Genomic DNA, 55,000 nt, shown 5'->3' with positions numbered 1-55,000 from the left:
ACCAGCTCCGTCATCCTGATCATCCAGGCCGCCACGGCAGCGGGTGCTGATACTGCCCAAGTCGCCTCCTGGCTCTGGACGCTGGGGATCGGCATGGGGGTGAGCTGCATCGGCCTCTCTCTCTATTACCGCATACCCATACTAACCGCCTGGTCCACACCGGGCGCGGCACTGCTGATCACCACGCTGGGCAACTTCACTCTGGCGGAAGCCATCAGCGCCTTTGTGATCTCGTCCCTGCTGATCACTCTGTGTGGCATTAGCGGCTGGTTCAACCGTTTGATGAAACATATCCCGGCTCCACTGGCCGCCGCCATGCTCGCTGGCGTGCTGCTCAGATTCGGATTGGATCTGTTCAAGGTCGCCCCGCAAGATCCCTTGCTGCTTGGCACCCTGCTGCTGGCCTTCCTGCTGGGTCGTCATCTCTGGCCCCGCTATACCATGGTGTTGGTACTGGGAGTGGGGATGCTGATCTGCAGCGTGCGGGGGGATTTGCAAATGGGCACCCTTCACTGGCAACTCGCCAGCCCGGTCTGGACATGGCCAGCCTTCTCCCTTGATGCTCTGTTTGGTATCGCGCTGCCGTTGTTCATTGTCACCATGACATCGCAAAACATGCCGGGGATTGCCATCTTGCGAGCCCATGGCTATCAGCCTGCCACCTCCTCGCTGATCAGCTGGACTGGCCTGACTGGCCTGCTGCTCGCCCCTTTTGGCGGTTATGCCTTCAATCTGGCCGCCATCACTGCCGCCATTTGCATGGGCAAAGAGGTCGACCCGGATACCAAGCGCCGCTGGCCTGCTGCGGTTTGGGCGGGTTGCTTTTATCTTGTGACCGGCTGCTTCGGCGCAACCGTCGCGGCCCTGTTTAGCGCCTTTCCGGCAGCCCTTGTCACCTGCGTCGCCGGATTGGCCCTGCTAGGTACCATCGGCAGCAGCCTGCACTCTGCCTTGCAACAGGATGAAGCGCGAGAAGCTGCGCTGCTCACTTTTATCATTACCGCGTCCGGGATCAGCCTGCTCGGCATCGCGGCAGCCTGCTGGGGTCTGCTGATTGGTCTGGCTATCTATCAGTTCCAATCATATCGACAAAGGAATCAATTGAACCTCAAACCGTGAACCTCTGCACACTATCCAGATAAAATGATTCACAAGTGAAACTAATTTCCTTCTAGTGGTGCCAGGGCACCAATCTTCCCGGACATGGTGCCCTGTCAGGTTCCATGCAACGGAGAATAAAAATGAAAAATCAGGCTGTCTTGTTACTACTGGCCATACTGGGTGCCACGAGCGTCCAGGCTGCCGATACGGATCGAGAGCTGGCTCGCCAGCTCGCACTTCAGCAGAAAAACCTGCTGCCCCTACTGAGCAATCAGCAATACCAGAGCCCGCTTCCCAACCTGCTGCAGAAGGCCAGCCCGCGCCTTAAGCGGCAGGCGACCGATGCCAACCAGGCGGCCATCAGCCGGCAAGGACTGGATGGCGAGGTCAAGCAACTGATGCAGTTGCGACTGGCCAACACCGATCAGGCCGCAGCACTGCAACAGGGGGTCGAACCGCTGGTCGCCTATGTTCCTAGTGGGGATGAGAAGAGCTGGAGCGCCATTGAAGCGTTCGATAGCGCTGGCAATCCCGTCTATCTGGATGTGGACAAGGCACCGGCCCGGCCGGTTCTGGTAGTCGAAGCCGATCCCGTCAAAGCCAAAAACGCAGGCTTGAAGGTGATGCGCAAGGCGCTGGCCGATGCGGATCTGCAAAGCGCTCCACAAGTGGCGGCCAGCACGGCGCCACTCAAGACCAGTATCCTGAAAAAGATCAGATTGAAGGATGATCAGGAGCCCTGGCTGCTCGGCGCAGCCGAAGTGTATGCGGTGGTCGCAGGGGTCAATCCCAGCCGGGATGAGCCTGTGGTCGATATTGTCGACATGCCCTACCTCGACTATGACAACACAGACTACACCCCCAACCAGATCCTGGTTTACTGGGATCGCTATCGCTGGGGTGCCGTCGATGTGGTGATGATGGAGCAGGATGACAACGTCAACTACAAGGAGCTGAGCGCCCTGCTGATTGAAGCTCTCAAACTCGGCTTTACCGCGGGTGGCGTGCCGGAAGCCCTGCCCTTCCTCGATCTCGGCGGTCGCATCGTCAAGGCACTGCCCGACTCATGGATGACCAACAACGACGACTATCTGGATACCTTCTACACACTGGAACAGGATCAGGTCTATCGCCAGTATCCGGGGGCTGCAGGTAATGCGGTTATCGATCTTGAGCCAAAAGAGATCGCCCCGACCAGACCTTGATAATCGGCCATAACGAAAAAGCCAATGAGCAACTCATTGGCTTTTTGCTTTTATCGCGGTGACCACCGGTCAACCCTTGGGACGAACCCCCAGAGTATGGCAGATGGCATAAGTCAGCTCGGAGCGGTTCAGGGTATAGAAGTGGAAATCCTTCACCCCTTCCTGACTCAGCACGCGCACCTGATCAATGGCGATACTCGCCCCCACCAGATTACGGGTCATCTGATCGTTATCCAGTCCCTCGAAACGCTGATGCATCCAGCGCGGGATCTTCACGTTGGTAAAACCGGCAAACTTGGCCAGGGTCTGGTAGTTGGAGACCGGCAGGATCCCCGGCACGATTTCGGCATCGATGCCGATGGCGGCGCAGCGATCCCGGAAGCGCAAATACGTTTCCACATCGAAGAAGAATTGGGTGATGGCACGGTTGGCACCGGCATCGATCTTGCGCTTGAGGTTGAGCAGGTCGGATTGCGCACTCTTGGCCTCCGGGTGACCTTCCGGATAGGCGGCAACCGAGATATCGAAGTCCGCCTCTGACTTGAGCAGGGCAACCAGATCGGTGGCATACATATCCGGCTTCTCCAACCCCTGCGGCAAATCACCGCGCAGAGCCACGATGTGACGAATACCGCTGTTCCAGTAATCGCGGGCGATGGTGCGCAATTCGTCGCGGCTGGCATCGATACAGGTCAGGTGAGGCGCCGCAATCAGGCCGGTCCGCTCCTTGATGTCCTTGATCACCTTGTGGGTGCGATCACGGGTGCCGGAGTTGGCGCCATAGGTGACGGAGACGAACTTGGGTTCCAGCACTTTCAGCCGTTCGATGGACTGCCAGAGGGTATTTTCCATCCCTTCACTATTGGGCGGAAAAAACTCGAAACTGACCGATATATCGCCATTCAAATCTGCCAAGCTCTGGTTGAGCGCCTCAACCTGACGTGCACTGTGAAATCCCATCTGCTCTTCTCCCTGTCCTGCAATCCATCTGCCTACGTCAAAACGGATGTTTGGACGTCTAAACGTCTTTATATTTATGAGCAAAACGACACAAAGTCAACAGGGATTTACCTCACATCCGATCTGACGAACTTCATATTTACAAAATTAACGGTACGTAACCGAAAAGTGCCCATCCCAAAATCGCCCCAGTCGAGTTATGATGGGGGCAGATCGTCCTGGACGTTCTGAATCTGCGTGTGATTGTTTGGCCGGAGGTTTCTCCGGCCCCTTTTCATCTATTTCCCACTCCTGCCGATAACAGAATGAGTCTTTGCAGGAGCACCATCATGGATACCCACCCCGGCTTTGCCACCGACTTGCTGTTTGATCGCTACCAGGGCGAGGTCATCCAGCATGAGCAGTTTTGGGCGGTTCGCACGCCGGATGCTCCCGACTACTACTTCGGCAACTACCTGCTACTCCCCACCCCGCCCAGCGACCATGACAAAGGCTGGCTGGAAGCCACATTTGATCAGCTGATCGGCCAGGATCCTCGAGTGCGCCACCGCACCTTCCAATGGCCACTAGCAGCCGGGCAAAACAGCCGGATCGCCGGTTTTGTCGCAACGGGATACCAATATATGGAGTGCGTGGTGCTGGCGCTGGATGAGCAGAGCTGCCCACCCCCTCACGACGACATGAACAAGGTTAAGGCGCGTACTTTCACCACTGCTGATTGGCCTGAGTGGCTCGACTTCGAACTCCATGAGCGGGATGAGGGACACTCGGAACAGAGCTATCTCCCCTATCTGCGATCCCGCCAGGCGCTCTATCAGGCCATGATTGCCGATGGTCTCGGGGACTGGTGGGGGATCTGGAAAGAGGGACAACTGGTCGCCAGCTGTGGCCTCTTCTTCTGCGGCACACTTGGGCGCTTCCAGTTGGTACGCACGCACCATGCGTGGCGCAACCAGGGGTTATGCCGCCAGCTGCTGAGTCAAGTGGCTCGCGCAGGATTATCCCGCGCCAAGCAGCTAATCATAGTGGCTGACGAGCATTACCATGCCCAGCGCATTTACCGCTCTCTGGGGTTTGCCCCGGTTGCCCGCATCGGCAGCCTCTGCCGCTGGCCCCACGAAGCACAATAAAGCGATACATACTGGCCACGAGCCATAAAAAAAACGGGAGGCTGATACCTCCCGTTTTTATTGATGCCGATGACCTATTGCTGTGGCTGCTGTGGCGCCTCCAGCTCGTTGGAGAGCGCCTGCTCCACCTCATCCGACGGCGCCGGTAATGGGGCAGCGGCCGCTGATGCGGGTTCTGCGGGAGTCACAGCCGGTGACACCACGGCCGATGTTTCACTGGTCGCGGGAGCTGCGGACACCTCAGTCGTCGGCGCCGAAACAGGAGCAGGGGCAACCGCATCACACTGACAATCCGCGCTCTTGGCCTTATTGCCCTGATGAGGGGCATACCAACCCTTCAAGCCACCTTCCAGTCGATCCGCGGCAGCCTTGGGCTCCATCTTGCCAAGCAGCACAGCCTGACTCACCTCTGCCAGTTCATCCCCCAACTTGGGCGTACCACGGGAGAGGATCTGGGTCGCCACCCGAATGGTCGAGTCACACTGATCGCGCCACTCCATCATCTCTTTGGCCGCCGGATTGGTGACATCGAAAAAGTGGTTGGAGAGGGAGAAGAATCCCGGCAGCGAGTTGGTATAGAGCTCGGCAAATTGCGGCGTCGTCAGCCATTGCAGGAAGGCCATTGCACCCTCTTTGTTCTTGCTGGCCGGATTCATCCCCATACCGATATCGGTGTGGTCGGTAAAGAAACAGCCATCACCCTGTTTGGCCACCGGCGGACGCATGACGCCAAAATCGACCTTGCCGGTGAAGGGGGCAATCTCCCAGGAGCCCGCCACGTAGAAGGCGGCCTTGCCCGAAGTGAACAGCTCGTTACTGGTCGCATAATCGCGGCTCTCGCCACCTTCACCGAGGTAGGAACGCCAGCGGGCCAGCTCGTCGAACACCTTCACATATTGCGGGTTGTCCAGCCGCTCCTGCCCGCCGATCAGTGCCAGACGGCCGTCCTCCCCCTTCCAGTAGTTGGGGCCAATGTTCTGGAACCCCAGTTCGGAGGCAACCCAGCTCTCGGAACCACTCATGGCCAGCGGCACATAGCGACCGTCGGCCTTGATCTTGTCCAGCACGGCGAAGAACTGATCGCGGGTTTGCGGCAAGGTGAGTCCCAACTCACTGAAGATCTTCTTGTTATAGAAGAAGCCATGGATCACCGAGGCCATGGGGACGCAGAAGGTCTGGGCTCCGGAGTCAGTCTGCCACGGTGACTGGGCAAAACTCGGGAAGTTCTCCATCCCTGCCATTTCGGTCAGCTCGGCCAGATGGCCCGCCTTGAACAGGGCGAGCGAGTCATCAAACGGACGACAGGTAATAAGATCCCCCGCCTTACCGCCTTTCAGGCTCTCCCACAGAGTGGGCATGTAGTTGACGTTTTGCACTGGATGAAAACTCACCTTGATGCCGGGATGAGCCGCTTCAAACGCCGGGATAATCTTCTGCTCCCACAACGCCTTGTCATCGGTTCGCCAGCTTTCAATCACCAGCTCGCTGGCCATCAGCTGGCCACACAACAGGAGACTCAGGGCTCCAATCCACTTTTTAGACATAAGCCCTCCTAGACCTTGAAATGTGCGATCAATTGCTGCTGTTTGGCGACCAGGTCGGCCAGCACTTCGCTGCTGCTGGCGGATTCGCGCGCCTCCCGCTCGGTCTCGTATGCCACATCGGCAATACCGGCGATATGACGAGCAACCCCCTGACTGACGGAGATCTGCTCCTGAGCAGCATGGGCCACCTGATCCGCCATCGACTTGATGGCCCCCATCCGATCGGCAATGGATTGCAGCGCCACATCCATCTCGCGGGTCTGCTCGACACAGCTCTGGGTCTGCTCCTGGCTACGCCCCATCACTTCAACCACATGCTTGCTGGAGCTTTGCAGGTTCTCAATCATCCCCTGGATCTCTTCGGTCGAAGTCTGGGTGCGATTTGCTAGCGCCCGTACCTCATCGGCCACCACCGCAAAACCGCGACCGGCATCGCCAGCACGAGCCGCTTCGATGGCGGCGTTCAAGGCCAGCAGGTTGGTCTGCTCGGCAATACTGCGGATCACATCGAGAATGCTGCCGATGTTGTTGCTGAATTCCCCAAGTTTGTAGGTGATCCCGACCGCCTCTTCCATGGCGCCAGCCAGCTGCTCGGTGATCCGGCGAGTGGTGGCCACTTTTTGGCGACCATTGCGCGCCTCTTCATCGGCCAGATCTACTTCCCGCTTGGTGCCATCGGTAGAGCGGGCCACCTCGGTGGCGCTCACTTCCAGCTCGGTAATGGCGGCGGCCACCTGATCGGTCTGGCTCTTCTGCTCCTGTACCCGGGACATGGCCCGTTCGCTGATCTCGGCGGCGCGGCTCGCTTCATCCACCAGATGGCGGGAGCCTGCATTGATTTGAGAGAGCAGCTCGCCGGTCTTGCCCGCCAGCGTATCGATGGAGCGAGAGAGGCTGCCAAATTCGCAACTGCTGCGGTAGTTGATGCGGCGTGTCATGTCGCCGGCCGCCATGTAATCGAGCTCCTTGTTGATCATCTGCAACGGGCGCTGAATGCTGCGCGCCGTGGTATAACCGATCACCAGCGCCGCAGCGGCCGACATAGCGGCAACCACCAGGATCCAGAAGCTGGCACTGCTGACCGCCGCATCGGCGTTAATCCGGCTATCACTGGCGATGGCACCGGCGGACTTGCCCATCTCATCAAGCAAATTGAGGCTGTTGACCAGACTGGCATCCAGCTGCTGATTTTGCGTGGCCAGCGACAGCGCCAGTTGCTGAGCCTGACGCATGGTTGCCAGCAAGCCCTGAGCGCCAAGTGCCAGCTCCTGCATCCGATCGAGATTGGAGACAAACCGCGCTTTCACATCATCGGGCACCAGCACCCGCTCCAACCGCTTGCGGGCCATCTCGATGTCCTTGCTCAACACCTTTTCCAGCTCGTTCAGGTCGGTTTTGGCATCGGCACGGCGGATATTCTTCAGGTCGCGGGCGATACCCGAGGTAATAAGCTCCGCCTTGTTGCGCATGGAGCGCTTGCTGGCGGTCTGTTGCAGCAGCAAATCCGCCGCCCACTGGTAGGTATCCTCAAGGCGGATAAATTCCATCTCCAACTTGTGGCGCTGCTCCAGTGCACTGACCCACTGCCGATGCTGGGCCAACACCTGATCCGCCAAGCCATAAAATTGGGTGGTAGCACTCTCGACCTGCTGGAAGCGGGCACGAGCATCCGCTACGTCGGTAAATTTACCCATCTCCTGACTCAGCTGGGCGAAGCGGTTCTGCTGCTCCTTGAACTGATTGGCCAGCTGCGGCAACTGGGCGGCATCTTCACTGGTGCGGTAGACCAGCACCCAGCGGTTACTATCCTGCAGTGCCCCCTTGAGACCTGCGACAGCAACTACCAGCGGGGTTGCCCGATCAGATACGGCAGAGAGGCCGTCATTTATACCCTTGATTTTAAAGGTACTGATCACACCAAGCAGGATCAGCAACAGCAGCATCAACACGAATCCGGCGATGATCCGCTGCACGATAGATAAGCCCATGGAGACATCCTCACTCATTGGGGGGAAGGTAAAGTGAACATAGTCACTATCGGCAGGGGTGGCGAATAACTGAAATCAAGCGGCAGGTATTTAATTGATTTGTATCGGGTTGGATCACAGTACAGACAAAATCAGCCATACGAAAAAAGCCCGGCACAAGCCGGGCTGAAAGAGACGTACTTTGCTATCTTCCGCGGTCCGTTCAGAACCGCAATCAGAATCATTAGAAGCGGTAGCCAACACCCACCATAAAGGCCATCGGGTCGATATGCGTTTTGAAGGTGCCAACACCATCAACTTTAACATCTGTATCGATATCCATGATCCAGGCTGAACCGTTTACAAACCAGCGATCTGTAACCGCCATATCGATACCGACCTGACCTGCCAGACCCCAAGAGTCGTCAAGGCTGATATTTGCACCATCAAGTGCTCCCACCCCCTTCTCATCAAAGAAGGTGGTGTAGTTCACACCCACACCAACATACGGGCGAACCTTGCTCTGGGCATCACCAAAATAGAACTGGGCCATCAATGTTGGAGGCAGATGTTTAACCTTGGCAATCTCACCAAGATCGCGAGTACTCACTCGATGGGAGAATGGGGTTGCAGCCAGCAACTCAACACCCCAGTTGTCGGTGATCATATAACCGAGGGTCAGGCCAAGCTGTTGGTTGCTGTTAATCTCGAACTCACCGTGACCCGCCACGTCATCACTGCTCTCCTGAGGAGAAACGATGGCCAAACCACCACGAACCAGAATATCACCAGCCTGATGGGCCATGGCGAAAGGAGAGGTCACTGCAGCGGCAATCATCAGAGGAAGTAATTTTTTCATCACGTAATCCCTTTTTTTGTTTTCATTTGATGCTGTAAGCCCGCTGACTATATGCCCTTGTAAATGCAAAGTTATTGATTTGGAGCAAAGGTTGCACAGAAATAAATCGATTGGTGTGACATCTTTTTGCACCCTCCCAATCTCGTTGAGTCCCCAGACAACAAGCTGAAATACCTGTTTAGACAGGTTGTAACTACCCGCATCCAGCGCCAAAAGGAGCAAACAAACCACACCTTATTGCACGGCAGTGCGGCTATTAATTGTTGTTTATATGGGCAAATCAGCGTATTTTTTGCGCCATACAAGTTACTGGGAAGTAATGGTTTATTTATGAAAAATGAGTCGAAATGGCAAAAGGTGGGGGCCTTTCTCGCGGCCGTGTGGGGAATCGGATCCTTTCTCTTTATCCTGCTCGGTTTTATTGTCGCCCTGGCCTATCTGGTATTGGTACGGCAGGGTTAATCCGGGTTGACAGAGTGCAGCAGGGTGATATTCCCCCCTTCAGCAAGCTGCTCCGGAGTCTGGCCCATGCCCTCCGCAGAGAGGGTACCAGCGTAGCCACACCACCGATTTCGCCCGCCGACTTTGGCCTGATACAGCGCCATGTCCGCCAGTTTGAAGCTGTGACTCCAGAATGAATCCGGGTACTCCGGGTGCAACGGATAGCGGCAGAACCCCAGCGACACCGTCAACCAGAGTGGCGCATCCTCTCTGCCAAAGCGGTGCTGAGCGACACGCTGGCGCAGATATTCGACCCGCAACGCCAACTCTTGCTCGTCATCCACTTGTAGCAGCAACAAGAACTCCTCCCCACCCAGCCGGATGATAGGCTCGCGCTCTCCAGTCACCACCTTGCGCAGCAGATCCGCCAACTGTTTCAGCACCAGATCCCCGATGTCATGGCCAAGGCGGTCATTGATCCGCTTGAAATGATCCAGATCCAGCAGCAATAACAGACAAGGTTTGGCCCGGTTGGCCTGCAACCAACCATCGAGATAGCGACGATTGAAACAACGGGTCAAGGGGTCGGTGAATGCAGCCATCTCCATCTGGCTGGATTTTTCCAACAAATCATCGTGTTGCTGACTGACCTTGCTGGCCATCTCCTTGAACTTGCCGCTCAGGGTCGCCATCTCGGCGCTGCTGTCGATATAGGGGATCAAGGTGGCATCTGGCCGATCGCCAAAGCGTTGCAGCGCCGACACCAGCTGCTGCAACGGGGTGAGCACAATGCTGTTGAGCCGGTACATGGCGATCATGACGCAGATAAAACTGATAAACAGCATGCCGATAAAGGTCCAGAGCGCCCCCTCCATGACGCCACTCAAGATCTTTCTCTCCTCCTCAATCACCAGAGTCAGCACCGGCTGGTTATCGCTGTTGTGCAGTCGCACCTCTCCCCTGAGCCGGGTCAGCCCAAGGTCGATCAGACGATACGTTATTTGCGGTTTCAGTGGTTTGAAGGTAGCGGTGACATCCAGATTGGCGTGGGAAATCGCCAGAGGCAGCGCGGTACGCTCCGATACCTGCTCTAGATAGGCCTTGTCGAGCCAACGTACAACCAGCAAGAAACCGTTGAATGGTGCCGACTCGTCACTGTTTCTGATCGGCTGCCACGAGTACATCAGCGGCCCCCACTGGGAAGCACGGATCCCGTGCAGATTGATGCCCCCTTGCGCCACCGAGCGCGCCCTTAACTGCTTTTTCAGTTCATCAAGGAAGTAGGGAAACTGGTCCGGATTGATCCCCGGCGCATCGGGTAGCAGGGTGCGCGTCCAGATTTCGTAGCCGGTGAGATCCATGAAGCTCATCAGGTTGAGACTAAAATCCCTCATCGGCATATCACTGAACAGGTTGGATTCGATGTACGCCCTGCTTTTGTTGTCCATAAAACGGTGACTGTCATCCCAGATGCCCCAATCCCGACTGAATGCATCCAGAGCGGCCACATCCGCCTGCACCGCCTTGGTCACGCGCAGCAGATGCTCCTTCATTCGCTGCTCTTCAATCCGGCTGGCAGCCGGGATCTGGGCCCACGCCAGCAGGACCAGCAATAGCAGGATCGCCCCCAGCCAGATGGGGAACATGGAGTAAGCTAACTGATGATCAATCGTGCGCGGAGCCTGAGCCATAACCCGATATATCCATTACCATGATGCTGAGATGCCAAGCCTGCCCACACTTGACGAGCTTCCCCCTATGCTCCCGATTTTTATAACAAAAAGGGGCCAAAGGCCCCTCGATTATAACGGCTTATCGCGCCAATAGCGGTCGTAAAAAACGAGCTGTATGAGACTCTTTATTGGTGCAAATCTCTTCCGGCGTCCCCGTCACCAGAATGCGGCCACCACCGGCGCCGCCCTCCGGTCCCAAATCGACGATCCAGTCGGCAGTTTTTACCACATCCAGATTGTGCTCGATGATGACGATGGTGTTACCGCGATCCCGCAGCTGGTGCAGCACCTTGAGCAGTTGCTGGATATCGTGAAAATGCAGCCCGGTGGTCGGCTCATCCAGAATGTATAGAGTCTGACCGGTATCCCGCTTGGAGAGCTCGCGCGCCAGCTTGACCCGCTGCGCCTCGCCGCCCGACAAGGTAGTAGCAGACTGGCCGAGACGGATATAGGAGAGGCCCACGTCCATCAGGGTCTGCAGCTTGCGCGCCACTGCCGGCACCGGATCGAAGAACTCGCGAGCATCTTCCACCGTCATCTCGAGGATTTCGTGGATGTTCTTGCCCTTGTACTTCACCTCCAGGGTCTCGCGGTTGTAGCGCTTGCCCTTGCAGACGTCGCACGGCACGTAGACATCCGGCAGGAAGTGCATCTCCACCTTGATGACGCCATCCCCCTGGCACGCCTCGCAGCGGCCCCCCTTCACGTTGAAGGAGAAGCGGCCCGGCTGGTAGCCGCGCGAACGCGCCTCCTGGGTGCCGGAGAGCAACTCGCGGATCGGAGTGAACAAACCGGTATAGGTGGCCGGGTTGGAGCGCGGGGTACGACCGATGGGACTCTGGTCGATATCCACCACCTTGTCCAGATGCTCCAGCCCCTCGACGCTGCGATAGGGCGCCGGGGTGGACTCGGTGGCCTTGTTGAGCTCGCGATGAGCGATGCGGAACAGGGTGTCGTTGATCAGGGTCGACTTGCCGGAGCCGGAGACGCCAGTGACGCAGGTCATCACCCCGATGGGCAGATCAAGATTGACGTTGCGCAAGTTGTTGCCGCTTGCCCCCTTGAGTTTCAACCACTTGCCGGTGAGCGGCGTGCGCTCGGCCGGAATGGCGATCTGCTTGCGACCGGAGAGGTAGTCACCGGTCAGCGATTCCGGATTGTCGATAATCTGCTGGGGGGTGCCCTGCGCAACAATCTCGCCACCGTGTACACCCGCCCCCGGGCCGATATCCAGCACATGGTCGGCGAGGCGGATGGCATCCTCGTCGTGCTCCACCACGATCACCGTGTTGCCGAGATCGCGCAGATGGGTGAGGGTCTTGAGCAACCGCTCGTTGTCGCGCTGATGCAGACCGATGGAGGGCTCGTCCAGTACGTACATGACGCCCACCAGCCCGGCCCCGATCTGGCTCGCCAGTCGGATGCGCTGCGCTTCGCCGCCTGAGAGGGTCTCGGCACTGCGGGACAGGCTCAGGTAGTTGAGACCGACGTTCACCAGGAAGCCGAGCCGCTCGACGATCTCTTTCAAGATCTTCTCGGCAATCTGGGCGCGCTGGCCAGTGAGGTTAAGCCCCTCGAAGAAGGCGAGCGCATCGCCGATGGACTGCTCGGCGATGGCCGGCAGGTTGCGGTTGTCGACGAAGACGTGACGCGCCTCCTCCCGCAGTCGGCTGCCGCCGCAGCTGGTACAGGATTTGTTCGCGATATATTTGGAGAGCTCTTCACGCACCGAGTTGGATTCGGTCTCCCGGTAGCGCCGCTCCATGTTGTGCAGGATCCCCTCGAACGGGTGCTTGCGCACCACAACGTCGCCGCGGTCGTTCATGTAGCGGAACTCGATCTCGGTGCGACCGGAGCCGCGCAGGATCACCTCCTGGGTCTTGACCGGCAGATCTTCCCACGGCGTCTCCAGATCGAACTTGTAGTGCTCGGAGAGGGATTTCAGCATCTGGAAGTAGTAGAAGCTGCGCTTGTCCCAGCCACGGATGGCGCCGTTGGCCAGACTGATGGCCGGATCGCCGATCACCTTGGCAGGATCGAAATATTGCTGCACCCCGAGGCCGTCACAAGTCGGGCAGGCACCGGCCGGATTGTTGAAAGAGAAGATGCGCGGTTCCAGCTCCGACATGGAGTAGCCGCACTCTGGGCAGGCGAAGTTGGCGGAGAAGGTCATGGGGGTGACGCCCTCCTCCCCGTCCATCGGCACTACCAGCACTATGCCGCCGGAGAGGGTCAGCGCCGTCTCGAACGACTCGGCCAAACGCAAGGCAAGGTCCTCGCGCACCTTGAAGCGATCCACCACCACCTCGATGGTGTGCTTCTTGTGCAGCTCCAGAGTCGGAGGATCGGAGAGGTCGCACACCTCGCCGTCGATACGGGCACGGATGTAGCCCTGGGCCGCCAGATTCTCCAGCAGCTTGGTGTGCTCCCCCTTGCGATCACGCACCACCGGGGCCAGCAGCATCAGCTTGCTCCCCTCCGGTTGGGCCAGCACCTGATCCACCATCTGGCTGATGGTCTGGGCGGCGAGCGGAATGGCGTGAGTCGGGCAGCGGGGCTCACCGACCCGGGCAAACAGCAGACGCAGGTAGTCGTAGATCTCGGTGATGGTACCGACGGTCGAGCGCGGGTTGTGGGAGGTGGACTTCTGCTCGATGGAGATGGCGGGCGAGAGCCCCTCGATATGGTCGACGTCCGGCTTCTCCATCAGGGAGAGGAACTGGCGGGCATAGGCGGAGAGGGACTCAACATAGCGGCGCTGTCCCTCGGCATAGAGGGTATCGAACGCCAGAGAGGATTTGCCCGAACCGGAGAGGCCGGTGACCACGATCAGCTTGTCGCGGGGCAGGGTCAGATTGATGTTCTTGAGGTTGTGGGTGCGAGCACCCCGGACCACGATCTTTTCCATCTTGTTGCACGCTCGATACAGAAACCTGAGCGAGTCAGTATGGCATAGAGACTACTGGATGAATAGACAGGCATTATCTATCGCCGTTATCCTTTTTTACGATGGATAGCCCCTTCGTCACACCCTGACCAAGGCGGCGAGTTTGCCCCCAATCCACACCAGCAAGCGCTCGCCCGCAGAGTGATCAACTGTTACTATTGGGGGCTAAACCTGAATCAGAACACGCGAAACGAGCACTCTGATTGCTGCAACGGTTATAGAAAAACCATGCTGTTCAATATGATAACGACATGGTCATGAAAAAAGCGCGGTAACTTATTTAGTGGGTCCAGGCCTTGCCTGACCGGAATATAAAGGTGGAAGAGAGATTATGGCCAGTCGAGGCATCAATAAAGTCATTCTGATCGGTAACCTCGGGCAAGACCCGGAAGTACGCTACATGCCGAGTGGCGGTGCTGTGACCAACATTACTCTGGCTACCTCCGAAACCTGGCGCGACAAGCAGACCGGTGAGCAGAAAGAGCGTACCGAATGGCACCGCGTCGTCTTCATGGGCAAGTTGGCCGAAGTGGCTGGCGAGTACCTAAAGAAGGGCTCCCAGGTCTATGTGGAAGGCAAACTGCAGACCCGTAAATGGCAAGATCAGAGCGGCCAGGAGCGCTACACCACTGAAGTGCTGGTCGACAGCTTCACTGGCGTGATGCAGATGCTGGGTGGTCGTCCGCAAGGCGGTCAGGGCATGGGCCAGAACATGGGTGGCCAATCCCAGGGTAGCTGGGGTCAGCCGCAGCAGAGCATGCCTGCCCAGCAGCCGATGAATCAGCAGCGCCCGGCACCGGCTCCGCAGCAGAATATGCAGCCGCAAGGCGGTTATGGCCGTCCTGCCCAGCAGCCGCAATCTGCGCCGCCGGTATATAACGAGCCGCCGATGGATTTCGACGACGATATCCCGTTCTAAGAACAGAATATTGAAAAGGCCCTGATAACTCAGGGTCTTTTTTTATGCACTCAGGCTGAACCTCTCAGCCCGAAAGGGATATAACGCTTTATGGTTGCCTCCCCTACAGTGATGGATATCCTCCACAGGAGCGCTTTGTGAAAAGTGCAATGAAACTGCTCACCCCTTTATTGCTAATGCTGACCAGCATGCTCTCCGGCCAGTTGCTGGCAACGCCACTCAAGGTCGGGGTCAGCTTTGCCATCCCCCCTTATGTCATCGAAAGTAATCAGCGTGGCATTGAGCTGGATCTGCTGAAAGAGGCGTTCGCTGGCAGCGGCTATGAGCCCAGCTTTGAATTTCTGCCACTGGAGCGTACCTTCCGCCTGTTCGAGTCAGGAAAGCTGGATGCCATCATCAACGTCAGACCCGGTATGGTTGATCCTCACGTTCTGACCCAGCCAGTTATCACCTTCCATAACCGGATCTTCACCCTGCGCAGCACCCACATCAGCACTCTGGACGACCTGCATTCAAAACGGGTCACCGCCTTTCAACGGGCAAGGATCATTCTGGGGGGCGCGTTCGCCACCATGGCCAACCAGAATCCCCACTATGAGGAGGTAGCCAAGCAGCAGGTGCAGGTACATCAGCTAATGCGCGGCAGGGTAGATGCCGTCGTACTGGAGGAGCGGGTGTTCTACTACTACCTCGACCAGCTGATTGCCACCGCCCAGGCAGGCGAGCACTACGAGCGCAATCAGGTCAGGCAAGCAGACCTCTTCCCGCCCACCGTCTATCACTTTGCCTTCCGAACGGCCGATGCTCGCAATCTGTTTGATAAGCGCCTTGAGGCGATGCGTCAGGATGGTCGTTATCACCAGATTTTCGCGGCTTACGGCGCCACGCCGTGAGCCACAAACATAAAAGCCAGCCGGTAAGGGCTGGCTTTGTACTGGCTCCGAAGGAACAGCAGTAGGGGAGCGTTACTTCATTGCGCTGCCGTTTTTCAGTTCTGCTTTCTGACGTTTGGCTTCGCGTTTCTCTTTCAGTGACATCTGCGGTTTTTTCTTGGCATCTTTGCCGTTGTGATGTTCTTTGTTACTCATCATCAAACTCCAAAAATGTTACCCAGACAGTTGGTTCCTCATGGGAGCCAGCATGCCATCCGAATCATCAACTTCAGTACGCTTGGTGGGATGGTGCAAGACCATCACCAGACCCAGCATACCCTCCAGCGGCATCCGGATCCAGCCTCATTCTCGTCCAAAAGATGTCGCGCGCAGCCCCTTGAGAGGGGAGGCCAAACGACCTCGACAGGAAAGACCCAAAAAGAGTAATTCGCATTATTAAATGTTGTCACGCTTATATTAAGTCATCGTTGGCTAGATATTTTCACGGAGAAATATAAATCCCTCTCATTATTTATTGCCGCGCAAGAGGTCACCATTTTAATAAGCATTCGCAATATCATCGGAAACATCAGGTTACAACACCGAATAGGTTATTTCCGGTCAGCCGGATATAATACGCGCCGCACCGAAATATCCGTTTTTATTCAGGAAGCTGTGACATGAACAGAAAAACCAGAGCCGCCATGGTGTCGGTCTGCTCCAATATCAGTCTGATCATCATGAAAATGGTGGCCGGGTTCGCCAGCGGCTCGGTCAGTATCATCTCGGAGGCGATCCACTCCGCCATGGATCTGGTGGCGGCCCTGATCGCCCTGTTCGCGGTGAAAAAGTCCGATCTCCCGCCTGATGAGCGCCACCCCTATGGTCACGACAAGATTGAAAATGTCTCCGGCGTCATCGAAGCACTGCTTATCTTGCTGGCCGCGAGCTGGATCATCTTCGAAGCCGTCGACAAGCTGATCACCCCCAGCCCCATCGAGAGCATTGGCTGGGGCGTACTGGTGATGGTGATCTCGGCGCTGGTCAACAGCGGCGTCTCTGCCTACCTCTACAAGGTGGCCCGAGAGGAGGAGTCGGTCGCGCTGGCTGCCGATGCGCTTCATCTCAAGGCGGACGTGCTCACCTCCACCGGGGTCGCCGTCGGTCTTGGCGGGATCTGGCTGGCCGGTCTGTTCGGCCATTCACTCGCCATCCTCGACCCGATGGTCGCCATTGCGGTCGCCATCTTTATTGTCAGAGAGGCGATCAGCATGCTCAACGAGGCCTTCCAGCCGCTGATCGACCAGAGCATGAGCCCGGAAGAGCTGGCAATGACCAGCCGCATCATCACCGAATGCTGCCCTGCTGCCAGCGGTTTTCACGATCTGCGCAGCCGTCGTGCCGGTCGTCGTCGCCATATCGACTTCCACCTCACCCTGCCCCCGGAGATGAGCATCGGCGAAGCCCACGATATCTGTGATCGCATCGAACACGCCATCATGGAGCAACTGCCCCACGCCATCGTGCTGATCCACGTCGAGCCGGAGGAGCAAGAGCTGCCCTCACCGCTCGCCATAAATTGAAATGTGGCAAACAGGCGGGAAAGTGGCCGCGAAATAACAGAAAGTTGGCACAAACCCGCATTTTTACTGCCGGAAAGCCGATTGCATAAGAAGTGATCGGCACAACTGTGTTAGGGTGTCTAACTGTGATCTCTCTGTAGGTTGTTCACTCGGGGCATTCCCGGAGAATTGGAGGCACCAACCAAACCAATCATCCGAGGTGCCCGAGTGAACAATCATAAAAATGCCCGATTAACCGTCTTTGGTCGACAGCTTCTTGTCCAGCGTATCCTTGAGCAGGGCCTGCGCGTTGAAGAGGCCGCTCACGCTGCCGGGGTCAGTATCCGCACCGCTTACAAGTGGCTCACTCGATATCGCCAGGAGGGACCTGATGGTTTGTACAATCGCTCTTCTCGACCCGCATCTTGCCCTCATGCCATTGATGACCAGCGCCAGCAGAGGATTATCGAACTGCGCAAGCAGCGACGGACCTATCGGCACATCAGCCAATATCTGGGCATAGGGCACAGTACTGTCGCCCGCATCTTGCAGCGCATGGGACTTCATCGATTGGCCAATCTGGCCCCAGCTGTTCCAGTACAACGCTATGAACATGAGAAACCGGGTGACTTGCTGCATCTGGACATCAAAAAGTTGGGGCGTTTCCACCGTCCCGGCCATCGTATCACCGGCGACCGCAGCAAGGACTCACGCGGCGCAGGGTGGGAGTGTGTTCATGTGGCGATTGATGACCACTCCCGTGTGGCGTTCAGCGCTCTGCATCCTGATGAAACGGGACGCAGTGCCTGCCTGGCGCTGTTACAGGCACTTCGCTACTACGCCGGGCTCGGCATTTGTTTCAGTCGGCTACTCACGGACAATGGAGCCTGTTACCGGTCGAAACGCTTCCAGAAGCTGTGTCGTCGGCTGGGGCTCAAGCATCTGCGCACCAAGCCTTACACACCACAAACCAATGGCAAAGCAGAGCGCTTCATTCAGACCGCCCTGCGTGAGTGGGCTTATGCACGGAGCTATGACTCGTCAGAGCAACGGGCAGAGCACTTGCAACCGTGGTTGCATGAGTACAACTGGCATCGTCCTCATGCCAGTCTGGGCTACCAGCCCCCCATCAGTCGTCTTCAATCTGTGAACAACCTGGTGGGTTTACACATCTAACCACCCTGCCGCAGGAGCGCGCCGTGAAAAAGCTGGAAATGAAAGATCTGACCGAGGCCGAAAAAGCCGAGATAGCCTTGTTATTGCAAAAGGCACAAGCCAATGCAGACCACCAGCTGACCAACGGAGAGCGGAACAAGATCCGCGAAGAGGGTCGCCTGAAAATTGTGGCCGACCGCGCCGAAGCGGCCAAGGCAGCCTCCAAGCTGGCTCGCGAGAAAGCCAAAGAGCGTGCCAAGAATCAGGTACTGCCGGAAACCTTCAGCTGGATTGATTCGGTCAGCAACAAGTTTCGCAGCAAGCGCTGATCCCTTCTTGCAAAACGCCCGCTGGCACTTGGTGCATGCGGGCGTTTGCATGTCTGGGCGATGCTCGATGCGCCAGATTTGGCGCTGCCATTGATTTGCCGCTCAGAAGCTAATCGCAGCAGCAAAGAAGTGATTTACATTGTGAGTTAGAGAGAACGACAACTGACAATCCCCATCTATCGCCAGCTTTTCATTTTTTCTCATATTTTTTGCCAGAACTGGCTACATAGTCAGGACAAAAAAGCCGAATCTGGCTTGCCACAGGGTGATATGAGTCTGCACTGATTTTTCTATGCCGTTGAAATGCATCATGTTTACTATAAAAAATGATATTTTTGGCTGTTACAAAACATTAATATCGAGATAAAGTTTGCTTTAAAAATGAGAGCGTGTTTTAATCTTTCTCGATGGTTCGGCAGTTCAGACCTGATTATGTTAGGCAGTCATTTTAGTAAAGCAGTGATTAGCATAAGCGTTATCCTCGGATAATTCTTATCAAATAATTCTCCTTCTTTAGTGCTCCCCATACGTATTGCTGACGAAAAATCAAAAATTGCCATTTAGGTGGCATTCAACACTATTTAAGGAAATTATTATGTCTAACAAAATGACTGGTACCGTTAAGTTCTTCAACGCTGAGAAAGGTTTTGGTTTCATCTCCCCGGCTGACGGCAGCAAAGACGTGTTCGTACACTTCTCCGCTATCCAGTCCACCAGCTTCAAAACCCTGGACGAAGGTCAGCGCGTTGAGTTCACCATCGAGCAAGGCCAGAAAGGCCCGGCTGCTGCCAACGTAGTTGGTCTGTAATTCAAGCCGGAGCATGCTGCTGATGGCTTATGCCAACTGCTGACAGCTCTGCAAGAATTTAAAAAAACCCGCTTCGGCGGGTTTTTTGTTTTTCCCCGCTTTTTCCTCACTGATCTCCCCTCCCCCGACCGCTTGATCCCTGCCTTACACGCTCTCACCGCTTGAGTCTCACAATGAGCTCCGAATGGACTCAAAATGTAAAATAGTGACGAAAAAGTCAGGTTATCCGCTGTATTTGCCGCGAATTCTTGCTATTTTGCGCGCCACCAACGCAAACGATTTCCTTCACACTTTCAGGATTAGTTATGGCAAAGCAAGATATGGCCGCCCAAACAGGGACAGGCGGCTTTCTGGACTCTTATTTTTCCATTTCTGCGCGCGGCAGCAGCGTGCGCCAGGAGCTGGTCGCGGGGCTGACCACCTTCCTGGCGATGGTCTACAGCATCATAGTGGTGCCGAACATGCTGGGTGCCGCCGGCTTTGAGCAGGGCCCGGTGTTTGTGGCCACCTGCTTGATCGCCGCCTTCGGCTCCCTGCTGATGGGGCTGTGGGCCAAGCTGCCAATGGCTATCGGTTGCGCCATCTCCCTCACCGCCTTTACCGCATTCAGTCTGGTACTGGGTCAGGGACTGAGCATTCCGGTCGCGCTGGGCGCCATCTTCCTGATGGGTGTGCTGTTTACCCTGATCAGCGTCACCGGCGTGCGCCAGTGGATCCTGGATAACCTCCCCTCCGGCATCGCTCACGGCACCGGCATCGGTATCGGTCTGTTCCTGCTGCTGATCGCCACCAACGGCGTCGGCATGGTGATCAAGAACGAAGGGGCCGGTTTGCCGGTTCAGCTGGGTGAAGTGACCGCCTTCCCGGTCATCATGACGGTGCTGGGTCTGGCCGCCATCTTCGGTCTGGAGCGTCGCAAGGTGCCAGGCGGAATCCTGATGGTGATTATCGCCATCTCCATCCTCGGCCTTATCTTCGACCCGAAAGTGACCTGGCAGGGCTTCTTCGCCATGCCGAGCCTGACTGGCGAGAAAGGCTCTCTGGTAGGCAGCATGGATCTGCTGGGCGCCCTCAATCCGGTAGTCATTCCGACCGTACTGGCGCTGGTGATGACCGCCGTGTTTGACGCCACCGGCACCATCCGTGCCGTGGCCGGTCAGGCAGGCCTCATCAACGAACGTGGCCACATCATCAGCGGCGGCAAGGCCCTGACTGCCGACTCCGTCAGCAGCATGGTGGCAGGCGCCGTAGGTGGTGCTCCGGCTGCCGTCTACATCGAATCCGCCGCAGGCACCGCGGCCGGTGGCAAGACCGGTCTGACCGCCGCGCTGGTCGGCGTGCTGTTCCTGCTGATGATCTTCCTCTCCCCGCTCAGCTATCTGGTACCGGCTTACGCCACCGCACCAGCCCTGATGTACGTCGGTCTGCTGATGCTGGGCAACGTCACCAAGCTGGACTTCAGCGACTCGGTCGATGCCCTCGCCGGCATGCTGTGCGCCGTCTTCATCGTGCTGACCTGCAACATCGTGACCGGTATCATGCTGGGCTTCGTGGCGCTGGTCGTTGGCCGCATCTTCGCTGCCGAGTGGAAGAAGCTGAACATCGGCACCGTCATCATCGCCCTGGCGCTGGTGATCTTCTATGCCGGTGGCTGGGCCATCTAACCCGTCCGTTTTATTCCGGTTATAGCGAAGGGCCCTGCGGGGCCCTTTTTCATGGCTGTGAGTCAGCTAACAGTTTCCCGCCCGCCAGCCCTGCGCCGTTTCAGATTGAAACACCCATACCCCTTCTGCTGTTTCAAATCCGAACCAAATCGCCCGTCATTTTTATCCCTTTTTCTGTCGTTAGACTGGCTCCATCAACCATTTGCCCACCCGAGCGGTGGCAAGCCAAGGAGTGAGCCATGAAGAAACTGATCAATGCCGTCGATGCCGTGGTCCGTGAACAACTGATGGGGATGGCAGCCGCCCACCCGGAGCTCAAGGTACGTATCGAACCCCACTACATCACCCGCGCCGACTCCCCCGTGATGGGCAAGGTGGCGCTGGTCTCCGGCGGTGGCAGCGGCCACGAGCCGATGCACGGCGGGCTGGTGGGCAAAGGGATGCTGGATGGCGCCTGCCCCGGCGAGATCTTTACCTCCCCCACCCCGGATCAGATGTACGAGTGCGGTCAGGCCGTTGATGGCGGCGCGGGCGTGCTGTTTCTGGTGAAGAACTACACCGGCGACGTACTCAACTTCGAGACCGCGGTCGAGCTGCTGCACGGCGACGGGGTCAAGGTGGGCTTCGCCCTGATCGATGACGACGTGGCGGTCAAAGACAGCCTCTACACCGCCGGTCGCCGTGGGGTTGCCACGACCGTGCTGTGCGAGAAGCTGGTCGGTGCCGCCGCAGAGGCGGGCTACGATCTGGCGCGCTGCGAGGCGCTGGCCCGTCGCATCAACAACCAGAGCCGCACCATAGGCGTGGCCATGCATGCCTGCACCGTGCCGGCCGCAGGCAAGCCCTCCTTCACCCTGGCGGACAACGAGCTGGAATTCGGCGTCGGTATCCACGGCGAACCGGGCATCGAACGTCGCCCCTTCACCGACCTCAATACCCTGGTGGACGACATGTTCAGCGAGCTTGCTGACAACACCCCCTATGGCCGCACCCTGCGCCACTGGGATCGCACCAGCGGCAGCTGGCAGGAAGAGCACACCTTTATCGAACCGCTCAACAAGGGCGATCGGGTGATCGCGCTGGTCAACAGCCTGGGCGGCACCCCCATCTCCGAGCTCTATGGCGTCTATGGTCGCCTTGCCACCCTGTGCGAAGAGGCGGGCATCCATCTGGTGCGCAACCTGATCGGTCCCTACTGCACCTCCCTCGACATGACCGGCATCTCCATCACATTGCTCAAGGTGGATGACGAACTGATGACCCTGTGGGATGCCCCCGTTCACACCCCAGCCCTGCGTCGCGGCTGCTAAGGAGTGCCGATAGCCATGCTAAGCAAACACCACATCGTCAACTGGCTGCTCGACTGCGAACACATCTTTACCGAGCAGCGTGACTACCTCACCGCGCTGGATACCGATATCGGCGACGGCGACCACGGCCTCAACATGCAACGCGGCTTCGCCAAGGTGGCCGAGAAGCTGCCGGCAGTAGCGGACAAGGATATCGGGCAGGTACTGAAAACCACCGGCATGACCTTGCTCTCCTCGGTCGGCGGTGCCAGCGGCCCGCTCTACGGCACCTTCTTTATCCGGGCGGCGGCCAGCAGCGATGCCTGCCAGAGCCTAAGCCTCAGCCAGCTGTGCAAGATGCTGAGCGACGGGGTGGAGGGGATCGTCTCCCGCGGCCGTGCCGAGCCGGGCGACAAGACCATGTGCGACGCCTGGTGGCCGGCTCTGGCAGCCCTGCAGCAGGCACAGCAGCAAGAGTTGCCCCTCAATGAAGCGCTGGACAAGGCAGTAGCGGCCGCAGCAGCCGGTACCGAGGCCACCATCCAGATGCAGGCCCGCAAGGGGCGCGCCAGCTATCTTGGCGAGCGCAGCATCGGCCATCAGGATGCCGGGGCCACCTCGACCCTGCTGCTGCTGACTGCCCTGCGTGACAGAGCGAGGTTGTGACATGATCGGAATCGTAGTTGTCTCTCACAGCGCCATGCTGGCGGCCGGTTTGAAAGCGCTGGCCGACCAGCTCGGCAGCCCGGCCCGATTGCTGCTGGCGGCCGGGGTCGATGACCCCGACCACCCCATCGGCACCGATGCCATCGCGGTGATGAGTGCGATTGAAGAAGCGGATGACGGCAGCGGTGTGCTGGTGCTGATGGACTTGGGCAGCGCTCTGCTCAGCGCCGAGACCGCCCTCGAACTGCTACCCCCGGAGCTGAGCGCGAGGGTGCGGCTCTGCCCCGCCCCGCTGGTCGAGGGCACTCTGGCCGCTGTGGTGGCGGCCGGTTCCGGCCTGACGCTGGATGAGGTGGCCGCCGAGGCGCTCGGCGCGCTGGGCCCAAAACAGGCGATGCTGCCTGCCAGCGCGGCGCAGGCCGCCACCGAGACCGCCCCCGTTGCCGACGACGGCTGGCTGCGCTGTGAGGTGGTGGTGGATAACCCCCACGGCCTACATGTGCGCCCCGCCGCCCGGCTGGTGGCCGCCCTCAAGCCCTTTGCCGCTGAACTCAAGTTGCAAAAGGGGGACAAAGAGGCCAATCCCCGTAGCCTGACCCGGCTCGCCATGCTCAACGTGCGTCAGGGCGACCAGCTCACCCTGCTGGCGCGCGGCGAGGATGCCACCGCCGCCCTGACCTGCTTCCAGCAGCTGGCCGCCGAGCGCTTCGGCGACTGACGCCACTGCTTCAAGGGGCTGCACTCGCTCGCTGAGCCTGTGCAGCACCATTCAAGACGAAGGAGTCCCCGGCACTGCCGCCCCTTCGCCCCGATTCTTAATTCATAAAGAGAGAGGGATAAAATATGGACCGCATCATCATCAGCCCCAGCAAATACGTGCAAGGCAACGGGGCCCTCGCCAATATCGGCAACTACGTCAAAGCGCTCGGCAGCAAGCCGCTTATTCTGGCCGACGCCTTCGTCACCAAGCTGGTCGGCGATACCGTGGCCACCAGCTTCCACGGCGCCGGTATCAAGCCCGAGTTCGACTGCTTCAACGGCGAGTGCTCCCGCCCCGAGATCGACCGCCTGCTGGCCCGCTGCCAGCAGACCCCGTTTGACGTCATCATCGGCATCGGCGGCGGCAAAACGCTGGATACCGCCAAGTCGGTCGCCTTCTACCAGAAGGTGCCGGTGGTCATAGTGCCGACCATAGCCTCCACTGATGCCCCCACCAGCGCGCTGGCGGTCATCTACACCCCGGAAGGGCAATTCAGCGAATACCTGATGATCCCGACCAACCCCAATATGGTCATCATGGATACCGGCGTGGTCTCCCGCGCTCCAGTGCGGCTGCTGGTCTCCGGCATGGGGGATGCGCTCTCCACCTACTTCGAGGCGCGCGCCAACAAGGTTTCCGGTTGCCAGACCATGGCCGGTGGCGCCTCCACGCTGGCGGCGCAAGCCATCGCCGAGCTCTGCTACAAGACTCTGCTGGCCGACGGCTACAAGGCCAAGCTGGCGGTGGAGCAGGGGCTCTGCACCAAGGCGGTGGAGAACATCATCGAGGCCAACACCTATCTGAGCGGTATCGGCTTCGAGAGCAGCGGTCTGGCCGCCGCCCATGCCATCCACAACGGCCTGACCCAGCTGGCCGAGTGCCACCACCTCTACCACGGTGAGAAAGTGGCGTTCGGTACCCTGGTGCAGCTGGTGCTGGAGAATGCCCCGATGGCGGAGATCGAAACCGTGCTGGCCTTCTGCCGCTCGGTGGGCCTGCCGACCAACCTGCATATGATGGGGGTCAAGGAGCTGGATATGGCGCGCCTGATGGAGGTGGCCAAAGCCTCCACTGCCGAGGGCGAAACCATCCATAACATGCCGTTCAAGGTCACCGCCGAGGATGTGCTGGCGGCCATCGTCACCGCCCACCAGCTGGGGCTGTAACCACGCCACCACTGACCTGCCATATAACACGGCCCCGCAACTGCGGGGCCTTTTCATTTTCTGCGGGCCGGTTCGCAACGGCTCGCCGTCAGCCGTGATAGTCGGCGGGATCGATCTCGAGCAGTTTGAGCCGCCGCCACAGGGTGGTGCGGCTGATGCCAAGATGCTGGGCCATCTGGCTCACCTGTCCCTTGCAGGCGTGAGCGCAGCGCAAGATGGCTTGCCGCTCCAGCTCCGCCAGCGTGAGCAGCGGTTGTCCCACCACCTCGTCCGCCACCCGCTGATAGCCGTGGCGAATGGCGGCGGGCAGCGCCTCGGGCGGGATCGGCCCCTGACCGGCGTGAAGCAGCGCATGCTCGACGGCGCTGCGCAGCTCCCCCAGATTGCCGGGCCAGGGATAGGCCAGCAGACAATCGAGGGCCGCCGGACTGAACTGGCGTACCGGCTCGCGCCCCTGCGCTGCCAACTGCTGGCTGATCAGGCCCGGCAGATCCGCCGCGCGCTCCCGCAGCCCCGGCAGCCACAGCTCGCACGCCTGCAAGGCATAGAGCAGCTGGCGGCCAAACAGCCCCTCCTGCACCAGCTGCTCCAGCGGGGCGCTGCTGGTGGCGATGATCCGCACCTTGAGCGGCAGGATGCGGGCCGAATCGAAGCGCTGGATGCGGCCGGTCTTGAGCAGTTGCAGCAGCGCCGCCTGCATGGGGGCAGAGAGACACTCCACCTGCTCCAGCACCAGGGTGCCGCCGTGGGCCAGCTCGAACTTGCCCGCCCGCTCCTGCCCCGCCTCGTCGGAACCCATCAGCTCCAGCGCCATCCGCTCGCTCGGCAGCGCCTTGCAGTTGAGGGTAATGAGCGGCCCGGTGGCCCGTTCGCTGCCAAAGTGAATAGCCTCCGCCAGCTGGGCCTTGCCCACCTCCTCCTCGCCGCGCAGCAGGATCGGCCCCTGACTCTGGGCCGCCTGCCGGGCATAGCGCAGCAGCTTGCGCATGGCGCTCGACTCCCCCACCAGCGCCGACAGCTCGGGCACCGTCTGGCGCAGCTGGTGAATGGCCCGCAGCCGATCGACCGGGTGCAGCAGGGCGATAAAGCTGACCCCCTCCGGCCCCGGCAGCGGCTTGAGGCTCACCAGCGCATTGATAAACTCCCCCTCCTGCGCGCCGAGCCGCTCCAGCGTCACCTCCACATGACTCAGTGGCGTCTGCCCCCTGATGGCCAGCTGCAACCGCTGGGGCAGCAGCAGGTGCTGCTCCAGCGGCTGGCCGAGACAGAGCGCGGGATCGAGCCGCAGCCGGTGGGCCGCCAGCGCGTTGAGGTAGCGCAGCCGCCCTTGCGGGTCCCAGGCCAGCACGCCGTCATCCATACCATCGAGCAGGGCGTAAAGCTCGCTCAGGTGATGCTGGGACTCCTGCATCAGGGTCTCCATCTGCAGCAGATGAGCCAGCTCGCGCCCGGCACTGACGGTGAGCGCCAGATCGCCGGCGCTCGCCTCCTCCACCTTGCAGATCAAAGCGATGATGGCGACCTGACGGCCATTGCTGTTGTAGACCGGGCTGGCGCAGCTGTGCCATGGGTGCAGGGTCTGGTTGAAGTGCTGGGGGCCGCTGACGCAGAGCGGCACTCCCTCCAGCGCCGCCAGATTGATGGCATTGGTGCCGATGCGCCCCTCGCTGAAAAAGGCGCCGGGGCCAAACCCCAGCGCCGCCAGCTCGCGCAGGGTATCGGGGTGGCCGGTCCGGGCCAGCAGGCAGCCGCTCTCGTCGGTGAGCAGCAGGGCACAGGGGCGCCCCTCCATAAATTCGTAGAGATCCTCGAGGGCCATCTCGCCGGTGGTGAGCAGGTCCCGTTTGCGCTGGCGCAGGCTCTGCAAGGTCTGCCCCTTGGCGCTGTGGGGCGGATGCCAGAGGGTGGCACTGGTCTGGTGAGCGCAGCGCAGCCAGGATGCCTGCAGATAGTCAGGCCAAGCGAGCAGCGGCTGAAGGTCAGATGGCATGGTCACAGCAATATCCGGCAAGATGTGAGCTGACCATTTAACCACGCCAGCGCACCCGATTCAGTGACCTGCCTCAGAGGGTGGCAACCCTATCCTCTGCAAGGTCGGGTTCGCCCCCGGCAAATTGCTGATCGAGCCTGTGGCAAAAGGCGAGGCACATCGGCATTACCCCGCACTTCTGATATGTCACCTCGATCACACTACTGACTTGTTTATGAAGAGGAGGCCGGGTGGCTCTTTCCATTGCCGCCCCTTAAGTGTATTTTTGCTCAGTGGGTAAGCGGAGCCAAAGGCAAGTTTCGAATAAACATATTTAGCGCCAAAGGTAGGCCAACAATATAATTGCTATAAATTAAATTTCGTAGCGATTATTTAGATGGTTTCTTGGCTTTATATAGAGCTCTATGGCACACCTAATTACATTCACTATCTAATTACAGTTATACATTCAGTAGATATAATGGATTATGATGATAAAATTAGCAGATATAGAATATCGAGGAAGATGTGGAGTTTCACGACACTGCATAAATGCAGTTGTAGAAATTATTCACTTCGGAAGACAAATAAATGAAGTTAAAATATTAACTTCAGGAAGTGGGTACGACTGTCATCATGTTCTTCTACTGAACGTTGATTCCGATGTAACCATTGCAATAAAGTCTGGATTTACATCAGGCTATTCTGGAGAAGGCCCAAGATCTTTCTCTTACGTATTATCAACACTCCAAAAATTCACTCAAGAAATTTATGAATATTTAGTCCCTTGTGAACTCATTGAAAGAGTAGATAAATCAGCGCTTTCCGAAAAAGACCTAAAATGGTTATCAGAACAACACCCTGTCATACCTCATCGATGGTATGATTATATTTATGAACGGCACTATCCTGAATTAAATATAATGCAATACTTTCCTGCAGAGGTCCCACTGTCATTGCTAGACCCTCGCTTACATGAAATTGCTTTTTCATTTAAAACAAATCCAGACAATGCTCTATTAGCAGGTTATAGATTATTAGAGCGCTTGATCAAAGACAAATCTGGTCTAACTCAGGAAACTGGGGCGAAGCTATTCTCTAAAGCATTTCAGGGTGACGATGCTCCTTTATACTGGGATGGCCTAGATGGAAGTGAGGTTAAAGGACGCGCGACACTATTTTCAAGTGTTTTTATGGCTTACAGAAATCGACGTGCTCATCAAGAACCAGATGGCGATATCCATGAAGATTTAAGAGAATTCATGCTATTGAATCAACTTTTTATTTTGGAAGAGTCTGCTAAATTCCGAGAGCATCACTAACCAACTCATCAATGTGGACAGCCAAAGCATGGCGCTCATAGTTAATATGATCATTTGTGTTTACGGCAGCAAACTTAAATTCAGTGTTTTGTGTTGTCAGTCCTTTAAGTATGCGTTAGTGTACAACATCTTTAATAAAAGGGGTGAGAATTGAATAAACAAACAAAATTTATTTTGGGGTCTTTGTTTGTTGTTTTACTGGTGCCAATATTAGCTTATATGTATAAATTTGGTTTGGGGTTTTGGGAACAACCAAATGAATGGGCTGATTTAGGTAGTTATGTAGGTGGTGTATATACCCCAATTCTTTCGCTGATTACACTGACTGTTATATCTCTGCAAATATTTATACAACATCAGCAGTATCAACACTCGTTGATTCAGCACCAAGAAGAACAAATCAAAGAGTACTTGATTGCCCTAGAAGAAGCGCTAACCATTAATATAGATAACGTGAGCTCTCGTGATTTTCTTGTGAGTCTATGTCGAGATATATCTAAAGATAAAATTAAAGATATTTCTGCCGAGTCAATAATGAAATTCAATCAATGTAATCATAGACTTTACTCAATGTGGAGTGAGGTCATGACATGTCTCACAGTCTTAGAAAACATTTCTAACCAAAGCGTTTATAATAAAGTCGTTTTCGCATCAAACAAAAACAAAGTTATAGCCTATCTAAATCCCCAAACATGTAGAATGCTCGATAGGTTTCATTTTATATTCATCTGTAAATGTAAAGAGCTAGGCATATTTATCGATACTGACACTCCCGAGTATTACTATTCAGACCTGAGAACTGGTGGGTAAGAGTGAAATTAGGACACCCGCCTTTCTGAGCTAGTCACAGCATAACAAAGATGAATCTTCTTTTTGAGGGTGTGGCATCAACCTGCCTGACGCTATCGCCATAAACCAAAGAGCCGCCCTTATGGGCGGCTCCTGGCATCAGCGATGGATGGCTGAATCGTCTTTTTACTGAATCGTTATTGGGCCTTGGGCGCTTCCACCGCCGCGGCCACCGGTTGGTCATCTTCCTTGATCCAGGCATCCAGCAGGGTGTAGCCCACCGCCAACACCACGGGGCCGATAAAGAGACCGATGATCCCCATGGTCAGCAAGCCACCGATTACCCCCACCAGAATGAGGATGAGCGGCAGGTCGGCGCCCCGCTTGATGAGGAAGGGGCGCAGGAAGTTGTCCATGGTGCCCGCAATCAGTGACCACACCAGCAGGAAGGTGCCCCAGGTGGTGTCGCCGCTCCAGTAGAGGTAGCCGATACAGGCCAACAGCACCGGGAAGGGGCCGATCTGGGCGACGATCAGCAGGAACATCACCACCACCAGCACCATGGCATAAGGGATACCGGCAATCAGCAGGCCGACACCGGCCACCGAGGATTGCACCAGCGCAGTCACCACCACACCCATCGCCACGGCACGGATCGCCTGTGAAGCCAGCACAGTGGCATTGTCGCCACGCTGACCCGCCAGCCGGTGAGCGAAGCGGCGAATGCCGGTCGCCACCACTTCACCCGAGTGATAGAGCACCCCGCAGATACCGACCGTCAGCAGGAAGTGGACGAACAGCAAGCCAAGATTACCGGCCTGAGAGGCGAGCCAGCGGGCTGTCTGACCGAAATAGGGGGCCAGCTTGGCAAACAGCACCTGACCACCGCTCGCCAGAATTTGCTGCCAGAAGTCATAGAGCTTGTCGCCCACCAGCGGGATCTGTTGCAGCCAGAGCAGCTCTGGCGGTGGTGACTGGCTGATATGGGTACCCAGCTCGATCAGCATGGGCGCCTTCTCCGCCACATTGGCCAGCGTCATAAAGAGCGGGATGACAAACATCAACAGCAGCACCAGCGTCATAAAGAGGGCCGCCAGGGTGCGCTTGCCCCACAACAGGCGCTGCACCATCAGCATCAGCGGCCAGGTGGCGATGGTGATCATGGTGGCCCACACCAGCGCAGGCAGGAAGGGCTGCAACACCAGGAAACAGGAGATAATCAGGATGCTGAGAAACAGCACCCCCAGGGTTATCTTGGCCAAATCCACTTTTTTCACATTCATAGAGTTCCCTTGTCAGAGCCGTTGCCCTTGGGTCGTGTGTCGCATTTCAAGAAAGAGAGTATCCACCAGAGGCCAGCGCTCAACCAGAGCCCCAGCCCGAAAAAGAGCACAAACTGACCAAGCAGTATGGCCAGCGAACTGCTGGTCAGCAGCGGCAGCGCCCAAAGTCCTGCCCCTATGACCGCGCCCCCCGCCAGGGTGACCGCGCCGGTCAGGATGGGGGGATAACCGCCGCGGGTCAGGGTAAGCAAACCGCCAACCCAGAGCCCGAGGGCCGCCAGCCCGATCCCGGCCAGATGGGCCGATTGGGTCAGCCCCCCGAGCGCCAGCGCAGATGCAATCAGCAGCAGCCAAGCCGCCGACTGCCTGTCGGCACGCCAGCAGGGGCGAGCGGCCAGCAGCAAGGCTCCAATCAGCAGGCCAACCGCCACATCGGAGATAAAGTGCACCCCGAGCCAGACCCGCGCCAGACCTGTGGTGAGGGCCAGCAACAGCGCCAACGAATAGGCCAACCCGCGCCGGGCAGGCCAGAGCCAGCCAAGCAGCGCCCCCCAGAACAGCAGGGCCGAAGCGGTATGGCCGCTCGGCATGCCAAAGCCCTGGGCACTGTGAGTCGCCAGTTCAGGTTGCAGATGGAAGGGGCGCGGCCAGCCGATCCCCTCCTTGCTCGCCTGCACCAGCAGCCCAAGCCAGAGCATGGCAAAGAGCAACTGGCGCAGCCGCGGCCACCCCAGCAGCGGGAGCAGCAAAGGTATCAGGGCAAGCTGAAAGCCGCCTGAACCAAACAGATTGCTGACCGACAGCCACCAGACATCGGGCCCCAGCCACTGCTGCAGCCGCAGCATCAGCGGGATCTCGACCTGATGCAGCGCATTGCCCTGCGCCACGAAATCGGCCTGCCAGTGCACCTCGCTCTCGGGCACCTTATCCAGTCGGGATTGCAGCCAGTCGAGCTGATCCGGGAAGCGGCGCTGCTCGCGGGGCAGCTTGTCCACCGCGATCAAACGGGCATTTAGGATCTCCCCGCCCAGATTGGGGGCCTTCAGCAGCGAGACAAAATCGGAATCTTGCTGGGCGACGATGGGTTCCAGAGTGCGGCAGGCAAAAACCTGCGCTTTCTGCCAGCGGCCAAGATCCGCGACGATTTCCCCGCGCAGGCCGGTCTCTTCATACAACTCGCGCAGCGCCGCCTGCTCGGGGCGCTCGTCGCCATCGATATAGCCACCGCTCAGGCTGTAGCGGGAGGAGATGCGATCCTGTACCAGCAGCAGTTGATCCTGATGACGGATGGCACAGGCCGCCGCCGTTGGGCCAGCCGGTTCGGCACTCAGGGCTGGCAGAGCGGCAAACAGCGCCAGCAAGAGTAAAAAGAGGGTTCTCGACATCAATTTGCTTTCCCTATGCACAATGGCGACAAGCCTCCCAGAAATCAGATAGTTGGGCAACGGTAGCGGCCGGATCGCCGCCGTTCCCGCCGCGCTGGCGGTGCACGGAAGATTGCGATGAAGCAGGGCACTCCCTACTATTGGCGGCTATCTTCAATTTCATGCAGCAAACGCTGGAGCCCTCCATGAGACAGTTCGGCTTTTTCCTCGGCATCGCCATCGGTGTCATTTTGATCCTGTTCGGCAGCATCGTCATCTTCCAGGCCCTCCCTGCCGCACTGGATGTGCTGGAGATGCCAAGCCGCATCCCGTTCGTGCGCGAGGTCTACACCTGGCTGATGACCAGCGCCAACGGCCTGACCGCCCAGCTGGAGCAGAACTTCCTGGAAGCGTTCCAGACCGTGCTCAAGCTGATCCTGCTCATCACCTTCATGTGGGTCTGCGTCAAGCTGGTCAACATGGGGGTTCTGATTATCCGCGCCGGGGTTGATCTCATCCGCACCGCCATCGCCCACAGCGAAGGCCCCCACGACCAGAAGAAGCCGGATCAGCACGATCACTTCTGACTCTGATATGGTCGATTGATGTGAACGCTGCCGCCCCCAACCGGGGCGGCAGTGTTATATGCGCGGTATGAAGGCCCTTCCCAGCCCCCATGAATACCCGATAAAGCACCGGCTTTCCCTTGTGAATCAGCAAACTGCCCATATGTTGCATCACCTTGACATGGTTTGCGCCCCGCGCGGCGGCTGCCCGGTTTCTATCCCGACCCCGTGCTCTGGTATAATCGACCACCTCTTTATCCCCGTTATGGAGCCTGTTCATGCCCAATCATGCAGAAAGTGCCCTCGAGGTTCGTCTCGACAAGTGGTTGTGGGCGGCCCGTTTCTACAAGACCCGCTCCATTGCGCGGGATCAGATAGACGGGGGCAAGGTGCACTACAATGGTCAGCGCAGCAAACCGGGCAAACAGGTGGAAGTGGGTGCATTGATCCGCTTCTGGCAGGGGCAGGACGAACGCGAAGTGCGGGTGCTGGCCTTGAGCGAGCAGCGCAAATCGGCCCCGCTGGCCCAGCAGCTCTATGAAGAGACCGCCGAGAGCCTGAAAAAACGGGCCGAGAACAGCGAGGCGCGCCGCTTCAACAGCCAGTTTGCCCCCAGCCCCGAGCGCCGCCCCGACAAGCAGGAGCGACGCCAGTTGCTCAAGGTCAAACAGTACTGACCGACCCCGATTTGATACCGGGCTGGCATCAACCCCAGCCCGCCCGATTTACCTCACCGAAAAGCCAGGAATACATGATGAGCAACCAAGATCTGCTGTATCGCTATCTGTTTGAAGAGTACGAAGTGCGTGGCGAGCTGGTCCAGCTGGATCACACCTACCGCCACGTAGTGGAAGCCCAGAACTACCCGGTGCAGGTGCAAAAACTGCTGGGCGAGCTGCTGGTCGCCACCAGCCTGCTGACCGCCACCCTCAAGTTTGAAGGCTCCATCACAGTGCAACTGCAGGGCGATGGCCCGGTGCGTCTGGCCGTGATCAACGGTGACAACAACCAGCAGCTGCGCGGCGTGGCCCGCTATGAAGGCGAACTGCCGAGCGATGGCAAGCTGCAGAGCCTGATTGGCAACGGCCAGCTGATCATCACCATCACCCCGGAGCAGGGCGAGCGCTATCAGGGCATCATCGCGCTGGACGCCGATACCCTGGCAGGCTGCCTGGAGCACTACTTCGCCCGCTCCGAACAGCTGGCCACCAAACTGTGGATCCGCACCGGCTATCACGAAGGTACGCCGCGCGCTGCCGGCATCATGCTGCAGGAGCTGCCCGCCCAGAGCGAGGATCACAGCAACGATTTCGATCACCTGACCCAGCTCACCTGCACCATCAAGGATGAAGAGCTGTTCGGCCTGCAGGCAGAAGAGATCCTCTACCGTCTCTACCATCAGGACAAGGTGCGAGTGTTCGATCCGCAGGCGGTCGAGTTCCGCTGCACTTGCTCCCGCGAGCGCTGTGAAGGGGCTCTGCTGCAGATAGAAAAGGAAGAGGTCATGGAGATGGTGCAGGAGCTCGGCAAGATCGACATGCACTGTGATTATTGCGGCGCCCAGTACCAATTTAATGGGATCGATGTCGAAACCCTGTTCAGCAGGGCTCCCGGCAATGATGCAAACCAGTTACACTAATTAAAGGCGGGCAAAACCCGCCTTTAACTTTAATAACAAAAAAATACCCTATTTTATAAAGTTTGATGGCGATCGCTAAACTCTACCACCTAAGTGATAGTATGACCGTCAGATAGAACCCTACCAACCTCTGAACCCAGGAGAATACAATGACAATCGTGGCAGAACCCACCCTGGCCCAACAATTAGGACTGGACCAGTACGGCATCAAAAACAGCCAAGAAATCGTTCGCAACCCCTCTTACGAGCAGCTTTTCGCGGAAGAGACACGCCCTGACCTGGAAGGGTTCGAGCGCGGTGTGGTGACCGAGCTGGGCGCCGTCAACGTAAACACCGGTATCTTCACCGGTCGCTCCCCGAAAGATAAATATATCGTCAAAGATGCCACTACCCAGGATACTGTGTGGTGGTCTGACCAGGGTAAAAACGATAACAAAGCCATTACCCCGGAAGTGTGGTCACATCTGAAAGGGCTGGTCACCAAACAGCTCTCCGGCAAGCGCCTGTTTGTGGTCGACGGTTTCTGCGGTGCCAACCCGGATACCCGCCTGGCCGTGCGCATCATCACCGAGGTGGCCTGGCAGGCACACTTCGTGAAAAACATGTTCATCCGCCCGAGTGATGAAGAGCTGAAAACCTTCAAGCCTGACTTCGTGGTGATGAACGGTGCCAAGTGCACCAACCCGAACTGGAAGGAGCAGGGTCTCAACTCCGAGAACTTTGTTGCCTTCAACATGACCGAGAAGATGCAGCTCATCGGTGGCACCTGGTACGGTGGCGAGATGAAGAAGGGCATGTTCTCCATGATGAACTACTTCCTGCCCCTGCGCGGCATTGCCTCCATGCACTGTTCCGCCAACGTGGGTCAGGACGGCGACGTTGCCATCTTCTTCGGCCTCTCCGGCACCGGCAAGACCACCCTATCCACCGATCCGAAGCGCCAGCTGATCGGCGATGACGAGCACGGCTGGGATGATCACGGCGTGTTTAACTTCGAAGGGGGCTGCTACGCCAAGACCATCAAGCTCTCCGAAGAGGCGGAGCCGGACATCTACCACGCCATCCGTCGCGATGCGCTGCTGGAGAACGTGACCGTTGCTGCCGATGGCACCATCGACTTCGATGATGGCTCCAAGACCGAGAACACCCGCGTCTCCTACCCCATCTATCACATCGACAACATCGTCAAGCCGGTCTCCAAGGCAGGTCACGCCACCAAGGTGATCTTCCTGACTGCCGACGCCTTCGGCGTGCTGCCTCCGGTCTCCAAACTGACCAAGGAGCAGACCAAGTACCACTTCCTGTCTGGCTTCACCGCCAAACTGGCCGGTACCGAGCGCGGCATCACAGAGCCGACTCCGACCTTCTCCTCCTGCTTCGGCGCAGCCTTCCTCTCCCTGCACCCGACCAAGTACGGTCAGGAGCTGGTGAAACGGATGGAAGCGGCAGGTGCAGAAGCCTATCTGGTCAACACCGGCTGGAACGGCACCGGCAAGCGCATCTCCATCAAGGATACCCGCGCTATCATCGACGCCATCCTGGATGGCTCCATCGAGAAGGCCGAGACCAAGGTGCTGCCGATCTTCAATCTGGAGATCCCGACCGCGCTGCACGATGTGAACCCGGCGATCCTCGACCCGCGCGACACTTACGCCGACAAGGCCGAGTGGGATGCCAAGGCCGTCGATCTGGCAGGCCGCTTCATCAAGAACTTCGAGCGCTTCACCGATAACGACGAAGGCAAACGTCTGGTTGCGGCAGGCCCGCAGCTGTAACAGGCTCGCTTCGTATCAGTGACATCATGCCGGTCAGCCACGCTGACCGGCATTTTTGTTTTTGTGGAGCCCCGAACGCCGCCATCACCCCCGTTAAAGGGGCCAAAACCTTGCCTTTGCCCATTGTGACAGGTTAGATTCAGCCAAACTTTATACAATATACAATTCTGTAACGCGCAATCGTGACCCGACCATGACCCCACCCTACAAGACCCGAACCCAGATGGTGATGGAAAACCTCCGTGGCCGGATCCTCCGTGGGGAGTTCCCCGCTGGCGCCCCCTTGCGTCAGGATGCCATCGCCAAAGAGCTGGCCGTGAGCCGCATCCCGGTGCGCGAAGCCCTGATGCAACTGGAAGCGCAGGGGCTGGTGAAGTTCGAAGCCCATCGCGGCGCCGTGGTCACCATGCTGGACGCCTCGGCCATTGAAGAGCTCTTTTATTTGCGAGCGCTGCTGGAAGCCGATACCCTGTTTCACGCCGTCGACAAGATGACGGAAGCCACCTTCGCGCAAGCGGAGGCGATCCTCGCCCAGTTTGATCACGCCCTGGAGTCAGGCACCCAGATCGAACATTGGGCCGAGTTGAACCACAGCTTTCACGCCACCCTCTATCAGGCAGCCGGTCGCCCCCAGGCACTTGAACTGATCGCCCAGATCAATCTGAGCTGTGACCGCTATGTCCGCTTCGAGCTGCTCTTTGCCAGCGACGGGGTGGACAAGGCGGAGCGTGAACACGCCCAATTGCTGGAACTGTGCCGCGCCCGGCGCAAGCACGAGGCGGTGGTGCTGCTCAGGCAGCATATCGAAGCAGCGGGTCAGTCGATCAAGCGGATCCTGGCCAGCGGCCATAAAAACTGAACACTCATATAGCAACCATCTGGCACTAACGACATGAATAATTTCGAGATAATTGAAACCCGCGTCGCCCAAGTCAGGGCCGAGCTGGCCATGCAGGAGTTGGACGCATTTATCGTCCCCCACGATGATGAGCACCTCGGCGAGTACATCCCCGCCTACGCCGAGCGGCTGGACTGGATCACAGGGTTCAATGGCTCCGCCGGCGTTGCCATCATCATGGCCCAGCGTGCCGCCCTCTTCGTCGATGGTCGCTACACGGTGCAGGCCCGCATGCAGGCGCCGTCCGAGCTGTTCGAATGTCTCCACCTCATTGAAGATCCCCATGTACAGTGGCTGGCCGAGCAGCTGCCCTCCGGCTCCCGGGTTGGCTTCGATGCCCGCCTGCACAGCCTGACTTGGTACAAGAACGCCAAGGCCGTGCTGGCCGATCGCGGTATCGAGCTGATCCGCGTCGAGCAGAACCCTATCGACCTAAACTGGAGCGAGCGCCCGGAGCCGACCAAGAGCCCGGTCATCCTCTACAGCGAGGAGCTGGCGGGCCAGTCCAGCCAGTCCAAACGTGAACAGCTGGCAGCAGACCTGCGCAAGCGCGGGCTGGATGCCGTGCTGCTGACCCAGGCCGAGCCCATCAACTGGTTGCTCAACCTGCGTGGCCGCGACATCGACCGGCTGCCGGTGGTGCTGGGCTTTGCGGTGCTCTACGCCAATACCAGCATGGATTTCTTCGTCGATACCGACAAAATTGACTGCTTTGCTTTCACCCAACACGTTGGCCAGGATGTCTCCGTCTACCCCATCGACAAGCTGGGCGACGTGTTGCAGCGCATCGGTGAAGATCAGCAGAAGGTGCTGGCCGATCCGGACAGCGCCAACGCCTGGACCCAGCTCGTCATGGAAGAGGCGGGCGCCATTCTGGTGGCAGGGCAAGACCCCACCATGCTGCCGAAAGCATGCAAGAACGAAATCGAACTGACCGGCATGCGTGCCGCTCACCTGCGTGATGGCGTGGCCATGACCCGCTTCCTCGCCTGGCTGGATCGGCTGGTCGCCTCCGGCGAGTTCGAGGGGGTGGATGAAGGCACTCTGGCCGATCAGGTGGAAGCGTTCCGCCGCGAGCAGGAGCACTACGTCGAGCCGAGCTTCGATACCATCTCCGCGCTCGGCCCCAACGCCGCCATGTGCCACTACCACCATACCAACGGCACCCCACGCGCGTTTGGCCAGGACAGCCTCTATCTGCTGGATTCCGGCGCCCAGTATATGGATGGCACCACCGACATCACCCGCACCATCAAGGTTGGTGAGGTGAGCGACGAGCAGAAGGCGATGTTTACCCGGGTACTGCAGGGCCATATCGCGCTGGATCAGGCCCGCTTCCCCCGCGGCACCGCCGGTATCCAGCTCGACGTGCTGGCCCGCATGCCGCTGTGGCAAGCCGGTTACAACTACGACCACGGCACCGGTCACGGCGTCGGCCACTTCCTGAGTGTCCACGAAGGGCCCCAGCGCATCGCGCCGAAAGGGAGCATTGTTGCCCTGCAACCGGGCATGGTGCTCTCCAACGAGCCGGGCTACTACCGCGAAGATGGCTTCGGCATCCGCTGCGAGAACCTGGTAGTCGTGACCGAGCTGGAACAGGTTGGCGAGCTGCCGATGCTGGGCTTCGAGCGTCTGACCTATGTACCGTTCGATACCCGCCTGATCGACCGCAGTCTGCTGAGCCCGGCCGAATTCCGCTGGATCAACGAATACCATGTCGAGGTGTTCCGCCGCCTGAGCCCGTTGCTCGAGGGCGAAGATCTCGCCTGGCTGGAGCAGGCAACCAGCCTCATCTGATAACACAGGGCCTGCGGGCCCTGTTTTTTATCCCCCCTTTTGACCTGTATCAACACCCAAAGCGAGCAGGTCAGGAGAATGGCGGCCATGAAAAGTCATCATGCCAGCCCAGCCCGGAGCTCACACGCCGCAGCCAGCAAAAAGGCGAGTGACCATCCCAGACTCATGCGCGAGCAGCAGACGGTCAGCGCCATGATCCGCCTCTACTGCCAGCACCATCATCAGGATCCCCATTGCCGCCACTGTCGCCAGTTGCGGGATTTCGCCCATCAGCGCCTACGTCGCTGCCGTTATGGCCACGGCCACAAACCCACCTGCGCCAACTGCAATATCCACTGTTACGCACCGGCGATGCGCAAACAAATCCAGCAGGTGATGAAGTGGAGCGGCCCGCGCATGTTGCTGCGCCACCCCTGGCTCACCCTCCGCCACCTGCTCGACGGCTTGCGCAAAGCGCCCAAACTGCCCCAGAGCCGCCCCCTGCCGCCATAACCGCCAATCCCTTGCATCCGGCAGGGGATGACCACTACCCTATGACTCCTTTTCTGCCGTTGACCCCAAGGTCAGCGGCGTTGCCGATCCGTTTGCTGCCGATGGAGTCCTGATGCACCACAACCCGCCCCTGCTACGCCCCGCCACCCACAATGACATGCACGCCATCTGGCAGATCGATGCCAAGGTGTTTGGCGAAGATGTCTATCCCGCCTTCTTCTTCCGTCAGGCGATGGATTTGTGGCCCGAGTTGTTGCTGGTGGCCGAATACGAGGGGCAGCTGGTGGGTTATGTGCTGGGGGGATTCGGTCAGGAGCGGTCGCAAGGCTGGGTGCTCTCGCTGGCGGTGCTGCCCGAGGCGCGCGGTTTTGGTCTGGCCGAGCGAATGATGCGCCAGATGGAGGCCAACCAGCAGGCGCTGCAGATCAGCGAACTGCGGCTCACGGTCGATCCGGCCAATCCGGCCCAGCGCCTCTACTACCGGCTCGGTTACACATTGCAGGCGGAGGTCGCCGACTATTTCGGCCCCGGAGAAGACCGTCTGCTGCTGGTTAAAACCCTCTCCGGTACAGCTGCGATTCAAGGACAAAACCGGTTACAGAACGCATAATTGGTTACATTTTGCCGATTTCATGTGTGACGGGGTTGGAGTAAAGTTCACTCATCAACCGGATTGTTCAAATTACGTGCAGCCCAGGAGGCCCACCATGTTGAAGCGTATGACCCTTATTGCCCTGCTGGCAGCGACCACCATCACTGGATGCGCCAACAGTGACGTTTACTCTGGCGATGTTTACACCAAAGACCGCGCCAAACAGGTGCAGACAGTCAGCTACGGCACCATCATCTCCACCCGCCCGGTGAAGATCCAGGCCGATGAGAACTCCCTGATTGGCACCATTGGCGGCGCCGTAGTCGGTGGCCTGCTGGGCAGCACAGTCGGTGGCGGCACCGGACGTGACATCGCAGCCGCAGGCGGCGCCATCGCCGGTGCAGCGGCAGGTAACGCCATCGGCAACAAGATGAATCAGGTCGACGGCGTCGAGCTGGAGATCAAGAAAGAGAACGGCGAAGCCATCGTGGTCGTGCAGAAAGCCAGCCCCACCTTCACCCCGGGTGCTCGCGTGCGCATGACCCAGGGCAATGGCAGCATCAACGTGGCCGTCGTGAACTAAGAGTGTGAACTCAGGCTGTGCAGCTTTAGAGTCATAAAAAAACCGCCGGTTCCGGCGGTTTTTTTGTTGTCTGGCATTCGGGATTACATGCTGTAAGCCTTCTCGCCGTGGGAGGTGACATCCAGCCCTTCCCGCTCGGCATCGCCGTTCACCCGCAGACCCACCACCAGGTCAACCAGCTTGAAGGCAATCGCTGCCACGGCACCGGACCAGAGCAGGGTGACACCGACCCCGATAGCCTGGATCTTCACCTGAGTCAGGATGGAGTAGCCCTCGGCAACCTGATTGGTGACATAGTCCCACACCCCGGTGCCGCCCAGATCCGGGCTGGCAAAGACGCCGGTCAGCAGGGCGCCGAGAATGCCGCACACCCCGTGTACGCCAAACACGTCCAGACTGTCATCGGCACCCAGCAGGCGCTTGAGACCGTGGACACCCCACAGACCCGCCACGCCACTGATAAGGCCCATCGCCAGACCACCGCCCACACCGACGAAACCGGCTGCCGGAGTGATCACCACCAGACCGGACACAGCTCCGGATGCCGCACCCAGCAGGGAGGGACGTCCCTTCATCACCCACTCGGCCAGCGTCCATGACAGAGCTGCCGCAGCCGGCGCCACCCAGGTGTTGATAAAGGCGAGTGCGGCGATACCGTTGGCTTCCAGCGCGGAGCCGGCGTTGAAACCGAACCAGCCGAACCAGAGCAGGGAGGCGCCGATCATGGTCATGGTCAGGCTGTGGGGGGTCATGGGATCACGACCGTAGCCCAGACGCTTGCCCACCAGATAGGCACCCACCAGACCCGCCACGGCGGCGTTGATGTGCACCACTGTGCCGCCTGCAAAATCCAGCGCACCATGCTGGAACAGATAACCGGCAGTGGCGGTCGCTGTGGCCGCAGCCTCGGCGCTGGTATAGGCATCCGGACCCGCCCAGTACCACACCATATGAGCCAGCGGGATGTAGGCGAAGGTGAACCAGATCACCGAGAAGAGCAGCACGGCAGCGAACTTGATGCGCTCAGCGAACGCCCCCACGATAAGGCCGCAGGTGATGGCGGCAAAGGCCCCCTGGAACACCACATAGATCAGCTCGCTGATCCCGACACCCTTGCTGAAGGTGGCGGCGATGGAGTCAGGGGTCACCCCCTTGAGCAGCACCTTGCTGAAGGAGCCGTAGAAATTGCCCCCTTCGGTAAAGGCCAGCGAATAGCCGTAGATCACCCAGAGCACGCAGATGAGGCAGAACAGGGTAAAGACCTGCATCAGCACGCTCAGCATGTTTTTGGCCCGCACCAGACCACCGTAGAAGAGGGCGAGACCGGGGATCGACATCAGGATCACCAGCGCCGCCGAGAGCAGCATCCAGGTGTTGTCACCCTTGTTGATTGTCATGGCGGCAACCGGTGCCACCGCCGCCTGTACCTGAGCGACCTCTTCGGCCCAACTTGGGGTAACCAGCAAGGCAGGCAACATCGTCAGACCCGCCATCATCCATTTTTTGACCATAGAGCACTCTCCTTCCCTGTCGTACCGGTACAAGACCGGCTCCGTTTCCCTGATTGAATCTGTGGCGAACCGCAAGGTGTTGCTGCAACCCGCCAGAATCACACCCGCGCCCGGCACGGGGATGCCTCTTGCCACTTCCTCATCACTGCGTCTGCCGCCGATGACCGCAAGAGACCGTCTGACATGTAAAAAGCATAAAGCGGGCCACAAATATAAATCCTTTTAAATCATTGCATTAGTAAGAACGCGCATCATCAATGCACCAATTTGGCGCATGAGCTGCGCTAACCTGCCCAGGGGCGCCCTGTCACAGGGCAGGCGATACGTCGCGCACCAGAAGTGCGCAAACCCTGAGCCAGCCCACAAGCTGACGTCATCGATATCGCGCGCTGCGGGCCCGCTCGTTTACACTGACAGACCAGCCGTTTCCTGTTATCCGACCACGGCATGCCATTACGCAGCCTCTTGTTTGCAAGGTGATGGCAGTCCCAATCCGAGGAACACCATGCAGTTCGATCGTCTCGACATCAGCCTCTCCCACTACCGTCATCTCGACCGGGAGCATCGCGCCCACATCGCGCTGCTGGGGATAGTGATGCTGGCCATCATGTCCCTTCATCTGTTGCTGCTGCCACACTTCCCTTACGAGCGCTTTTACGCCGTCAGCTTTGGCTTCGAGGTGATCAACTGGCTCACCATGCTGTTCCTGTTCTGGGTGGTGCAGTGTGCCCACCTGCCCACCCACACCTACCGCATGCTCTCCTGCGGTCTGATGTTGTGGATCATGGGGGCCACCGCCGACATCATGGATGAGCTGGTGGCTCAGCCACTCTGGCTCGCCATCTATGCCGAGGATCTGCTGCGATCCAGCGGCATCCTGCTCAGCAGCATCGGCATCCTGAGCACCATACACCACCTCTTCCACATCAATACCCAGCTCAGACAGCAGGCGCTGTTCGACGATCTGACCCGGCTGCCAAACCGGCGCTACTTTCATCAGCAGCTGTTTCTGGAGCAGGGGATTTGCCACGCTCTCATCCTGCTGGATCTCGATCACTTCAAGGTGATCAATGACAACTACGGCCACGATATCGGGTATCGGGTGTTGCAGCAGTTTGGCGAGCTGTTGCAACAGCACTGCCCGCCCGGTGCGCTGGCGGCCCGTGTCGGGGGTGAAGAGTTTGCCCTGCTGCTGCCCGTCGCCCACGAAGCCGACTTGCAGCAACTGGCCAACACCCTGCTCACTGCGACCCGCACCATAGCCCCCGACCCGGCCCATACCATGACGGTCAGTCTGGGAGTGGGAGTACGCGAGCCCGGGGAGCCGGCAGTCTCGCTGTTCAAGCGGGTGGATCAGGCGCTTTATGGCGCCAAGGAGGCGGGTAGAAACTGTGCGGTATGGGCGACGCCGACTAATAAAGAGGCGTGAAGAGCTACCGATTGATTACCGATCAAGACGGAACATTGCTGCTGAAACAGGGGCCCAAGGGCCCCTGTTTCATGGGGAAAGTCCCCCGTCTAAAAGCGGAAGGTAAGACCGATATTGGCCTGCCACTGGGTTACCAGCTCCCCGCGCACCTTGAACACGCACTGCTCCGGGTTGCAGAGAAACTGGTTGTTGTCGTTGACCAGCGAGCCATAACCGCGCACCTCGGCCCGCAGGGCCAGATGCTCGGCGAGGCGCGGTTGCACCCCGAGCGCCAGCGACATGGAAGGGGTCACCTCGCTGTCGTAGGCGGCAAATCGGGTCACCCCGATCCCGGCGCCGATGTAGGGCGCCATCAGGTTGTCAGAGAGGGTCAGCGCACCGGCAAAGTGCAAAGTATCCACCGTCAGGCGATCCGGCAGGTCGGGAGAGAGGGTGGTGGACTGATGGCTGTAGAGCAGCTCGATCATGCCAGGATCATCTACCTCCTTGCTGATAAAGAGGCCCCAGCTGCCGGAGCCCTGTCCCTGCAGTGAATCAAACGATGCAGAAAGCGGCACCGGCTGCACCACATCGTCACTCTTCTCGAAGTCGATGGCTGAGCTGTAGCCGAAAAATGGCGTCACCTGCCAACCGGATGTGGTCGAGGCCTCGCTACTCCAGGCCTGCCCCAGTGGCAGCAACAGCCCCATCATCGCTATCCCGGCTCTCTTCATCATCATCCCCTGCTCCCTGTGTGATTGTGCAGAAAGCATACCAGAGGCGTCCTAGGCCCATCCTAAACGGCGGCTGTACCGGATCACTTTCATCGCGGGATTTCCCTCTCGCCGGAACCTCCGCCGAGCCGCCCCACTGGCACCGCTATGCGCCCCGCCACCATTCATCGACGGTTAACCTCTGCCACGTATGCTGGCGCCAAATCGGGTCATCGGGGCCCGTTATCACTACTCAAAAGGACATCAGGGAATGGTTGCCGCGCAACTCAACGACCCCAAAACTACCCTTGCGGATACCCTGCGGGCCACCGCGCACGCCATCGACGAGAGCCACATCAGCCTGCGCCAGATGCTCGCGCTGGTGGGCGAGCAGGGGATGCTGCTGTTTTGCGTGCTGCTCACCGTCCCCTTTCTGTTGCCGATCTCCATTCCCGGGGTCAGCACCCCGTTTGGCCTGTTGATCCTCTTTATCGGGATCGGCATCACCCTCAATCGGGTGCCCTGGCTGCCCGCCATGCTGATGGAGCGCCGCTTCGCCGCCGACCAGCTCAAGCCGACCCTGCACAAGGGGGCGGATCTGCTGGCCCGGGTCGATCGCGTTATCCGCCCACGCCTGCTGGTGCTGACCGGCAGCAACACGGTCAACCGCTGCAACGGCCTGCTGATCATGCTGGCAGCCCTGCTGCTGATGCTGCCCCTGGGCGCCATCCCGTTCACCAACGCCATGCCTGCCTGGGCCATCCTGCTGCTGGCCACCGGCATGTTGCAGCGGGACGGTCTGTTCGTTGCCAGCGGCTATCTGCTGGTAAGCGCAACCCTGGTCTGGTTCAGCGTGCTGGCCATCGGCTTGCTGATGGCGGGCCAGAGCGCCAGCGGCCTGCTCGGCTAACCCCGATGCACAGGAAAAGGGCGACCAGATGGTCGCCCTTTTTGATTTGTGCGGGATACCGCCCGGTCAAAGCAGATCGTAGATAAGGGCCGAGATGGCAAGCAGCCCCATCACCAACACAAAAAGGGTACTCGGCCCGCGATAACGCTTGAGTGCGGGCAAGCGATAGATGGAGCAGGCCGGCAGCAGAAACAGGATCACCGCGATCAGCGGGCCACTGACGCGCTCGATGATGTCGAGCACGTTGGGGTTCAGATAGGTGATGACGGCGGTCACCATAAACAGGATCACCGATGACACCCGGGCGATGGTTGACTCCTTGAGGGAGAGCCCCAGCCCCTGACAGGCACCGCTCACCATGCTCACCGTCCCCTCGCTCACCCCCATGGAGGTGCCGAGGAAGGATTTGGACATGGCCAGAATGGCGATGAGCGGCCCCACATAGGCGATCAGCGGATTGGAGAACTTGTTCGCCAGCGCCGACAGCACGGAGATATTGTCGGTGCGGGCCAGCGCCATCTCGGCCTGACTCAGGCTCATCACGCAGCTCACCACGAAAAAGAGCACGCTGCCACAAATCAGCATGCTGCTGTACTTGATGATCCGCTTGGCACGCAGGTCGGCACTCTCCTGACAGCGCTTTTTCTGCGCCGCGCTGAAGGAGGAGATAATGGGCGCATGGCTGAACGAAAACACCATCACCGGCACGATCAGCCAGAGTGATTTCCAGAACGCCGGATCACGCCAGTCCACCGCCTGACTCTCGCTGAAATAGGAGAGGCTCCACTGTGGCAGCAGATAGATGGAGAGGCCAATCAGAAAGGCGACCATCGGTAGCGCCAGCACGCTGATGGCCGACACCACGATCTGTTTGCCGGCCAGCAGCACCAGATGCAGACCCAGCATCACCCCCAACACCAGCAAGCCGCGCGGCAGCTCGGCATCCCCCAGCTGGTGAACCACGAAGCTCTGGATCGCGTTGGTGATGGAGATGCTGTAGACCAGAATGATGGGGTAGAAGGCCATCAGATAGACCAGCATCAGCAGTTTGCCCGCCTTGGCACCGAAGTGCTCCTCCACCACATGGGTGATATCCCCTTCCCGATGGGAGCTGGAGAGCACAAAGCGGCTCAATGCCCGGTGGGAATAATAAGAGAGCGGAAAAGCCAGCAATAAAATAAATAGCAAAATAACTGGGGAATTACTGCCAACAGTAATAGGGAGAAATAACGTACCGGCACCGACAGCAGTGGCATATAGGCCCATGGTCCATACCGAATCGCTTTTCTCCCATTTCAATTTTGAAACAGGGTTACTCTTTTCAGCAATAGAAACACTCATTGCAATATATACCTTATTAATCTGTCATCATTATTTTTATTGGCCCGAATAACAGGCTGGAGATATGTCGTTGCATATCGCCCTGCACATGAAAAAACAACGCCGCCAGCGGCCAACAGGGCCACCGGAGAGAAACGGAGCTGCCACGCTACCATCGTTGAAATCGCAATCCGGGTCAAGGTTAATAATTCATGACTGTTTGAATCGGAATGTTTCAAAAGACAACAGGATGTATCACATTCGTCACCCAAAACCCGATTCAAACCTGTTTGATAACATACCGATAAAACCTCATGCTGTTGCCCAACAACATAAATAAGACCAGCGATCAGGCCGATAATATTAACACCTTAAGCTGTGGAATATGAGTTAAATAATACGGCCAACTTTTCTACTAATTGATAGTGATGTCAGCCAATTTATTCAGGGTAAAAGCGCAGGCTATTTCCAACAGCGACCGGAGCGGCACTTTCAACCTGCCGGGCAGTGCGCCACCCGGTTGCGGCCTGCCCGCTTGGCCCGATAGAGCCACTCGTCGGCCCGAGCCAGCGCCTGATTGATATCCTCCTCCGGCTGCACCAGGGTTGTGCCCAGACTGACCGTGATGGCGACCGGATCGGCAGGCAGCGCTTCGACGGCGGCGCGGATCTGCTCCGCCATCTGCTGCAAACCGGCTTCATCGATCCCCGGCAGCAGGATCAGAAACTCCTCACCACCGCTGCGTACAAAGAGGTCGTCCGCCCGCAACAGGGCATCGATACAACTACTGAAGCGCTGCAAGGCCCGATCTCCCTGCTGATGGCCGTAACGATCGTTGAGCTGCTTGAAGTGATCGATGTCGAGCATGATAAGACCACAGGGCACCTCCCCTGCCCGCAGCGGCTGACAGTGTTCGAAGAAGTAGCGACGGTTGTAGAGGCCGGTCAGCTGGTCGGTTTCACTCTGGCGCAGCAGTCGCTGCTGCAACTCGTACTGGCGGGTGATATTGCGGGTCACCCAGGCTACCGCCCGCTTGCCGTCATAGAGGGAGGGCAGCGGCGCAATCTTGCCCTCAAAACGCTGTATCCCTTGCGGCCCGGCGGCGGCATTGATCCCCCCCACCTCGGCTGCTGAGAGCTCATACTCCACCACCCGCACCTGACCGCTCGCCAGCGACTCGGCTACCTGCGCCTTGACCCATATGGCCATCTCGGGTGGCAGCACATCGGCCAGCTGCTTGCCCGCCAGCGGATTGCCGTCGTGATAGGATTGCTGCTCCATACCGCCGATATATTCCACGTAATAGCCATCTTCACTGAGGATAAAGACGGGATCTGGCAGCTGGGCCATCACTTCATAAAGCTGGGTTACCGAAAGCGCCACGGAGACTCCTGTACTTCAACGTCAAACAGGGGGGAGATATTCTGCCTCAAGAGGACTCACTCGCCCTCATCGGCAGAACAGAAAAATCTGCGGCCACAGCCAACAATCCTTTACATCTAGCAGCCTGCCAGCCTCTCGGCCACCACCTGTGGCCAGCGCGTTGCTACTCCCGCCACTGCGCTCGCTCACGGCGGCGAAAGCCCCCTCACCCGGTCACGCATATCCCATTGTTTCAACTCACAAGTTCATTTACGCTGGCCGTCCTGAGTCCAGTTTTCACCTCATCAGCCATCAGGAATGCCAGCCACCCGCAACCGCAGGGGCTGTACCACGGAAAAGGAATCGCCAGATGAAAAACGCCATCGTTACCGCCCGCTTCGACGCTATCAGCACCGAAGGGGAACAGCTCACCCTCAAGATCGCCATCAAGGCCCCCGAGCCGGATCCCAAGTCCGCCAGCGGTGACTGGCGCTGCAAGGTGAAGCTGGCAGGGCTGAGCGACAAGACCTTTATCTACGGCATCGACAGCCTGCAGGCCCTGAGCCTCGCCATCAAGTTTGTCGAAACCGAACTGCGCGCTTTCTCCGATGCGGGCTGGCAGTTCTATCTGCCCAATTGCCCCGATCACCCCATCGACATGAGCGCCTGCTACTTCCCGGCGCTCTAGCCCAAGGTCAACTCAGGGAGCATGGGGTGCAGCCCAGCTCCCACAATATCCCTTTCATCGACAACGAGCTCATCATAGGCAAGTGCTGCCCCACAACCCGCAATGCCAAGGGTACTGTCAGAAAATTTGACAATTAAATCAATAGCATGCATCCAAAAAACAATTGACAATAATTCTCATTTAATCAATGGTTAATTTCCAAATGAACCACTCTGGAGATAGTGGATGAAGCTCTGTTTAACCACAGCATTATTGCTGTGCAGTATTTCAAGTGCCAATGCCAATACTTGCCCATTGAGTAACTGCAACACACTACACGCTGGTGAAAATTACTCTATTAATGCCGATAGAAAGTATTGCATCAATTTCAACAAAGAAAACATCACGGTGGTAAACCTTTCGAGTCGATACATTGAAATAGAAGACAAAAATTCAAATCCAACTGTTATATACCCTGGTGAATTTGTTGATGTCGATACCATATCAACAATCGCAAATTCAACCAAGGTAGTTATCAGCATAGAGCACGATAGCTTTATCGTTATAAGAGATATAAATGAAAGCAAGCGTAACAAGAGAGCGGCACCCGCATTGGTATGGGCAGGCGGCGGGGCCGTTATGGGGGCGATGGGCGTCATTGCCAACAATCCTGATGCCAGCATGAGAGAGATTGCTGCAGGTGCATTTGGTGGTGCCGTTACCGGTAGGTTAAGCCCCATCATGGGAAGTGGTGTCGCAGGCATGATGGCTTCAGGCAGTGCTGGCCTGGCAGCAAGCGGTGGCTGTGCCTCATGTCACTAGTGATGATGATCGTCACATTGATAGCGGCCGTTGTAGCACCCTTTCTTTTAAGCAACAACCTTGCCCATCGAATTGCACTGCTACTAATTTCAAGCGGTTCAATACTATTTAATTATCTCTCGGGTACTTTCTCAGCCTGGATATGTTTAACCTTTATTGTATTTACAGTTATTTTAAAGGTTAACTATCGTTCTACTCTGGTGCGTTGTGATGATGCAATACTAGGTTGCTATATAATTTTCTACATCCAGCCATTAGTTTTCAGGATGATTTAAAACTCTCTATTTAAATGAAGCTGACAAAATAAACTAGCCATAAAAAGAGCGCATATTATGCGCTCTTTTTATTTAAGACCTGTTTGGTAATATTTATCAACCCGTATTACGCATCCCTGCGGCAATACCGGCGATGGTGACCATCAGCGCCTTGTCCAGCTCGGGGTGCAGGGTCTCCGGGTGGTTGCGGGAGCGGTTGAGCAGCTCGGCCTGCAGCACGTTGAGCGGGTCTGTGTAGGGGTTGCGCAGCTTGATGGACTCCTTGATCCAGGGCTGATCCTCCAGCAGATCCCCGCGCGGGCTCAGCTTCAGCACCACCTCGATGGATTCGGCGAGCTCCTGACGCAGCTGTTTGCCAAGGCCCCACAGCTCCTGCGGTACCAGACGGGTGTCGTAGTACTCAGCGAGCCAGACGTCCGCCTTGAGGAACACCATCTCCAGCATCTCGAGGCGAGTGCGGAAGAAGGGCCACTGGGCGCTCATCTCTTCCAGCACCGCCAGCTTGCCACCGTCGATCGCCTGTTGCAGAGCCTTGTGGGCACCGAGCCAGGCCGGCAGCATCAGCCGGTTCTGAGTCCAGGCGAAGATCCACGGAATGGCGCGCAGGCTCTCGACACCGCCGTTGGGCTTGCGCTTGGAGGGACGGGAGCCGAGTGGCAGCTTGCCGAGCTCCATCTCCGGGGTGGCGGCACGGAAATAAGGGACGAAGTCCGGATGACCGCGCACGATACTGCGGTAGTGATCGCAGGAGTCGGCGGCCAGCTGTTCCATCACCTCGCGCCAGCACTCTTTCGGCTTGGGCGGTGGCAGCAGGTTCCCTTCCAGCACGGCGCTGGTGTAGAGCTCCAGACTCTTGATCGCCACTTTCGGCAGACCGAACTTGAAGCGGATCATCTCCCCCTGTTCGGTGGTACGCAAACCGCCGCGCAGGGATCCCGGCGGCTGGGAGAGGATGGCCTGATGTGCTGGCGCACCACCACGACCGACGGTACCGCCACGGCCATGGAACAGGGTGAGGCGGATGTTGTTGGCTTCGGCCAGCCCCACCAGGGATTCCATGGCGGCGTACTGGGCCCAGCCAGCGGCCATCATGCCCGCATCCTTGGCAGAGTCGGAGTAACCAATCATCACGTACTGACGGCCCTGAATGTAGCCGCGATACCAGTCTACCGAGAGCAGGCGCTCCATCACGGCGGTACCTGCCATCAGGTCATCCTGGGTTTCAAACAGCGGGGCGACCGGCATGCGGAACTTGCAGCCAGCCTCTTTGAGCAGCAGCTGCACCGACAGCACATCGGACGGCGCACCGGCCATGGAGATGATGTAGATACCGAACGCATCGGGGTCGTACTGGGCGATGACCTGACAGGTATCCAGTGTCTCGCGCACCTCGGCGCTCGGCTCCCAGTCGTGGGGAATGAGCGGGCGACGGGAGTTCAGTTCGTTAAGCAGGAAGGCCTGCTTGTCATCTTCGCTCCACTCGGCGTAGTCACCCAGACCCAGATAGCGGGTCAGCTCGGAGAAGACCAGCCCGTGACGCTCGCCATCCTGACGGATATCGAGCTTGACCAGATGGATGCCGAAACAGGCGACCTTGCGCAGCACGTCCAGCAGCATGCCGTCGGCGATGTTGCCCATGCCGCAGGCATGCAATGAGTGGTAGCAGAGCTCCAGCGGCTCGCGCAGCTGAGCGGTGGTCTTGACCAGATCCTGGCTCTCGCTCACCTGGCCCTGCACCTTGGCGGTGAGGTGCTCCTTGGTTTCGCGCAGCGCTTCACGCAGCTCGCGCACCAGCGCACGGTAGGGCTCGGGGTGATCGCCAACGCGAGCACGCACGTCGTCGGTGCAGTCGGACATGGAGAGCTCGGAGGTAAGCTCCTTGATGTCTTTGTAGAACAGACTCACCGCCATCCAGCGGCCCAGCTCCAGCACTTCGGCAGTCACCTTGGCGGTGACGAAGGGGTTGCCGTCGCGGTCACCGCCCATCCAGGAGGTGAACTTGACCGGCGCGGCATCCAGCGGCAGCCGCACACCCAGATGGTGTTGCAGACGCTCGTCCAGATTGCGCATGAATTCGGGAATGGCGGGCCACAGGCTGTTCTCCACCACGGCGAAGCCCCACTTGGCCTCGTCGACCGGAGTCGGGCGCTGTTCGCGGATCTCGTTGGTGTGCCACGCCTGATTGATGAGCTGCTCGATGCGATTGAGGATCTTGTCCCGCTCGCGGGGCAGCAGGTCGGAAAGCTCCAGCGCCTCGAGGCAGTCGTTGAGCTGTACGTGCTTGTGGATCAGGGTGCGACGGGTCACCTCGGTGGGGTGAGCGGTCAGCACCAGATCGATATCCAGCTCGCGCACGGCCTGAATGATGGCCTCTTGCGACAGGTTGGAGGCTTTCAGCTTGTCGAACATCTGCTCCAGCGGATCCGGGGTGCAGACCTGCTCTTCGCAGCGACGGGAGATGGTGTGGAACTGTTCCGCCACGTTGGCCAGATTGAGGAACTGGCTGAAGGCGCGGGCCACCGGCAGCAGTTCATCATCGCTCAGGGTGCGCAGGGTATCGAGCAGACGTTCCCGGTCTGATTCATTGCCCTTGCGGGAGGACTTGGCCAATTGGCGAATGGTTTCGATCTTGTCGAGAAAGGCCTGACCCTGATGATCCTTGATGGATTTACCCAGCAGCTGACCCAGCATACCTACGTTGGCGCGTAGTGCGGCGTACTTTTCGTTCATTCCACATCCTTATCTTGTTGGTGCCTGACACCCATCCGGGGTGCTAGACGACCTCACTTATTGTTGTGCGATTACAACATATGCTCCGTCATCTTAGGGTGACAATCTACCCAGATTGTCTGCGCAAGGTCAAATAACAGGCCGATTCAGAACATGTATTTCCATCACCACTCCACAACCGGCTTGTTATGTAACTTACTTACAGTTTTTACGCCCCTTTCACCGCCGCCGCTACAGGCAAAAACGTCTGATCAGGTGCTGCAACACCGAGGTGGTCGGCTTGACGAAGGAGAGGTCGAGATACTCATCCGGCTGGTGCGCCTGGGTGATATGACCGGGGCCCATCACTATGGTCTCGCAGCCAAGCTGCTGGATAAACGGCGCCTCGGTGCAGTAGTTGACCGACTCGGCGGCGCGACCGCTCGCCTTCTCCGCTTCGCGTACCAGCACAGAGTCATCGGCGCAGGCGTAGGCGGGGATCGGCTCGTGCAGGTGTTGCAGATGCAGGCAGCCGGGCTGGTGGATCTCGATGGGCGACAGCGCCTCTTTGAGCATCCCCATCAACTCGTCTGGCCCCACCTGCGGGGTGGGTCGCAGGTCGATATGCAGCTCGCAGCAGCCGCAGATGCGGTTCGGGCTGTCGCCCCCCTGAATGTAACCCAGGTTCAGGGTCGGCTGCGGCACGGCAAAGCGGTGGTCGGCGTAACGATCTTTCAGATCCTGCTGCAAGCGCAGCACCTGCCCCATCGCCTTGTGCATGATCTCCATGGCGTTGACGCCGTTGGCGGGATCCGAGCTGTGACCGCTCTTGCCGGTAATGCGGATCGCCTCCGACATATGCCCCTTGTGGGCCACCACCGGCACCAGTCCGGTCGGCTCGCCAATCACGGCGTAGTCGGGTTTCAGCTCGGCCGCCGCGGCGATGGCGCGGGCCCCCGCCATGGTGGTCTCTTCATCGGCGGTAGCGAGAATACGCAGCGGCTTGTTGAGCTTGGTGAGTTCAATCTCTTTGAGCGCCTCGACGATAAAGGCGAAGAAGCCCTTCATGTCGATGGTGCCGAGGCCATAGAGACGGTTGCCCTCTTCGGTCACCTTGAAGGGATCCTTGCTCCAGCTCCCCTCATCGAACGGCACCGTATCGGTGTGGCCCGCCAGCAGCAGACCGCCCTCTCCCTGACCGATCGTCGCCACCAGATTGAATTTGCCCGGCAGATCAGGAAGCGCCGTCACCTCGCACTGAAAACCGAGTTGACCGAAGCAGTCAGCCAGCAGCCGGATCACCGCCTCGTTGCTCTGATCCCACTTGGGATCCGTGCTGCTGATAGAGGGAATCGCAATAATATTCTTGTAGAGTGAAAAAAAATCCAGATTGGCCATCAGCTCCTCCTTGCGTCCCCGGAATGTTTCTGTTAGAAAATACAAATGCAAAGTGAGTGCATGAATATTCTGTAATTTTACCTGAATATCTGGCTCATCAACAAAGGCTTCTAGTTGTAAGGGAAAGTTAATGTTCTGTCACCTGATCTATAACCGACGACACACACCCGCCTGAATTGCCCCTCCGCACTTGTGCAAAGGGGCGATCGAACACCCTTGTGCACTGCAGCGTCATGCTGTGAATCTCGAACTCTGACTTGGAATATTCAACATGCTTAACACCGTTATCGTCGGTGCCAGTGGCTACGCGGGAGCCGAACTGGCCGCACTGGTACAGAATCATCCACAACTCAAACTGTTCGGCCTCTATGTCTCGGCCGGCAGTCAGGATGCCCACAAGCGCTTCTCTTCCCTGCATCCCCAGTGGGTCGGTGCCCTCGATCAGCCGCTGCTGCCGCTGGACGACGACGGCATGACCCGGATCCTGACCCAGGCCGATCTGGTGCTGCTGGCCACCGCCCACGAGGTGAGCGCCGAGCTCGCACCCAAGTTTCTCGCCAAGGGGCTGCCGGTGTTCGATCTCTCCGGCGCCTTCCGGGTCAAGGATCAGGGCTTTTACGACAGCTTCTACGGATTCACCCACGACAGCGAACAGTGGCTGGATCAGGCCGCCTACGGTCTGGCCGAGTGGAATGCCGATGCCATCGCCAGCGCCCAGCTGGTAGCCGTACCCGGTTGCTACCCGACAGCATCGCTGTGCGCCCTCAAGCCGCTGCAGCAGGATGGCCTGATTGCCAAGGGGTGGCAGCCCATCATCAACGCCGTCTCCGGGGTTTCCGGCGCCGGTCGCAAAGCGGCCATCAACACCAGCTTCTGCGAAGTGAGCCTCAACCCTTACGGCACCTTCAACCACAGACACCAGCCGGAGATCAGCCACCACCTCGGCAAGGAGGTGCTGTTCCAGCCCCACCTTGGCAACTATGTGCGCGGCATTCTGGCCACCATCTATGTGCAGCTGGCGGACGGCGTGACGCCGACCCAGGTGGATCAGGCCTTCCTCAAGGCTTACGAAGGCAAGCCGCTGGTGCGCCTCACCGGCCAGATGCCCTCTATTCGCGGTGTGGCAAACACCCCTTACTGCGATATCGCCTGGCAACAGCAGGGCAACATGCTGGTGGTGGTATCCGCCATCGACAACCTGCTCAAGGGCGCCGCCTCCCAGGCCATGCAGTGCATAAATATCAAATTCGGATTTGAACCGGCCACCGGCCTGATTTAAGGACTCAAGGAAGGATTGCAACGATGAACAAGCAGACTCTGGTAATCAAGCTGGGCGGTGCCCTTATCGAGAACGACGAGGCGCTGACCGCCCTGTTCGCCACCCTCAAAACCTTTCTCGACGATCAGCACCGTCCGCTGGTGCTGGTGCACGGCGGTGGCTGTCTGGTGGATGACCTGCTCAAGGGGCTGGGTCTCACCTCCACCAAGAAGAATGGCTTGCGGGTGACCCCGTTCGAGCAGATCCCCTTTATTGCCGGGGCGCTGGCGGGCACAGCCAACAAGCAGATGATGGCCAAGGCGATCGCCACCGGCATTCCGGCGGTGGGGCTCTGTCTGGCAGATGGCGGCCTGTGTCAGGTGACCCAGCTCGACCCGGATCTCGGCGCGGTCGGCGAGTGCAAACCGGGCAACCCGGCACTGGTAGCAGGCATCCTCGGTCAGGGCTTCTTGCCGGTGGTGAGCTCCATCGGCATCACAG

At 58.4% G+C, this 55,000-nt stretch carries 47 protein-coding genes (1 of these 47 cut by a window edge); 31 read left to right on the top strand and 16 right to left on the bottom strand.

Annotated elements, in window-relative coordinates; all coding sequences use genetic code 11:
• Together ACTG1K_RS24195 and ACTG1K_RS24190 are read left to right on the top strand one after the other, a co-directional pair.
• Positions 1-1,119, top strand: the 3' portion of a protein-coding gene (locus tag ACTG1K_RS24195; RefSeq protein ID WP_440006905.1) for a benzoate/H(+) symporter BenE family transporter. It extends 57 nt beyond the left edge of the window; only the last 1,119 of its 1,176 coding nucleotides appear in the window; its start codon lies beyond the left edge, outside the window; its stop codon occupies positions 1,117-1,119.
• Positions 1,120-1,241: 122 nt separating this feature from the next.
• On the top strand, positions 1,242-2,306 hold the full coding sequence (locus ACTG1K_RS24190) for a DUF3103 family protein (protein ID WP_425854706.1): 1,065 nt from the start codon (positions 1,242-1,244) through the stop codon (positions 2,304-2,306).
• Between the two features lie 69 nt (positions 2,307-2,375).
• On the opposite strand, the gene metF is transcribed toward ACTG1K_RS24190, so the two are convergent.
• The gene (gene metF, locus ACTG1K_RS24185; protein ID WP_005340191.1) at positions 2,376-3,266 is read right to left on the bottom strand and encodes a methylenetetrahydrofolate reductase; all 891 of its coding nucleotides are present in this window, start codon (positions 3,264-3,266) and stop codon (positions 2,376-2,378) included.
• A 329-nt stretch (positions 3,267-3,595) separates the two neighbouring features.
• On the opposite strand from metF, the gene ACTG1K_RS24180 reads away from it, so the two are divergent.
• Positions 3,596-4,396 carry a GNAT family N-acetyltransferase gene (locus tag ACTG1K_RS24180; RefSeq protein ID WP_330125708.1) on the top strand — a complete coding sequence of 267 codons (801 nt, stop codon included), beginning with the start codon at positions 3,596-3,598 and terminating at the stop codon, positions 4,394-4,396.
• Positions 4,397-4,470: 74 nt separating this feature from the next.
• Here the strand turns inward: ACTG1K_RS24180 and ACTG1K_RS24175 are convergent, their stop codons facing one another.
• The 5 genes from ACTG1K_RS24175 to uvrA all read right to left on the bottom strand — a co-directional run bounded on the left by ACTG1K_RS24175 (position 4,471) and on the right by uvrA (position 13,848).
• Entirely contained in the window at positions 4,471-5,940 is a 1,470-nt protein-coding gene (locus ACTG1K_RS24175) for an ABC transporter substrate-binding protein (RefSeq protein ID WP_257688022.1), read from the bottom strand.
• An 8-nt stretch (positions 5,941-5,948) separates the two neighbouring features.
• Positions 5,949-7,928, bottom strand: a complete 1,980-nt coding sequence (locus ACTG1K_RS24170; protein ID WP_005341553.1) for a HAMP domain-containing methyl-accepting chemotaxis protein — start codon at positions 7,926-7,928, stop codon at positions 5,949-5,951.
• Positions 7,929-8,151: 223 nt separating this feature from the next.
• Complete coding sequence (locus tag ACTG1K_RS24165) at positions 8,152-8,766, bottom strand: OmpW family outer membrane protein (protein ID WP_440006778.1); 615 nt, start codon at positions 8,764-8,766, stop codon at positions 8,152-8,154.
• Between the two features lie 458 nt (positions 8,767-9,224).
• Entirely contained in the window at positions 9,225-10,898 is a 1,674-nt protein-coding gene (locus ACTG1K_RS24160; RefSeq protein WP_440004675.1) for a diguanylate cyclase, read from the bottom strand.
• A gap of 121 nt (positions 10,899-11,019) precedes the next feature.
• Positions 11,020-13,848: an excinuclease ABC subunit UvrA gene (gene uvrA / locus ACTG1K_RS24155; RefSeq protein WP_005356491.1), complete on the bottom strand. Its 2,829-nt coding sequence runs from the start codon at positions 13,846-13,848 to the stop codon at positions 11,020-11,022.
• Positions 13,849-14,218: 370 nt separating this feature from the next.
• Between uvrA and ACTG1K_RS24150 the strand changes: the two genes are divergently transcribed.
• Both ACTG1K_RS24150 and ACTG1K_RS24145 read left to right on the top strand, forming a co-directional pair.
• Positions 14,219-14,806 carry a single-stranded DNA-binding protein gene (locus ACTG1K_RS24150; protein WP_058059298.1) on the top strand — a complete coding sequence of 196 codons (588 nt, stop codon included), beginning with the start codon at positions 14,219-14,221 and terminating at the stop codon, positions 14,804-14,806.
• A 149-nt stretch (positions 14,807-14,955) separates the two neighbouring features.
• Positions 14,956-15,699 carry a substrate-binding periplasmic protein gene (locus ACTG1K_RS24145; RefSeq protein ID WP_270820893.1) on the top strand — a complete coding sequence of 248 codons (744 nt, stop codon included), beginning with the start codon at positions 14,956-14,958 and terminating at the stop codon, positions 15,697-15,699.
• Between the two features lie 72 nt (positions 15,700-15,771).
• Here the strand turns inward: ACTG1K_RS24145 and ACTG1K_RS24140 are convergent, their stop codons facing one another.
• Positions 15,772-15,894, bottom strand: a complete 123-nt coding sequence (locus ACTG1K_RS24140; RefSeq protein ID WP_005306071.1) for a hypothetical protein — start codon at positions 15,892-15,894, stop codon at positions 15,772-15,774.
• A gap of 464 nt (positions 15,895-16,358) precedes the next feature.
• Between ACTG1K_RS24140 and ACTG1K_RS24135 the strand changes: the two genes are divergently transcribed.
• The 9 genes from ACTG1K_RS24135 (at position 16,359) to ACTG1K_RS24095 (ending at position 25,077) form a co-directional block, all read left to right on the top strand.
• Complete coding sequence (locus ACTG1K_RS24135) at positions 16,359-17,261, top strand: cation diffusion facilitator family transporter (protein ID WP_440004676.1); 903 nt, start codon at positions 16,359-16,361, stop codon at positions 17,259-17,261.
• Between the two features lie 207 nt (positions 17,262-17,468).
• Entirely contained in the window at positions 17,469-18,416 is a 948-nt protein-coding gene (locus ACTG1K_RS24130; RefSeq protein ID WP_440006056.1) for an IS481 family transposase, read from the top strand.
• A gap of 23 nt (positions 18,417-18,439) precedes the next feature.
• Complete coding sequence (yjbD, locus tag ACTG1K_RS24125) at positions 18,440-18,724, top strand: DUF3811 domain-containing protein (RefSeq protein ID WP_005340165.1); 285 nt, start codon at positions 18,440-18,442, stop codon at positions 18,722-18,724.
• A 595-nt stretch (positions 18,725-19,319) separates the two neighbouring features.
• Complete coding sequence (gene cspE, locus ACTG1K_RS24120; protein ID WP_005316548.1) at positions 19,320-19,532, top strand: transcription antiterminator/RNA stability regulator CspE; 213 nt, start codon at positions 19,320-19,322, stop codon at positions 19,530-19,532.
• Positions 19,533-19,837: 305 nt separating this feature from the next.
• Positions 19,838-21,196, top strand: a complete 1,359-nt coding sequence (locus tag ACTG1K_RS24115) for an NCS2 family permease (RefSeq protein WP_440004677.1) — start codon at positions 19,838-19,840, stop codon at positions 21,194-21,196.
• Between the two features lie 239 nt (positions 21,197-21,435).
• Entirely contained in the window at positions 21,436-22,506 is a 1,071-nt protein-coding gene (gene dhaK / locus ACTG1K_RS24110; RefSeq protein ID WP_005340163.1) for a dihydroxyacetone kinase subunit DhaK, read from the top strand.
• 15 nt (positions 22,507-22,521) lie between these two features.
• Complete coding sequence (gene dhaL / locus ACTG1K_RS24105) at positions 22,522-23,151, top strand: dihydroxyacetone kinase subunit DhaL (RefSeq protein WP_021231630.1); 630 nt, start codon at positions 22,522-22,524, stop codon at positions 23,149-23,151.
• 1 nt (position 23,152) lies between these two features.
• Positions 23,153-23,869, top strand: coding sequence for a dihydroxyacetone kinase phosphoryl donor subunit DhaM (gene dhaM, locus ACTG1K_RS24100; protein ID WP_042032198.1), 717 nt, complete (start codon positions 23,153-23,155; stop codon positions 23,867-23,869).
• A 125-nt stretch (positions 23,870-23,994) separates the two neighbouring features.
• On the top strand, positions 23,995-25,077 hold the full coding sequence (locus ACTG1K_RS24095) for a glycerol dehydrogenase (RefSeq protein ID WP_167557495.1): 1,083 nt from the start codon (positions 23,995-23,997) through the stop codon (positions 25,075-25,077).
• Positions 25,078-25,165: 88 nt separating this feature from the next.
• Here ACTG1K_RS24095 and dhaR read toward each other — a convergent pair whose 3' ends face one another.
• Entirely contained in the window at positions 25,166-27,067 is a 1,902-nt protein-coding gene (dhaR, locus tag ACTG1K_RS24090) for a dihydroxyacetone kinase operon transcriptional regulator DhaR (RefSeq protein WP_421284426.1), read from the bottom strand.
• 470 nt (positions 27,068-27,537) lie between these two features.
• Between dhaR and ACTG1K_RS24085 the strand changes: the two genes are divergently transcribed.
• Both ACTG1K_RS24085 and ACTG1K_RS24080 read left to right on the top strand, forming a co-directional pair.
• Entirely contained in the window at positions 27,538-28,368 is an 831-nt protein-coding gene (locus ACTG1K_RS24085; protein ID WP_440004678.1) for a TIGR02391 family protein, read from the top strand.
• Positions 28,369-28,518: 150 nt separating this feature from the next.
• Positions 28,519-29,178 carry a hypothetical protein gene (locus tag ACTG1K_RS24080; RefSeq protein ID WP_440004679.1) on the top strand — a complete coding sequence of 220 codons (660 nt, stop codon included), beginning with the start codon at positions 28,519-28,521 and terminating at the stop codon, positions 29,176-29,178.
• Positions 29,179-29,354: 176 nt separating this feature from the next.
• Here ACTG1K_RS24080 and ydiK read toward each other — a convergent pair whose 3' ends face one another.
• A complete protein-coding gene (gene ydiK, locus ACTG1K_RS24075; protein ID WP_167566667.1) occupies positions 29,355-30,440 on the bottom strand; it encodes an AI-2E family transporter YdiK in 1,086 nt (361 codons plus the stop codon).
• Positions 30,437-31,825, bottom strand: coding sequence for a phosphatase PAP2 family protein (locus ACTG1K_RS24070; protein ID WP_440004680.1), 1,389 nt, complete (start codon positions 31,823-31,825; stop codon positions 30,437-30,439). The genes ydiK and ACTG1K_RS24070 overlap by 4 nt, the downstream gene beginning before the upstream one ends.
• A gap of 185 nt (positions 31,826-32,010) precedes the next feature.
• On the opposite strand from ACTG1K_RS24070, the gene ACTG1K_RS24065 reads away from it, so the two are divergent.
• The 9 genes from ACTG1K_RS24065 (at position 32,011) to ACTG1K_RS24025 (ending at position 40,146) form a co-directional block, all read left to right on the top strand.
• A complete protein-coding gene (locus ACTG1K_RS24065) occupies positions 32,011-32,391 on the top strand; it encodes a hypothetical protein (RefSeq protein ID WP_005340143.1) in 381 nt (126 codons plus the stop codon).
• Between the two features lie 257 nt (positions 32,392-32,648).
• Positions 32,649-33,047 (top strand): ribosome-associated heat shock protein Hsp15, encoded by a 399-nt coding sequence (hslR, locus tag ACTG1K_RS24060; RefSeq protein ID WP_005340141.1) that lies wholly within the window; start codon positions 32,649-32,651, stop codon positions 33,045-33,047.
• A 77-nt stretch (positions 33,048-33,124) separates the two neighbouring features.
• Positions 33,125-34,009, top strand: a complete 885-nt coding sequence (hslO, locus tag ACTG1K_RS24055; RefSeq protein ID WP_335848673.1) for an Hsp33 family molecular chaperone HslO — start codon at positions 33,125-33,127, stop codon at positions 34,007-34,009.
• A 149-nt stretch (positions 34,010-34,158) separates the two neighbouring features.
• A complete protein-coding gene (gene pckA / locus ACTG1K_RS24050; RefSeq protein WP_005340139.1) occupies positions 34,159-35,784 on the top strand; it encodes a phosphoenolpyruvate carboxykinase (ATP) in 1,626 nt (541 codons plus the stop codon).
• 193 nt (positions 35,785-35,977) lie between these two features.
• Positions 35,978-36,643, top strand: a complete 666-nt coding sequence (locus tag ACTG1K_RS24045) for a GntR family transcriptional regulator (protein WP_005340138.1) — start codon at positions 35,978-35,980, stop codon at positions 36,641-36,643.
• 33 nt (positions 36,644-36,676) lie between these two features.
• Positions 36,677-38,479 carry an aminopeptidase P family protein gene (locus ACTG1K_RS24040; RefSeq protein ID WP_440004681.1) on the top strand — a complete coding sequence of 601 codons (1,803 nt, stop codon included), beginning with the start codon at positions 36,677-36,679 and terminating at the stop codon, positions 38,477-38,479.
• An 87-nt stretch (positions 38,480-38,566) separates the two neighbouring features.
• Positions 38,567-38,971: a nitrous oxide-stimulated promoter family protein gene (locus ACTG1K_RS24035; RefSeq protein WP_440004682.1), complete on the top strand. Its 405-nt coding sequence runs from the start codon at positions 38,567-38,569 to the stop codon at positions 38,969-38,971.
• A gap of 112 nt (positions 38,972-39,083) precedes the next feature.
• A complete protein-coding gene (locus ACTG1K_RS24030; protein WP_005356536.1) occupies positions 39,084-39,581 on the top strand; it encodes a GNAT family N-acetyltransferase in 498 nt (165 codons plus the stop codon).
• A gap of 97 nt (positions 39,582-39,678) precedes the next feature.
• Positions 39,679-40,146, top strand: coding sequence for a glycine zipper 2TM domain-containing protein (locus ACTG1K_RS24025; protein WP_005340126.1), 468 nt, complete (start codon positions 39,679-39,681; stop codon positions 40,144-40,146).
• An 83-nt stretch (positions 40,147-40,229) separates the two neighbouring features.
• On the opposite strand, the gene amt is transcribed toward ACTG1K_RS24025, so the two are convergent.
• Positions 40,230-41,657 (bottom strand): ammonium transporter, encoded by a 1,428-nt coding sequence (gene amt, locus ACTG1K_RS24020; protein WP_440004683.1) that lies wholly within the window; start codon positions 41,655-41,657, stop codon positions 40,230-40,232.
• Positions 41,658-42,162: 505 nt separating this feature from the next.
• On the opposite strand from amt, the gene ACTG1K_RS24015 reads away from it, so the two are divergent.
• Positions 42,163-43,086, top strand: coding sequence for a GGDEF domain-containing protein (locus ACTG1K_RS24015; RefSeq protein WP_440004684.1), 924 nt, complete (start codon positions 42,163-42,165; stop codon positions 43,084-43,086).
• A gap of 89 nt (positions 43,087-43,175) precedes the next feature.
• Here ACTG1K_RS24015 and ACTG1K_RS24010 read toward each other — a convergent pair whose 3' ends face one another.
• Positions 43,176-43,799, bottom strand: a complete 624-nt coding sequence (locus ACTG1K_RS24010; RefSeq protein ID WP_425854719.1) for an outer membrane beta-barrel protein — start codon at positions 43,797-43,799, stop codon at positions 43,176-43,178.
• A 250-nt stretch (positions 43,800-44,049) separates the two neighbouring features.
• On the opposite strand from ACTG1K_RS24010, the gene ACTG1K_RS24005 reads away from it, so the two are divergent.
• Positions 44,050-44,688, top strand: coding sequence for an exopolysaccharide biosynthesis protein (locus tag ACTG1K_RS24005; RefSeq protein ID WP_425854673.1), 639 nt, complete (start codon positions 44,050-44,052; stop codon positions 44,686-44,688).
• 66 nt (positions 44,689-44,754) lie between these two features.
• Here the strand turns inward: ACTG1K_RS24005 and ACTG1K_RS24000 are convergent, their stop codons facing one another.
• Complete coding sequence (locus ACTG1K_RS24000) at positions 44,755-46,029, bottom strand: amino acid permease (protein WP_101530032.1); 1,275 nt, start codon at positions 46,027-46,029, stop codon at positions 44,755-44,757.
• Between the two features lie 471 nt (positions 46,030-46,500).
• Positions 46,501-47,391 (bottom strand): diguanylate cyclase, encoded by an 891-nt coding sequence (locus ACTG1K_RS23995; protein WP_425854669.1) that lies wholly within the window; start codon positions 47,389-47,391, stop codon positions 46,501-46,503.
• A gap of 349 nt (positions 47,392-47,740) precedes the next feature.
• Here ACTG1K_RS23995 and ACTG1K_RS23990 point away from each other — a divergent pair, with 349 nt between their 5' ends.
• Both ACTG1K_RS23990 and ACTG1K_RS23985 read left to right on the top strand, forming a co-directional pair.
• Positions 47,741-48,058: a DUF6968 family protein gene (locus ACTG1K_RS23990; RefSeq protein WP_005355042.1), complete on the top strand. Its 318-nt coding sequence runs from the start codon at positions 47,741-47,743 to the stop codon at positions 48,056-48,058.
• A gap of 225 nt (positions 48,059-48,283) precedes the next feature.
• The gene (locus tag ACTG1K_RS23985) at positions 48,284-48,859 is read left to right on the top strand and encodes a hypothetical protein (RefSeq protein ID WP_236288798.1); all 576 of its coding nucleotides are present in this window, start codon (positions 48,284-48,286) and stop codon (positions 48,857-48,859) included.
• A 371-nt stretch (positions 48,860-49,230) separates the two neighbouring features.
• Here the strand turns inward: ACTG1K_RS23985 and ppc are convergent, their stop codons facing one another.
• Entirely contained in the window at positions 49,231-51,864 is a 2,634-nt protein-coding gene (gene ppc / locus ACTG1K_RS23980) for a phosphoenolpyruvate carboxylase (protein WP_440004685.1), read from the bottom strand.
• Between the two features lie 231 nt (positions 51,865-52,095).
• Positions 52,096-53,241, bottom strand: a complete 1,146-nt coding sequence (gene argE / locus ACTG1K_RS23975; protein ID WP_440004686.1) for an acetylornithine deacetylase — start codon at positions 53,239-53,241, stop codon at positions 52,096-52,098.
• Positions 53,242-53,512: 271 nt separating this feature from the next.
• On the opposite strand from argE, the gene argC reads away from it, so the two are divergent.
• Entirely contained in the window at positions 53,513-54,520 is a 1,008-nt protein-coding gene (gene argC, locus ACTG1K_RS23970; RefSeq protein WP_440004687.1) for an N-acetyl-gamma-glutamyl-phosphate reductase, read from the top strand.
• A 23-nt stretch (positions 54,521-54,543) separates the two neighbouring features.
• Positions 54,544-55,000 (top strand): amino acid kinase family protein (locus ACTG1K_RS23965; RefSeq protein ID WP_440006908.1); only part of this gene is annotated, 457 nt, incomplete at its 3' end.

It is taken from the genome of Aeromonas sp. 102P (genome assembly GCF_051920345.1).
Taxonomy (GTDB): domain Bacteria; phylum Pseudomonadota; class Gammaproteobacteria; order Enterobacterales; family Aeromonadaceae; genus Aeromonas; species Aeromonas veronii.
Note: the sequence above shows the minus strand (reverse complement) of the source record. Positions and strands in the feature narration are given on the sequence as shown.

What these genes read in the sequence shown, in the direction of transcription:
- ACTG1K_RS24190 (WP_425854706.1), top strand. Translation starts at nt 1,242, where the DNA reads ATGAAAAATCAGGCTGTCTTGTTACTACTGGCCATACTGGGTGCCACG.
- metF (WP_005340191.1), bottom strand. Translation starts at nt 3,266, where the DNA reads ATGGGATTTCACAGTGCACGTCAGGTTGAGGCGCTCAACCAGAGCTTG.
- ACTG1K_RS24180 (WP_330125708.1), top strand. Translation starts at nt 3,596, where the DNA reads ATGGATACCCACCCCGGCTTTGCCACCGACTTGCTGTTTGATCGCTAC.
- ACTG1K_RS24175 (WP_257688022.1), bottom strand. Translation starts at nt 5,940, where the DNA reads ATGTCTAAAAAGTGGATTGGAGCCCTGAGTCTCCTGTTGTGTGGCCAG.
- ACTG1K_RS24170 (WP_005341553.1), bottom strand. Translation starts at nt 7,928, where the DNA reads ATGGGCTTATCTATCGTGCAGCGGATCATCGCCGGATTCGTGTTGATG.
- ACTG1K_RS24165 (WP_440006778.1), bottom strand. Translation starts at nt 8,766, where the DNA reads ATGAAAAAATTACTTCCTCTGATGATTGCCGCTGCAGTGACCTCTCCT.
- ACTG1K_RS24160 (WP_440004675.1), bottom strand. Translation starts at nt 10,898, where the DNA reads ATGGCTCAGGCTCCGCGCACGATTGATCATCAGTTAGCTTACTCCATG.
- uvrA (WP_005356491.1), bottom strand. Translation starts at nt 13,848, where the DNA reads ATGGAAAAGATCGTGGTCCGGGGTGCTCGCACCCACAACCTCAAGAAC.
- ACTG1K_RS24150 (WP_058059298.1), top strand. Translation starts at nt 14,219, where the DNA reads ATGGCCAGTCGAGGCATCAATAAAGTCATTCTGATCGGTAACCTCGGG.
- ACTG1K_RS24145 (WP_270820893.1), top strand. Translation starts at nt 14,956, where the DNA reads ATGAAACTGCTCACCCCTTTATTGCTAATGCTGACCAGCATGCTCTCC.
- ACTG1K_RS24140 (WP_005306071.1), bottom strand. Translation starts at nt 15,894, where the DNA reads ATGAGTAACAAAGAACATCACAACGGCAAAGATGCCAAGAAAAAACCG.
- ACTG1K_RS24135 (WP_440004676.1), top strand. Translation starts at nt 16,359, where the DNA reads ATGAACAGAAAAACCAGAGCCGCCATGGTGTCGGTCTGCTCCAATATC.
- cspE (WP_005316548.1), top strand. Translation starts at nt 19,320, where the DNA reads ATGTCTAACAAAATGACTGGTACCGTTAAGTTCTTCAACGCTGAGAAA.
- ACTG1K_RS24115 (WP_440004677.1), top strand. Translation starts at nt 19,838, where the DNA reads ATGGCAAAGCAAGATATGGCCGCCCAAACAGGGACAGGCGGCTTTCTG.
- dhaK (WP_005340163.1), top strand. Translation starts at nt 21,436, where the DNA reads ATGAAGAAACTGATCAATGCCGTCGATGCCGTGGTCCGTGAACAACTG.
- dhaL (WP_021231630.1), top strand. Translation starts at nt 22,522, where the DNA reads ATGCTAAGCAAACACCACATCGTCAACTGGCTGCTCGACTGCGAACAC.
- dhaM (WP_042032198.1), top strand. Translation starts at nt 23,153, where the DNA reads ATGATCGGAATCGTAGTTGTCTCTCACAGCGCCATGCTGGCGGCCGGT.
- ACTG1K_RS24095 (WP_167557495.1), top strand. Translation starts at nt 23,995, where the DNA reads ATGGACCGCATCATCATCAGCCCCAGCAAATACGTGCAAGGCAACGGG.
- dhaR (WP_421284426.1), bottom strand. Translation starts at nt 27,067, where the DNA reads ATGCCATCTGACCTTCAGCCGCTGCTCGCTTGGCCTGACTATCTGCAG.
- ACTG1K_RS24085 (WP_440004678.1), top strand. Translation starts at nt 27,538, where the DNA reads ATGATAAAATTAGCAGATATAGAATATCGAGGAAGATGTGGAGTTTCA.
- ydiK (WP_167566667.1), bottom strand. Translation starts at nt 30,440, where the DNA reads ATGAATGTGAAAAAAGTGGATTTGGCCAAGATAACCCTGGGGGTGCTG.
- ACTG1K_RS24070 (WP_440004680.1), bottom strand. Translation starts at nt 31,825, where the DNA reads ATGTCGAGAACCCTCTTTTTACTCTTGCTGGCGCTGTTTGCCGCTCTG.
- ACTG1K_RS24065 (WP_005340143.1), top strand. Translation starts at nt 32,011, where the DNA reads ATGAGACAGTTCGGCTTTTTCCTCGGCATCGCCATCGGTGTCATTTTG.
- hslR (WP_005340141.1), top strand. Translation starts at nt 32,649, where the DNA reads ATGCCCAATCATGCAGAAAGTGCCCTCGAGGTTCGTCTCGACAAGTGG.
- hslO (WP_335848673.1), top strand. Translation starts at nt 33,125, where the DNA reads ATGAGCAACCAAGATCTGCTGTATCGCTATCTGTTTGAAGAGTACGAA.
- pckA (WP_005340139.1), top strand. Translation starts at nt 34,159, where the DNA reads ATGACAATCGTGGCAGAACCCACCCTGGCCCAACAATTAGGACTGGAC.
- ACTG1K_RS24045 (WP_005340138.1), top strand. Translation starts at nt 35,978, where the DNA reads ATGACCCCACCCTACAAGACCCGAACCCAGATGGTGATGGAAAACCTC.
- ACTG1K_RS24040 (WP_440004681.1), top strand. Translation starts at nt 36,677, where the DNA reads ATGAATAATTTCGAGATAATTGAAACCCGCGTCGCCCAAGTCAGGGCC.
- ACTG1K_RS24035 (WP_440004682.1), top strand. Translation starts at nt 38,567, where the DNA reads ATGAAAAGTCATCATGCCAGCCCAGCCCGGAGCTCACACGCCGCAGCC.
- ACTG1K_RS24030 (WP_005356536.1), top strand. Translation starts at nt 39,084, where the DNA reads ATGCACCACAACCCGCCCCTGCTACGCCCCGCCACCCACAATGACATG.
- ACTG1K_RS24025 (WP_005340126.1), top strand. Translation starts at nt 39,679, where the DNA reads ATGTTGAAGCGTATGACCCTTATTGCCCTGCTGGCAGCGACCACCATC.
- amt (WP_440004683.1), bottom strand. Translation starts at nt 41,657, where the DNA reads ATGGTCAAAAAATGGATGATGGCGGGTCTGACGATGTTGCCTGCCTTG.
- ACTG1K_RS24015 (WP_440004684.1), top strand. Translation starts at nt 42,163, where the DNA reads ATGCAGTTCGATCGTCTCGACATCAGCCTCTCCCACTACCGTCATCTC.
- ACTG1K_RS24010 (WP_425854719.1), bottom strand. Translation starts at nt 43,799, where the DNA reads ATGAAGAGAGCCGGGATAGCGATGATGGGGCTGTTGCTGCCACTGGGG.
- ACTG1K_RS24005 (WP_425854673.1), top strand. Translation starts at nt 44,050, where the DNA reads ATGGTTGCCGCGCAACTCAACGACCCCAAAACTACCCTTGCGGATACC.
- ACTG1K_RS24000 (WP_101530032.1), bottom strand. Translation starts at nt 46,029, where the DNA reads ATGAGTGTTTCTATTGCTGAAAAGAGTAACCCTGTTTCAAAATTGAAA.
- ACTG1K_RS23990 (WP_005355042.1), top strand. Translation starts at nt 47,741, where the DNA reads ATGAAAAACGCCATCGTTACCGCCCGCTTCGACGCTATCAGCACCGAA.
- ACTG1K_RS23985 (WP_236288798.1), top strand. Translation starts at nt 48,284, where the DNA reads ATGAAGCTCTGTTTAACCACAGCATTATTGCTGTGCAGTATTTCAAGT.
- ppc (WP_440004685.1), bottom strand. Translation starts at nt 51,864, where the DNA reads ATGAACGAAAAGTACGCCGCACTACGCGCCAACGTAGGTATGCTGGGT.
- argE (WP_440004686.1), bottom strand. Translation starts at nt 53,241, where the DNA reads ATGGCCAATCTGGATTTTTTTTCACTCTACAAGAATATTATTGCGATT.
- argC (WP_440004687.1), top strand. Translation starts at nt 53,513, where the DNA reads ATGCTTAACACCGTTATCGTCGGTGCCAGTGGCTACGCGGGAGCCGAA.